The 57,403-nt window shown below is 64.3% G+C and carries 52 protein-coding genes and 1 pseudogene (1 of these 53 cut by a window edge); 32 read left to right on the top strand and 21 right to left on the bottom strand.

Going from position 1 to position 57,403, the window contains the following annotated elements:
• The 3 genes in view from CH256_RS01060 to lpdA are tightly spaced (each overlapping or abutting the next) and all read left to right on the top strand, a layout consistent with a single transcriptional unit that may run on beyond the window.
• On the top strand, nt 1-39 hold the end of the coding sequence (locus tag CH256_RS01060; protein WP_094668635.1) for an alpha-ketoacid dehydrogenase subunit beta. It extends 966 nt beyond the left edge of the window; only the last 39 of its 1,005 coding nucleotides appear in the window; the start codon falls outside the window, past its left edge; the stop codon is at nt 37-39.
• On the top strand, nt 36-1,316 hold the full coding sequence (locus tag CH256_RS01055; RefSeq protein ID WP_094668634.1) for a dihydrolipoamide acetyltransferase family protein: 1,281 nt from the start codon (nt 36-38) through the stop codon (nt 1,314-1,316). Before CH256_RS01060 ends, CH256_RS01055 begins: the two co-directional genes overlap by 4 nt.
• Nucleotides 1,313-2,680 carry a dihydrolipoyl dehydrogenase gene (gene lpdA, locus CH256_RS01050; RefSeq protein WP_094668633.1) on the top strand — a complete coding sequence of 456 codons (1,368 nt, stop codon included), beginning with the start codon at nt 1,313-1,315 and terminating at the stop codon, nt 2,678-2,680. The genes CH256_RS01055 and lpdA overlap by 4 nt, the downstream gene beginning before the upstream one ends.
• A 21-nt stretch (nt 2,681-2,701) precedes the next feature.
• Here lpdA and CH256_RS01045 read toward each other — a convergent pair whose 3' ends face one another.
• Nucleotides 2,702-3,967 (bottom strand): EAL domain-containing protein, encoded by a 1,266-nt coding sequence (locus tag CH256_RS01045; protein ID WP_094638806.1) that lies wholly within the window; start codon nt 3,965-3,967, stop codon nt 2,702-2,704.
• A gap of 270 nt (nt 3,968-4,237) precedes the next feature.
• Here CH256_RS01045 and CH256_RS01040 point away from each other — a divergent pair, with 270 nt between their 5' ends.
• Both CH256_RS01040 and CH256_RS01035 read left to right on the top strand, forming a co-directional pair.
• Nucleotides 4,238-5,266 carry an Rv1355c family protein gene (locus tag CH256_RS01040; protein WP_094638807.1) on the top strand — a complete coding sequence of 343 codons (1,029 nt, stop codon included), beginning with the start codon at nt 4,238-4,240 and terminating at the stop codon, nt 5,264-5,266.
• Between the two features lie 78 nt (nt 5,267-5,344).
• On the top strand, nt 5,345-6,514 hold the full coding sequence (locus CH256_RS01035; RefSeq protein ID WP_094668632.1) for a GGDEF domain-containing protein: 1,170 nt from the start codon (nt 5,345-5,347) through the stop codon (nt 6,512-6,514).
• Nucleotides 6,515-6,526: 12 nt separating this feature from the next.
• Here CH256_RS01035 and CH256_RS01030 read toward each other — a convergent pair whose 3' ends face one another.
• Nucleotides 6,527-7,330 carry a hypothetical protein gene (locus CH256_RS01030; protein WP_231894017.1) on the bottom strand — a complete coding sequence of 268 codons (804 nt, stop codon included), beginning with the start codon at nt 7,328-7,330 and terminating at the stop codon, nt 6,527-6,529.
• 430 nt (nt 7,331-7,760) lie between these two features.
• Entirely contained in the window at nt 7,761-9,014 is a 1,254-nt protein-coding gene (locus CH256_RS01025) for an EAL domain-containing protein (protein WP_306436630.1), read from the bottom strand.
• 260 nt (nt 9,015-9,274) lie between these two features.
• On the opposite strand from CH256_RS01025, the gene CH256_RS01015 reads away from it, so the two are divergent.
• Nucleotides 9,275-9,757, top strand: coding sequence for a hypothetical protein (locus tag CH256_RS01015; protein WP_068054537.1), 483 nt, complete (start codon nt 9,275-9,277; stop codon nt 9,755-9,757).
• Between the two features lie 237 nt (nt 9,758-9,994).
• Here CH256_RS01015 and CH256_RS27540 read toward each other — a convergent pair whose 3' ends face one another.
• On the bottom strand, nt 9,995-10,957 hold the full coding sequence (locus CH256_RS27540) for a helix-turn-helix domain-containing protein (RefSeq protein WP_176460215.1): 963 nt from the start codon (nt 10,955-10,957) through the stop codon (nt 9,995-9,997).
• A 193-nt stretch (nt 10,958-11,150) separates the two neighbouring features.
• Here CH256_RS27540 and CH256_RS01000 point away from each other — a divergent pair, with 193 nt between their 5' ends.
• From CH256_RS01000 to CH256_RS00970, 7 genes and pseudogenes are all read left to right on the top strand, one after another.
• On the top strand, nt 11,151-11,684 hold the full coding sequence (locus CH256_RS01000; RefSeq protein WP_094638811.1) for a 2,4'-dihydroxyacetophenone dioxygenase family protein: 534 nt from the start codon (nt 11,151-11,153) through the stop codon (nt 11,682-11,684).
• 20 nt (nt 11,685-11,704) lie between these two features.
• The gene (locus tag CH256_RS00995) at nt 11,705-13,000 is read left to right on the top strand and encodes an MFS transporter (RefSeq protein ID WP_094638812.1); all 1,296 of its coding nucleotides are present in this window, start codon (nt 11,705-11,707) and stop codon (nt 12,998-13,000) included.
• Nucleotides 12,997-14,049: an alcohol dehydrogenase catalytic domain-containing protein gene (locus CH256_RS00990; RefSeq protein ID WP_094638813.1), complete on the top strand. Its 1,053-nt coding sequence runs from the start codon at nt 12,997-12,999 to the stop codon at nt 14,047-14,049. Before CH256_RS00995 ends, CH256_RS00990 begins: the two co-directional genes overlap by 4 nt.
• A gap of 207 nt (nt 14,050-14,256) precedes the next feature.
• Nucleotides 14,257-14,982: pseudogene (locus CH256_RS00985) on the top strand (FAD-dependent oxidoreductase); the annotation flags it as partial.
• A gap of 53 nt (nt 14,983-15,035) precedes the next feature.
• Nucleotides 15,036-15,440, top strand: coding sequence for a VOC family protein (locus CH256_RS00980; protein WP_068054518.1), 405 nt, complete (start codon nt 15,036-15,038; stop codon nt 15,438-15,440).
• Nucleotides 15,437-15,751 (top strand): winged helix-turn-helix transcriptional regulator, encoded by a 315-nt coding sequence (locus CH256_RS00975; protein WP_094668630.1) that lies wholly within the window; start codon nt 15,437-15,439, stop codon nt 15,749-15,751. The genes CH256_RS00980 and CH256_RS00975 overlap by 4 nt, the downstream gene beginning before the upstream one ends.
• Nucleotides 15,752-15,841: 90 nt before the next feature.
• Nucleotides 15,842-16,552, top strand: coding sequence for a hypothetical protein (locus CH256_RS00970; RefSeq protein ID WP_068054513.1), 711 nt, complete (start codon nt 15,842-15,844; stop codon nt 16,550-16,552).
• A 165-nt stretch (nt 16,553-16,717) separates the two neighbouring features.
• Here the strand turns inward: CH256_RS00970 and CH256_RS00965 are convergent, their stop codons facing one another.
• The gene (locus CH256_RS00965) at nt 16,718-18,019 is read right to left on the bottom strand and encodes an MFS transporter (protein ID WP_094668658.1); all 1,302 of its coding nucleotides are present in this window, start codon (nt 18,017-18,019) and stop codon (nt 16,718-16,720) included.
• Between the two features lie 299 nt (nt 18,020-18,318).
• On the opposite strand from CH256_RS00965, the gene CH256_RS00960 reads away from it, so the two are divergent.
• Nucleotides 18,319-19,728, top strand: a complete 1,410-nt coding sequence (locus tag CH256_RS00960; RefSeq protein ID WP_094668629.1) for an FAD-binding oxidoreductase — start codon at nt 18,319-18,321, stop codon at nt 19,726-19,728.
• On the opposite strand, the gene CH256_RS00955 is transcribed toward CH256_RS00960, so the two are convergent.
• The 5 genes from CH256_RS00955 to CH256_RS00935 form a co-directional block, all read right to left on the bottom strand.
• Nucleotides 19,694-20,824, bottom strand: coding sequence for a helix-turn-helix domain-containing protein (locus CH256_RS00955; RefSeq protein ID WP_094668628.1), 1,131 nt, complete (start codon nt 20,822-20,824; stop codon nt 19,694-19,696). The genes CH256_RS00960 and CH256_RS00955 overlap by 35 nt on opposite strands.
• 30 nt (nt 20,825-20,854) lie before the next feature.
• Nucleotides 20,855-21,223: a hydroxyphenylacetyl-CoA thioesterase PaaI gene (gene paaI, locus CH256_RS00950; RefSeq protein ID WP_082074055.1), complete on the bottom strand. Its 369-nt coding sequence runs from the start codon at nt 21,221-21,223 to the stop codon at nt 20,855-20,857.
• 23 nt (nt 21,224-21,246) lie between these two features.
• Entirely contained in the window at nt 21,247-21,564 is a 318-nt protein-coding gene (locus CH256_RS00945) for an EthD family reductase (protein WP_094668627.1), read from the bottom strand.
• A complete protein-coding gene (gene paaZ / locus CH256_RS00940; protein ID WP_094668626.1) occupies nt 21,561-23,588 on the bottom strand; it encodes a phenylacetic acid degradation bifunctional protein PaaZ in 2,028 nt (675 codons plus the stop codon). Before paaZ ends, CH256_RS00945 begins: the two co-directional genes overlap by 4 nt.
• 76 nt (nt 23,589-23,664) lie before the next feature.
• Nucleotides 23,665-24,276: a TetR/AcrR family transcriptional regulator gene (locus CH256_RS00935; protein WP_094668625.1), complete on the bottom strand. Its 612-nt coding sequence runs from the start codon at nt 24,274-24,276 to the stop codon at nt 23,665-23,667.
• A gap of 110 nt (nt 24,277-24,386) precedes the next feature.
• Here CH256_RS00935 and CH256_RS00930 point away from each other — a divergent pair, with 110 nt between their 5' ends.
• From CH256_RS00930 to CH256_RS00880, 11 genes are all read left to right on the top strand, one after another.
• Complete coding sequence (locus CH256_RS00930; protein WP_094668624.1) at nt 24,387-25,586, top strand: thiolase family protein; 1,200 nt, start codon at nt 24,387-24,389, stop codon at nt 25,584-25,586.
• Nucleotides 25,583-26,305 carry an enoyl-CoA hydratase/isomerase family protein gene (locus CH256_RS00925; protein WP_068054486.1) on the top strand — a complete coding sequence of 241 codons (723 nt, stop codon included), beginning with the start codon at nt 25,583-25,585 and terminating at the stop codon, nt 26,303-26,305. The genes CH256_RS00930 and CH256_RS00925 overlap by 4 nt, the downstream gene beginning before the upstream one ends.
• Entirely contained in the window at nt 26,302-27,153 is an 852-nt protein-coding gene (locus CH256_RS00920; RefSeq protein WP_094668623.1) for a 3-hydroxyacyl-CoA dehydrogenase family protein, read from the top strand. The genes CH256_RS00925 and CH256_RS00920 overlap by 4 nt, the downstream gene beginning before the upstream one ends.
• Nucleotides 27,150-27,920 (top strand): enoyl-CoA hydratase/isomerase family protein, encoded by a 771-nt coding sequence (locus tag CH256_RS00915; RefSeq protein ID WP_094668622.1) that lies wholly within the window; start codon nt 27,150-27,152, stop codon nt 27,918-27,920. The genes CH256_RS00920 and CH256_RS00915 overlap by 4 nt, the downstream gene beginning before the upstream one ends.
• A gap of 120 nt (nt 27,921-28,040) precedes the next feature.
• Nucleotides 28,041-28,988 (top strand): 1,2-phenylacetyl-CoA epoxidase subunit PaaA, encoded by a 948-nt coding sequence (paaA, locus tag CH256_RS00910; RefSeq protein ID WP_094668621.1) that lies wholly within the window; start codon nt 28,041-28,043, stop codon nt 28,986-28,988.
• On the top strand, nt 28,985-29,347 hold the full coding sequence (gene paaB / locus CH256_RS00905) for a 1,2-phenylacetyl-CoA epoxidase subunit PaaB (protein ID WP_094638826.1): 363 nt from the start codon (nt 28,985-28,987) through the stop codon (nt 29,345-29,347). Before paaA ends, paaB begins: the two co-directional genes overlap by 4 nt.
• A 28-nt stretch (nt 29,348-29,375) precedes the next feature.
• Nucleotides 29,376-30,293, top strand: coding sequence for a 1,2-phenylacetyl-CoA epoxidase subunit PaaC (gene paaC / locus CH256_RS00900; RefSeq protein WP_094668620.1), 918 nt, complete (start codon nt 29,376-29,378; stop codon nt 30,291-30,293).
• Between the two features lie 41 nt (nt 30,294-30,334).
• Nucleotides 30,335-30,796: a 1,2-phenylacetyl-CoA epoxidase subunit PaaD gene (gene paaD / locus CH256_RS00895; protein WP_373454764.1), complete on the top strand. Its 462-nt coding sequence runs from the start codon at nt 30,335-30,337 to the stop codon at nt 30,794-30,796.
• The gene (gene paaE, locus CH256_RS00890) at nt 30,796-31,890 is read left to right on the top strand and encodes a 1,2-phenylacetyl-CoA epoxidase subunit PaaE (protein WP_094668619.1); all 1,095 of its coding nucleotides are present in this window, start codon (nt 30,796-30,798) and stop codon (nt 31,888-31,890) included. Before paaD ends, paaE begins: the two co-directional genes overlap by 1 nt.
• Nucleotides 31,891-31,906: 16 nt before the next feature.
• A complete protein-coding gene (gene paaK / locus CH256_RS00885; RefSeq protein WP_094638830.1) occupies nt 31,907-33,214 on the top strand; it encodes a phenylacetate--CoA ligase PaaK in 1,308 nt (435 codons plus the stop codon).
• Nucleotide 33,215: 1 nt separating this feature from the next.
• Nucleotides 33,216-34,121 carry a helix-turn-helix domain-containing protein gene (locus CH256_RS00880; protein ID WP_094638831.1) on the top strand — a complete coding sequence of 302 codons (906 nt, stop codon included), beginning with the start codon at nt 33,216-33,218 and terminating at the stop codon, nt 34,119-34,121.
• 30 nt (nt 34,122-34,151) lie between these two features.
• Here CH256_RS00880 and CH256_RS00875 read toward each other — a convergent pair whose 3' ends face one another.
• The 6 genes from CH256_RS00875 to styD form a co-directional block, all read right to left on the bottom strand.
• Nucleotides 34,152-35,672: a GMC family oxidoreductase gene (locus CH256_RS00875; RefSeq protein ID WP_094668618.1), complete on the bottom strand. Its 1,521-nt coding sequence runs from the start codon at nt 35,670-35,672 to the stop codon at nt 34,152-34,154.
• 141 nt (nt 35,673-35,813) lie between these two features.
• Entirely contained in the window at nt 35,814-36,290 is a 477-nt protein-coding gene (locus CH256_RS00870) for a hypothetical protein (RefSeq protein ID WP_143536493.1), read from the bottom strand.
• A gap of 11 nt (nt 36,291-36,301) precedes the next feature.
• Complete coding sequence (locus CH256_RS00865) at nt 36,302-37,723, bottom strand: APC family permease (protein ID WP_094668616.1); 1,422 nt, start codon at nt 37,721-37,723, stop codon at nt 36,302-36,304.
• A complete protein-coding gene (locus CH256_RS00860; RefSeq protein WP_094668615.1) occupies nt 37,716-39,662 on the bottom strand; it encodes a primary-amine oxidase in 1,947 nt (648 codons plus the stop codon). The genes CH256_RS00865 and CH256_RS00860 overlap by 8 nt, the downstream gene beginning before the upstream one ends.
• Nucleotides 39,663-39,750: 88 nt before the next feature.
• Nucleotides 39,751-40,320, bottom strand: a complete 570-nt coding sequence (locus tag CH256_RS00855; protein WP_082899042.1) for a TetR/AcrR family transcriptional regulator — start codon at nt 40,318-40,320, stop codon at nt 39,751-39,753.
• 254 nt (nt 40,321-40,574) lie between these two features.
• Nucleotides 40,575-42,059: a phenylacetaldehyde dehydrogenase StyD gene (gene styD / locus CH256_RS00850; protein ID WP_094668614.1), complete on the bottom strand. Its 1,485-nt coding sequence runs from the start codon at nt 42,057-42,059 to the stop codon at nt 40,575-40,577.
• A gap of 300 nt (nt 42,060-42,359) precedes the next feature.
• Between styD and CH256_RS00845 the strand changes: the two genes are divergently transcribed.
• From CH256_RS00845 to CH256_RS00835, 3 genes are read left to right on the top strand one after another with little or no spacing between them, the layout of a single operon-like run.
• Nucleotides 42,360-43,418, top strand: a complete 1,059-nt coding sequence (locus CH256_RS00845; RefSeq protein WP_094668613.1) for a carbon-nitrogen hydrolase family protein — start codon at nt 42,360-42,362, stop codon at nt 43,416-43,418.
• Nucleotides 43,411-44,412: a phenylacetaldoxime dehydratase family protein gene (locus tag CH256_RS00840; protein ID WP_094668612.1), complete on the top strand. Its 1,002-nt coding sequence runs from the start codon at nt 43,411-43,413 to the stop codon at nt 44,410-44,412. Before CH256_RS00845 ends, CH256_RS00840 begins: the two co-directional genes overlap by 8 nt.
• A 20-nt stretch (nt 44,413-44,432) precedes the next feature.
• Nucleotides 44,433-45,383 (top strand): helix-turn-helix domain-containing protein, encoded by a 951-nt coding sequence (locus CH256_RS00835; protein ID WP_094668611.1) that lies wholly within the window; start codon nt 44,433-44,435, stop codon nt 45,381-45,383.
• A 2-nt stretch (nt 45,384-45,385) separates the two neighbouring features.
• On the opposite strand, the gene CH256_RS00830 is transcribed toward CH256_RS00835, so the two are convergent.
• A complete protein-coding gene (locus CH256_RS00830; protein ID WP_179271956.1) occupies nt 45,386-46,363 on the bottom strand; it encodes an alpha/beta hydrolase in 978 nt (325 codons plus the stop codon).
• Between the two features lie 245 nt (nt 46,364-46,608).
• Between CH256_RS00830 and CH256_RS00825 the strand changes: the two genes are divergently transcribed.
• Together CH256_RS00825 and CH256_RS00820 are read left to right on the top strand one after the other, a co-directional pair.
• Nucleotides 46,609-47,061: a MarR family winged helix-turn-helix transcriptional regulator gene (locus tag CH256_RS00825; protein WP_094668610.1), complete on the top strand. Its 453-nt coding sequence runs from the start codon at nt 46,609-46,611 to the stop codon at nt 47,059-47,061.
• Nucleotides 47,058-47,444 (top strand): DUF5313 family protein, encoded by a 387-nt coding sequence (locus CH256_RS00820; protein WP_068054424.1) that lies wholly within the window; start codon nt 47,058-47,060, stop codon nt 47,442-47,444. The genes CH256_RS00825 and CH256_RS00820 overlap by 4 nt, the downstream gene beginning before the upstream one ends.
• On the opposite strand, the gene CH256_RS27535 is transcribed toward CH256_RS00820, so the two are convergent.
• Entirely contained in the window at nt 47,438-49,819 is a 2,382-nt protein-coding gene (locus CH256_RS27535) for an ATP-binding protein (protein ID WP_179271953.1), read from the bottom strand. The two genes, CH256_RS00820 and CH256_RS27535, sit on opposite strands and share 7 nt — an antisense overlap.
• 122 nt (nt 49,820-49,941) lie before the next feature.
• On the opposite strand from CH256_RS27535, the gene glgX reads away from it, so the two are divergent.
• The gene (glgX, locus tag CH256_RS00795) at nt 49,942-51,984 is read left to right on the top strand and encodes a glycogen debranching protein GlgX (protein ID WP_094668608.1); all 2,043 of its coding nucleotides are present in this window, start codon (nt 49,942-49,944) and stop codon (nt 51,982-51,984) included.
• Between the two features lie 60 nt (nt 51,985-52,044).
• Here glgX and CH256_RS00790 read toward each other — a convergent pair whose 3' ends face one another.
• Genes CH256_RS00790 through CH256_RS00780 form a run of 3 tightly spaced genes read right to left on the bottom strand, consistent with a single transcriptional unit; the run spans nt 52,045 to nt 56,116 of the window.
• Nucleotides 52,045-53,751 (bottom strand): glycerol-3-phosphate dehydrogenase/oxidase, encoded by a 1,707-nt coding sequence (locus CH256_RS00790; RefSeq protein ID WP_094668607.1) that lies wholly within the window; start codon nt 53,749-53,751, stop codon nt 52,045-52,047.
• Nucleotides 53,748-55,265, bottom strand: a complete 1,518-nt coding sequence (gene glpK, locus CH256_RS00785; protein WP_094638845.1) for a glycerol kinase GlpK — start codon at nt 55,263-55,265, stop codon at nt 53,748-53,750. Before glpK ends, CH256_RS00790 begins: the two co-directional genes overlap by 4 nt.
• Nucleotides 55,262-56,116 carry an MIP/aquaporin family protein gene (locus CH256_RS00780; protein WP_032379865.1) on the bottom strand — a complete coding sequence of 285 codons (855 nt, stop codon included), beginning with the start codon at nt 56,114-56,116 and terminating at the stop codon, nt 55,262-55,264. The genes glpK and CH256_RS00780 overlap by 4 nt, the downstream gene beginning before the upstream one ends.
• A gap of 122 nt (nt 56,117-56,238) precedes the next feature.
• Here CH256_RS00780 and CH256_RS00775 point away from each other — a divergent pair, with 122 nt between their 5' ends.
• Nucleotides 56,239-57,222 (top strand): sugar-binding transcriptional regulator, encoded by a 984-nt coding sequence (locus tag CH256_RS00775; RefSeq protein ID WP_094638970.1) that lies wholly within the window; start codon nt 56,239-56,241, stop codon nt 57,220-57,222.
• Nucleotides 57,223-57,403 lie beyond the last annotated feature (181 nt).

Genomic DNA, 57,403 nt, shown 5'->3' with positions numbered 1-57,403 from the left:
AACGACGCCCCCGACCTGAGCAAGGCGGTCACGGTATGAGCATGCAGGTGTTTCTGCTCCCCGACCTCGGGGAAGGACTGACCGAGGCCGAGATCGTCGAGTGGAAGGTCAAGCCCGGCGACACCGTCACCATCGATCAGGTGGTCGTCGAAGTAGAGACGGCGAAAGCCTCCGTCGAGGTGCCCTGCCCGTTCGAGGGTGTCGTCGGTGAACTGCATGCGGCCGAGGGCACGTCACTCGCCGTCGGTGCTCCGCTGATCAGCATCACCGGCGGTGCTATTTCCGATACGCCTGCCGCCCATGAGCGGTACCGCGAGGAAGAACGCGCCGGCTCGGGCAATGTGCTCATCGGCTACGGCACAGGACACGGCCCGACCGGTCGTCGCAAGCGGAGTGCGGCTCCGCCGCAGCAGAGAGCGGCTGCGCCGCAGGTGAGCGGAAACTCGACCCAGGCTACGAGTTTCCACTCACATGCGCCGAAGGTGCTCTCCCCGATCGTTCGCAGCATGGCGTTGCAGGGTGGGCTGGATCTGGCGTCTATCGATGTCGCCGGCAGTCATGGAGTTATCACCCGCGCGGATGTGGAACGGGCACTGACCTCGAGCACTCCGAGTGCCGAGGGAGTCACTCGAATCCCGATCACCGGGATTCGTAAGACAATCGCAGACAAGCTCTCTCGCAGTCGTGCGGAGATTCCCGAGGCCACGGTGTGGGTCGACGTCGACGCGACGGCTCTGATGCAGGCCCGACGCGACCTCGATGCCTCCATAGACGGCGTCAAGGTGACGCTGCTGGCGGTCCTCGCCAAACTCACAATGATCGCGCTGGCCAAGTTCCCGGAGCTCAACAGCACGGTCGACACCGCTGCAGGCGAGATCCTGCGTTACGAGAACGTCGGACTCGGCATCGCCGCGCAGACCGACCGTGGACTGATGGTTCCCGTTGTGCCGCAGGCCGACAAGGCCGATCTGAAGGAACTCTCCGAGCGGTTGGCCGAGTTGACCGAACTCGCGCGAACCGGCTCACTGCCCGCAGCTCGGCTGAGCGGCGGAACGTTCACCCTCAACAACTACGGAGTGTTCGGGGTCGACGGCTCGGCCGCGATCATCAACCACCCCGAGGCCGCGATCCTGGGCATCGGCCGCATCATCGACCGTCCCTGGGTGGTCGACGGCCAATTGGCCGTCCTCAAGGTCGCGCAGTTGTCGTTGGCGTTCGATCACCGCGTGTGCGACGGCGGAGTGGCCGGCGGGTTCCTGCGCACCGTTGCCGATTTTGTCGAGAACCCCGTCGTGGCATTGGGATCCGTCCGATGAGCGACGTGGACGTTCTCATTCTTGGTGGAGGGTCGGGCGGCTATTCGTGCGCCCTGCGGGCCGAGCAACTCGGACTGACGGTCGCGCTGGTCGAGGAAGACAAGCTCGGTGGCACCTGTCTGCATCGCGGATGCATCCCCACCAAGGCCCTGTTGTACACCGCCGAGGTTGCCGACGCGGTGCGCGGCTCGGCGCATGTCGGCGTCACCGCATCGTTCACTGGTGTGGACATGCCCGCGGCACTGGGCTATCAGCGCAGCGTCGTCGCCGGCCTGTACGCAGGTCTGCAGGGATTGCTGAAGCGTCCGGGTATCGAAATCGTGTCCGGTCGTGGACAGGTGGTCGGTCCTCGTACCGTCGAGGTGGAGGGTCGACGCATCACCGGGGGCTCGCTGGTTCTCGCCACCGGCTCGTATTCACGCACCATCCCCGGTATCGAACTGGGGCCGCGCGTGCTCACGAGTGACGGGGCATTGTCCCTGGATCGGGTTCCGGAGTCGGTCGTCGTGCTCGGCGGCGGTGTGATCGGTATCGAGTTCGCCAGTATCTGGGCATCGTTCGGCGCGAAGGTCACCGTCGTCGAGGCGCTCGATCGCATCGTTCCCGGTGAAGACGAATGGTCCTCGAAGCAGTTGACCAAGGCATTACGTAAGCGCGGCATCGACATTCGTACCGGCACCAAGGTCGAGTCCGTCACCGAATCTCCCGACGCAGTCTCTGTGTCACTGTCGTCCGGGGACACCCTCTCGGCCGACCTCGTCCTGGTGTCCGTCGGACGTGGACCCCGCACCGACGGTCTCGGTCTGGCTGAGCAGGGCATCGCCACCGAACGCGGCTTCGTAACCGTCGACGACAACCTCCTCACCACCGTGGACGGCGTCTATGCCGTCGGCGACATCGTGGCGGGGTATCAGTTGGCTCACCGCGGAGTTCAGCAAGGCATCTTCGTCGCCGAACACATCGCCGGCCTGGCACCGGCACGCATCGACGGCGATCTCGTTCCGCGCGTGACCTATTCACACCCGGAGGTCGCGTCGGTGGGACTCACCGAAAAGGCCGCGGAGCAGACATACGGCACCGTGACCTCCGTTGTCTACGACCTCGGCGGCAACGGCAAGAGCCGCATCCTGTCCACCGCCGGTGGAGTCAAAGTGATTCGAGCCCGTGACGACGGCCCGGTTGTCGGTGTTCACCTCCTCGGTGACCGCGTGGGCGAGCTGATCGGCGAGGCACAACTCGCCGTGGCATGGGAAGCACTGCCATCTGAAGTCGGGAGTTTCGTGCATGCTCACCCCACGCAGAACGAGGCACTCGGTGAGGCGATGATGGCGCTGTCGGGACGTCCGCTGCACGCGCACAGTTGACCGCTGCCGGAACAGGTTTCGTCATGGTCGACCCGATGTCAGGTCGGGCCCGGGTCGGGTGGGGCTCGAACTGTGCACGATCAGTGTGCGCGCAGAGTCGCAGACCTGGGCCGGATCGGTGCTGAAGAAATACCTCCACTCGTTCGACGGCGAGGCTGGAGCATCGGGGTCGAGCGGGGCGGCGACCAGGGCGCAGTAGAACCGTTGGCCGATGACGGCGATGGCACCGATTCTTTCCGAGGGTTGAACCAGGTCGGCGTGGCGCACCCCATCGGTGGCAGTGAACAGTGCGCGCGGTGCGTCGAGCGCTTTGACGTACGGGTGTCGGCGCGCCAGATGCTGCAGTTTGCGCGCCATGTCTGCGCTGCACAATTCCGGTTCGCGGAACGCGACGACGATCGTCAGAGTCTCGGTGGTCGTCATCGCGAAGTCGAGCAAATGGTCGGAGATGGACGTGAGGAGCGAGATCGACGTCGTGTCGGTGGCGCGGTCGTCGAGAATGTCGGTCAACGGTCTCGTCACAGGAGGGCGTGGCTGCACAGGAAAGGAGGAGGTCGGGGATGCATCGAGGGGGCCGGGACGGCCGAGATGAAACCCTTGCCCGTAGTCGGCACCCCACGCCAAGGCCTTGTCCTTCTGTCTCTCGGTTTCGATTCCTTCGGCGATGAGTGTCACCTCGAACCGGCTCGAGTATGCGAGCACGGCGAGCAAGGTGGCGAGCTTGTCGCCGGGGAGGTCGTCGTCGAGCAACGATCTGTCGAGTTTGATCACTTCCGGTGCCAGAAGGGGCAGCAGTACCAGAGAGTCGGGGTCGGCACCGACGTCGTCGAGAGCGATGGTGACTCCGTCACGTCGGAGTCGGTCCGCCGATCTGAGCAGGCGTGCAGGGTCGGTGAGCAGGGAGCGTTCGGGGAATTCCGCAACCGGCCGAACCTGGGAGCCGCCTGCGCGGAGCAACTGGCTGAGGCGGCGGACCGAGGCCGACGAGTTCTCGGAGGACATCGCTTCGGCTTCGATGTTGACGAACAACGTACGCGGCGCGTGGTCTGCAGGGGTCGACTGTGCCGCTGTGGTGACTGCCGACTCAATGCATCTGCGGTCCAACTCGTCGACCATTCCCATGGTGCGAGCGATGTCGAAGATCTGTTCCGGCGAGGTGTCCGGAAACGCCGGCCACCGGGTGAGTGCCTCGTGCGCGACGACCAACCCGGTTCTCGAGTCGACGATCGGCTGAAAGATCGAGGTCAGTGAGCCGAAACGCTCGTCGAAGCCCCTGTCGACGCCCAATTCTCACCCCACGTTCTCGGTCCCACCGCTGCACGTACACAGAGACTTTCGTTCCCTGTGCCGCGGCACGCGGGCGCGTTGTCCGTACGCGGGGCTTCGCCACAGCGGATGGACGGCGTCTGCTTAGTTCTTATCAAGCGATTCGCAGCCTGGCAATGATTGCCGCCCGTTGTTCAGTAACGTGAACCAGCCTGGTGTCGCGTCCGGCTGTAGGACGTGATCAGTGCCGCCCGTCGGCGACAATCATCCGAAAGATGCGGAGACTCAGCAATGTCAGAGCACAGAGTGTTCGATCCGTCCGAGCACGAACACGACTCGATCGTCCGTGGTCTGATCGACGATCCCGCCATCGGCGTCGTCGACACGACACCCGACCAGTTGGCCTCGCTTCGTGGGCTACTTCCCGCGATCGCCGGCGACCTCGCGGAAGAGCCACGGTGGGTGTACTACCCATGGCGGCGCTCACTGGTGCGGGTCCTCGGTCCACGCGGCTTCGATCGGCTGCGACTGGACCGCAACAGAAACAAGATCACCACCGAAGAGCAAGCTCGGTTCAGAGGTCTGCGGGTGGGAATCGTCGGGCTGAGTGTCGGTCATGCCGTCGCGCATACCCTCGCACTGGAGGGATTGTGCGGGGAGTTGCGTCTGGCCGACTTCGACGAGCTCGATCTGTCGAATCTCAACCGCGTCCCGACTTCGGTGCTCGATCTGGGCGTGAACAAAGCGGTCGTGGCAGCCCGACGAATTTCCGAGCTCGACCCCTATCTGAATGTGCAGGTCTTCGCGAACGGTGTGACGGCCGAGACGCTCGGTGGCTTCCTCGACGGACTCGATCTCGTCGTCGAGGAATGCGACTCGATCGACACCAAATTGCTGGTCCGCCACCACGCCCGCGCCCAAGGTATTCCTGTGGTGATGGAGACCAGCGACGGAGGCGTCCTCGATATCGAACGCTTCGATCTCGAACCCGACCGACCGGTGTTTCACGGGCTGCTCGGCGAAATGGACACCGCGGATCTGGCCGACATGACCATCGAGCAGAAGAGCACAATTGCAGCGACGTTGCTCGAACCGAGCAAGCTGACCCCTCGAATGATTGCGTCGGTGCCGGAGATCGGGCGCACGCTCTCGACGTGGCCCCAGCTCGGCGGAGACGTCGCACTCGGGGGTGCCGCTGTAACCGCTGCCGTGAGGGCATTCGGCCGCGGCGAACCACTCCCTTCAGGTCGGCGGCGGATCGATCTGGATGGATTGGTACGCACCGGCCTCGACCCTGCCGCCGGTCCTGCAAACGTGTGAGCGGGCGCACCACCGGCGAGGAGCTCCGACAGATACTGTTTGTGGGGTTCGCCCAACCCTGATCCGAGGAATCATTCGATGAACGTGATCGACCAGTCGCCTCGTCGGCGCACGAACTTCTGGCGATCACGGCTCGACACCCGCACGGCCGCAGTCATCGCGAGCGCCACCGGTGCGGTGCCGCTGTTGGCCATTGCGCTGCTGTCACCGACATTCCTACGGCCGAACGCACTTCCGGTTCTCATCGCCGTGCTGACGTTTACTGCAGTCACCGTGCTTTTCGCCGCCAGGGTGGGGCGGTTGAGCGAACGCCAATTCGCGGTCCTGGGTTTCGGGGGTATGACCGGAGTCGCGATCAGTGCCTACCTGATCGCGGATCCGGCAGGAACGCGTGCGGTCACCTCGATGTTGGCCATCGTTCCGGCCATCGCCGCATCGAGCTCACCACCACGTGTGACTGCCGGCCTGTCCGCGGTCTCGGTGGTGATGGCCACGGCACTGTCGGTGATCAGTGTGGGATCTTCAGGGTGGGCGGTGACTGCGGTCGCTATCGGTGCCGCCGTGACCACGGTGCTGGTGCCGGTCGCGCTCATCGGTGGCCTGCGCCGAACACTGTCGGTGGTCAACCGGAAACTGCAACAACTGGCCGACACGGATCCGCTGACCGGTCTGGTCAATCGACGCGGACTGCTGTCGAACGCCGGGATCCTGGTGCACGAGGCCTGCGAGCGAGGGAAACCGTTGTCTGCGCTCGTAGTCGACGTCGACTACTTCAAGGCCGTCAACGACACGGCCGGTCACACAGCCGGCGACCGAACGCTCGCCGCGGTTGCCGCCACCCTGGCGAATGCGGTGCACGCGGTGGTCGGCGCATCGGATGCGGTGGTTGCCCGGACCGGCGGCGAAGAGTTCCTGATCCTCGCCACACACCGAGAGGATCACGAGCTCACGCGGCGGATACTCGACCGAGTCCGGTCCGACTGCACGGTGACCGTGAGTATCGGAACGGTGACTGTGGACGTGCGACCGGCCGCGTCCGATGACGGTGCGTTACCCGCGACAAGCCTCGCTTCGACCGAATCGGGCGGTCTCGATCAAGTACTCGATGCAGTCGTCCGCGCCGCTGATGCCGCGCTCTACCGAGCCAAGACCGACGGCCGAGACCGCGCCTGCCACGCGGGGACCTTGACGATCAGCTGGCAGGGCACCCTACAGGGTCGGCAACACGAAAATGGTCGACGCCAGTGATGTAGCGAGCCGCTACGCCACGAACAGGACCTGCCGATCGTCCCCGCACAGTGCGCGGACCTCGTCGACCATCGAGCGCCACACCTCGGGCTGCGCGGCCTGCGCGAGGGTAGTTCGGTCCCACCACATCATGACGGTCCGGTACTGCTCACTCGGATACGCGGCAGCGGGGATGCCGTGGTCGATCCGCCCACCGGAACTCTCCCACAAACGCAGGACGTGATCGGCCGCGCTGGCGAACAGGTACCGGCTGCCGGTCAATTCGAGCGTCGGCAACGCTGTTCGAGCCAGGACATTCGACACCGTCCGCCCTGCGGCCCCCGCATCGACCCACGCGCTTTTCATTTCCACGATTCCGTGGGGAAGTCGAGACCGAAGCAGGTCGGTAACCGGTGCCAGTCCGGGCGAGTCCTTCCACTCGGTGAGGACATGGGATTGCTCGACCATCGCGTACGGCCCCTGGGCTCGAACGCCGCCGAGCATCTCTCCTGCCTCATCGCACACCACGTAGAACAGTGCTGTCGTTGCGCCGGAAGCCACTTCTTCCATGTCGAGAGCCGCGGTGACACCGTGGCGTGAATACGACTCCCACGCTCCTTCGACGTAGCGGGACCACAGTTCCGGGGAGCCCGACGGCGTCGCGGCTGTCAATGTCAGGGCTCCGTCCGCGCAGGGCGTCGACCGGTGGACGGAGTCCAGGCCTCGCCCCCGGACGAGGCTCGTCCTGTCCGTCGGCACACTGCAAACCGAGCGGGGACGGTCTACGTATTCGATGGTGCGTGCCGAGGGCACGTCGGGGAGGAGGGGGGTAGTCATGGGCGCACTCCTGGCTGATCCCTCGACGCCCTTCTGGGGCAAAATCGAGGGCATGGTTGATTCCTGAACAATCGTCAAACCTATTGTGTCCAGAAAACAACCCTACGGACCAGCGAAATAGCCTAAAACGTACTGCAGACCTGTTATTTGTCGTCACTCTGTGACATATCACTGGGCGAGTCCGACAGAAGGTCTGCGGTCACTGTGGATAGTCACATATCCAGGTCATGATGTCCGAGGCGGTCAGCGGCACGCTCTCCATCAGGAGAGTGATCCGTGTGAGCATCTGAATCGAACGAGCTGTGTCGATCGCGAGTCCAGCTGACCCACGGCTGCGTCCCTGAAATCTGCATAGGTGCGCATTGTTCGCTGGAACCGACGATGCTGTCCGGCGGCCGTGGGACCCCGCATGCTGGCCGATGTGTGCTGTTCAGTGCGGGTAGCGCCGCAGAATCGCTCGGGCGGCTTGGGTGACGGTGGCTCGGTCGAAGGTCTGCACGAAGTCGAAAGTGCGGTCGAGGTCAGGGCCGTTGTCGTGGCGGTCACGTGCGGACAGAAGTGCCGCGTGGTGTGGACCGAGGGTGATGACGGTCCACTCCTGGACGAGTGGGTCGCCCGGGTCGAGTGGGGCATGTCGAACGTTGCCGTCGACGAGGGCGGGTAGGCCCACGCCGTAGACCCCGGCGAAACCAATGGTTTCTGCGAGATGATGCCATCGAGCGGAGGTGGTGGGTGTGAAGTGTTGTGCGCGTTGGAAAGTGCCGAGTGCGATCATCGATGATCCGGACGCTGCGGCGTGCGCTTCGAGGGATTTGCTCATCTGAATCAACAGCTTTTTCGTTCCCCGCCGGGCGGTGGCGTGTGCCGAGGCAATGGCGTAGGGGGTGCTCGAGTCGGTGGTCGGTGTGGTCCAGACCGGGTCGGCGGGCATAGGAACGACCGGCTCGTCGAGGAGCTCGGCAGGGTCTTCGACTGCCGGGAACAGCTGCCCCGTTCCGTATGTGGCTCCGATGGTGATCGCGGCCAGGCGGGTGGCTTCGGTGTCGACGCCTTCGGCGACGATCACTGCGTGGGAGCGCTCGGCGTAGGCGGCGAGGGCATGAGTGGTGGTTCCGACGTCGTGTCCGGTTTCGGTGAGCAGGTCCGCTGCGGTGATGACGATGTCGGGCTCGATCAACGGCAGAAGGGTCGTCGCGTGGGGGTGGTCTCCGACGCCGTCGAGTGCGATCAGCTTTCCGCCGGTCCGCGCGGATGCTATCGCGGCCATGGCCTGGTGGGGGTCGGCGAGGACGGCTGAGGCGTCGACGGTGACGACGACGCGTTCGAGCATCGTCGATGTGCGTTCGCGGTCGCTGTCGTCGAGGGCGCGGCGTGACTGCGCATCGACGGTGAGGATCAGGGGCAGGTGTTCGGCGAGGGTACGTGCAGGTGCGGTGTTCGCAAGTGTGGTCTTGTGCAGATCGAATTGGGGTCGCTGCTGCATCAGGTGTGCGGCGCGGCGCAGCGCGTCAGCGGAGTCCAGTGCAGAGCCGGCAGGGCCTCGTAGTTGGAGTTCGGCTCCGGCAAGGGCGTTGTCGTCGAGTCGTCGGATGGGTGCGAACTGCATGGTGACGACCAGTCCTATCGATTCCGAGAACGAGGTGGACGGTGAATGCGCGGTCTCGGTGTCGCGATGTGCTGCCATGCAAAATCCTCCCCGGCCACGCGAGGTCGCCCTGGCCTTCGTCGAAAACCGATCCGAAGTCAGACGGATATGTCGATACGAGTGCCGGCGACTCGACACCGAACCGACAATACCGCGCGAGGCGATCGCGCTGCCACGACACGTCTTCGAGCGGTCGCCTCCGGCTCAACCGGTCGCTGTGGAACTCTGAGTGCGGACCGTCTGTAGACGCACGAACGCGCCTACCGGACCGGTAGCGCCGATGCGGAACAATGACCGTGATGCCGAACGAACCTGTTGACGACGACTCCGAGACAACCCAGCACGCCCGCTTCGGATTTCCCTACCGCTGGAGACAGATCGACCCGGCGCGCCGCGGAATCGTGCTGGCGTGGTTGGCATTCACCGTCACCTTCGGGGGTGCCCGGCTGGTCACCTGGCTTATACATATCGACACCAGCGATGTCGGCGACATCAGCGCCGGCGGAGTGCACCTGCACCACTACCTGTGGGGGATTCTGTTGCTGGCAGCCGTCGCCGTCTTCGGTCTCGTGGACCGTTCGCCACGGACACGGTCGTGGATGGGAGCGGTACTCGGGGTGGCCCTGGCGCTGATCGTCGACGAAGCAGCATTGCTCATCACGCTCGAAGATGTGTACTGGCACAGCGAGGGCTGGTCATCGATTGCGCTGGCGATCACCATCATCGGCGTCGTGGGGACCGGACTGGTCCTCACACGCAGTGGTGCCGAGCGAGCCGATTGAAACGCATGCTTCACGCGTGTCGAGTATTCGAGCGGCCCGTTCACAGTTCGGGTCGAGCATGCATTCGCGCGACCGCGTCGCGTCCTGTTCGGCACCCCGACAGCGGTCAGGCCGTCAGCCACGGGCCTCATCGAGTCGCCGGCGACGTCGAACTGGAGTAGTACTGTGCGTCGACAGTATCGACTACGTCAGAACCCCTGCATATACTGCGCCGCAGCAGCTTTCGCGAACCTGGCGTCAGCGCGATTCCCTGACGAATCGAAGAGGCCCGGGGTGATCTCGCACTTCACTCGGGGTGAGATCGTAGTGTCGGCGAACCAAGGTCGAGAGCTGAGCGTGCGAGCTGAATCCCCACTCGGCGGCAATATCGCTGATGCTTTTGTTGACTGTCGTCTGCAGCGCGAGAATCGCGCGGTCGAGCCGCTCTTCTCGTATGGTCCTACTGACCGATGTTCCAGCCTGAGCCATCGAACGATTGAGATGCCGCAGCGTCACTCCCAGAGCGGATGCGACGTCGGCGGCGGACAGCTCGGGATTCGAAATGTTGGCCGCGATGAAGGACAGGGCTTGTTGCTGTCGAATCGCACCGAGATCATTTGCCAGTCCGGCCATCGTCGCGATGAATTCCACAAGGGCGGATGACTTCTCGATCTCGATTCGGGGAGCAGAACCGCCGCCTTCCGGGCCGAACAGCGCGCCTGTGAGTGCTTGCACGGTCGCCGACTGAGCACTCGAGACGATCGGTCGGTCGATGTCCGATCGCCCGAATTGCTGCTGCATTGTCTGTCGTGGCACATCGATGAGCAGCTGCCGCATGTCAGACCCGAATGCGAACAAGTACGGGTGAAGGGTGTCGTAGACGATCACATCACCCGCATGCACCGGGAGGCATCCCTCGGGGTGATAGAAGAACCCCGATCCCTCCATGAGGAGGGTAGCGAAAATGGACTCTTTGGGGTGGTTCCGCACCAGATCCGGAGTGCGTTCGATGATGTGAGGGTTGCCATCGATGTGGGCCAGCTTGAGATCGTCGATCTCGAAGTTCGATTCCTGCGCCACCAGGCCCTCGACGGAATAGGTCCCGCATCGCAATCCCACGAGGGCCTCAGCGTTGTAGTGCTCCCAGTATTCGAGCCGGTCCGTGGGTGCGACATCGTCTGTGCGGATAGAACGCACAGCGGTGAGCTGACTCGCAGGCATGACACCTCCACAATGTGATCTGCGCCATCCTACTGCACGTTTCCTATCGCCCCCGCAACAGCCGAGGCCCGTTTCAGATGTCTCAAAGCCGCAAGAAGTTCGACCGGTATCAGAAAGCCGCGCAAGCGAGTGATGCAGTTCACTGATCGAGTCCCATTCGGGACGCGCACTACTCCTCGATCGGAAGACTGACATGCCTGAACAGCCCAACACCGAATTCTGGCAGGACCTCAAGCCCATCGCCGACTACATGAAGCCGGATGCTCAACCGGAGGTTTTTCACCAATTCGCACCGGTGGACGACGAGCGCTACTACGTACCGTTCAGCGACACTGTTGCCTCGCGCCCCTTGTGGATCTCACCCCGCGACAACAGGTGGGCCGATATCCTCTGGTCGAAGACTGCGGGACTGGTCAATCGGCATTACCACCCGCACGAAGTCTTCGCGTACACGATCTCGGGTAAGTGGGGCTACCTCGAGCAGCCGTGGACGGCCACAGCAGGTTCGTTCGTGTTCGAAACTCCCGGCGAGGGCCACACCTTGGTCGCCTACGAGCACGAGGAGCCCATGCGTGCGTTCTTCGTCGTCAAGGGCCCACTGATCTGGCTCGACGAAGACGGAAACTCGACCGGACACTTCGATGTCCACGACTACCTGGCCCTCTGCCGGGAACACTACGACAAGGTGGGTATCGGGGCGGACTACGTCGATACCCTCATCCGCTGATCCCAACTCGAGGCCATGACATGACTGCCATCGATGCGGGACAGGCCGATGCCACCCGCGGTTACCGTCCTCCCCCTCGCGGTGGACATTACGAGAACGTTCTCCTCGCCGTCCTGTTCGGCACTTTCGGTTTCGTCTTCTTCGACCGACTGGCACTGAACTACCTGACTCCGTACTTCAAAGACGAGTTGGGCCTGGACAATTCACATATTGGGCTGTTAGGCGGCGTACCGGCGCTCGCGTGGGCCGTCTCCGGACTGGCCATCGGCTACCTCTCCGACCGCAAGGACCGCCGCAAGCCGTATCTGATCGCGGCGATCATCGTGTTCACCCTGTTTTCGGCCATGTCGGGACTGGTGGGTGGAATCGCCAGTCTCGTCCTGCTCCGTGCAGTCATGGGATGCGCAGAAGGAGGAGTTCTGCCTCTGGCCCAGCCGATGATGATGTACTCCTCGAGTCCCAAACGACGTGGGCTGAACATGGGCATGGTGCAAGGGTCTTCGGCGGGCTTGATCGGAGGCGTGCTAGGACCGTTCGTGACCGTGTGGCTGGCGGAAAGTTTCGGGTGGCGTACGGCGTTCTACGCCACCGTGGTGCCCGGAGTCGTACTCGCGGTCCTCGTCCTGGTGTTCGTTCGCGACTTGCGACTACGGGAGCCGGCGACTTTGGCTCAGGATGCGGCGGACACGGCTGCACCGATTCACCGGGGTGACCCTTCGATGACGTTCTGGCAGGCTCTACGCACACGCAATGTGGCTTTGTGCCTTGTCATTTCGGTGTTCTACCTGACCTGGTTCACCACTACTCAGACTTTCGCTCCGCTGTATCTGAGCGAGATCAAGGGGTTTTCCGGGGGGGAATTGAGTTTCGTGCTCAGTGGCATCGGTATTGCATGGGTGATCTGGGGAGCTCTGGTGCCTGGAATTTCGGATCGAACAGGACGCCGACCAGCAATGATCGTCTTTTCGGCCCTGGCCGTGTTCGCACCGTTGGCCATTGTGTACGTCGGCTCACCGAGCATGTTGTTCGCCGCTCTGATCGTGACGTACACCGGCATGGGGTGCTTCACCTTGATGATGGCGACGATTCCCGCCGAGACCGTGCCGAGGCACCTCATCGCGACCTGCCTCGGTGCCATCATGGGTACCGGCGAGATCATCGGGGGGTTCGTCGCCCCTTGGTTGGCGGGGTTGCTGTCCGACTCGTTCGGTTTGCAGATGAGTATGTTGATCCCAGCAGGTGCCGCAGCAATCGTGGTCGCATTGAGCTTCGGACTGGTCGAAACAGCGCCTTCTCGAACGGAAGAAGTTCGATGACAGCACCAGTCCTGGCTGTGCGCTGGCACGCCGCCAGAGACGTTCGTCTCGACGAGCTTGTCAGAACTCCCCCGGACAGGGGATTCGTCGAGATCGCCGTGGCCTACTGCGGGGTGTGTGGAAGCGACCTGCACGAGATCGCTGACGGCCCACACGCGATACCGGTCGATGCGCCACATCAGCTCTCGGGAATGAGCGCTCCCATAACCCTGGGGCACGAATTCTCGGGAACGGTGTCGGCTGTCGGCGCGGACGTCACCCACGTACGCGTCGGCGATGCAGTTGTCATAGAACCCAACTACAGATGCGGGCGGTGCGACCAATGTCGGATGGGCCGTTACCACACCTGCGCATCGTTCGGCTTCGTCGGCCTGATGGGAAACGGTGGCCTCGCCGAGCGCGCCACAGTGCCCGGATACATGGTGCACCGCCTACCTTCGGGTTTCGACCTCGCGTCGGCAGCAGTACTCGAACCTGCTGCCGTCGCCTTGCACGCGGTTCGACGGTCGTCGTTCACCCCCGGTGGAACCGCTGCCGTCGTCGGACTCGGCCCCGTCGGTCTACTCGTCGGCCAACTCCTGCGTATCAAGGGGGCTTCACGAATTCTGGGTATCGATCCCGAACCCAGCCGCCGAGAGGCTGCACTCACCACTGGGTTCGATCAGGTGGACGATCCGACCACCATCGAACCGGGACAGGCGACGGGCGAAGATGCTGTGGACGTGTCGTTCGAAGTCGTCGGCCGGCAGTCCGCAGTAGACCTCGCGATCTCCCTTGCGCGCTTCGGCGGGGAAATCATACTTCTCGGACTCGCCCCTCGAATCTCCTTGGCAGCATTCGATTTCGTCAACTCGGAAAAGACGCTGAAAGCGAGCGTCGGATACAACAACTGCCACGCCGAACTGATCGACCTCGTCGAATCGGGCACACTCGACCTTCGGCCTTTGATCACGCGAATAGTCCCGTTGCGTCATGCCAGTGAAACGCTCACCCGCATGGCATCAAGTGGCAACACCGGAATCAAAACGCTCGTGGACTGCAGAGCTTGAAGCCCGCCGTCGGCCACCCTGCGTAAACAACCTGTAAGCGAATCCGTCATCGAAGTAACGAAGACGAGACAGCCGCAGGTCCTGTCCTGCAACGGGATTAGGCGTAATACAGACTTCTTCGGCTGCAGGGAATCGGTTCTCCAGCGGAGTGGCAGGCGGGTTTCTGCGCACTGTTGCCGATTTCGTCGAAAACCCCGTCGCGGCAACAAGGCACTACGTAAGCGCGGCATCGACATTCGTACCGGCACCAAGGTCGAGTCCGTCACCGAATCTCCCGACGCAGTCTCTGTGTCACTGTCGTCCGGGGACACCCTCTCGGCCGACCTCGTCCTGGTGTCCGTCGGACGTGGACCCCGCACCGACGGTCTCGGTCTGGCTGAGCAGGGCATCGCCACCGAACGCGGCTTCGTAACCGTCGACGACAACCTCCTCACCACCGTGGACGGCGTCTATGCCGTCGGCGACATCGTGGCGGGGTATCAGTTGGCTCACCGCGGAGTTCAGCAAGGCATCTTCGTCGCCGAACACATCGCCGGCCTGGCACCGGCACGCATCGACGGCGATCTCGTTCCGCGCGTGACCTATTCACACCCGGAGGTCGCGTCGGTGGGACTCACCGAAAAGGCCGCGGAGCAGACATACGGCACCGTGACCTCCGTTGTCTACGACCTCGGCGGCAACGGCAAGAGCCGCATCCTGTCCACCGCCGGTGGAGTCAAAGTGATTCGAGCCCGTGACGACGGCCCGGTTGTCGGTGTTCACCTCCTCGGTGACCGCGTGGGCGAGCTGATCGGCGAGGCACAACTCGCCGTGGCATGGGAAGCACTGCCATCTGAAGTCGGGAGTTTCGTGCATGCTCACCCCACGCAGAACGAGGCACTCGGTGAGGCGATGATGGCGTTGTCGGGCCGTCCGCTGCACGCGCACAGGTAAGGACGTCGAATTGACCCCTTGACGCCGCACTTGCATTTTGCAAGCATCGACGCATGAGCCTGTTCATCACCTGCCCCGTCGAGAACGTCGAGCGCGCAACCGCCTTCTACACAGCCCTCGGCTGGACGCTCAACCCCGAGATGTCCGACCACAACGTGTCGTGCTTCGCCATCACACCGGGGCAGTACGTCATGCTCGGCAGTCGCGAGATGTACGCGAGAGTGGGCGGCACCGAGGATCTGATCGGCGGACCCGACACCCCGTCGAAGGTCACGGTCTCGTTCGACCTCGGTAGCCGAGAGGCAGTCGACGAGTTGACCGAGCGCGCCGGCGCTGCCGGTGGACGAATCGGAGACACCGATGACTACGCCTTCATGTACCAACGCCAGTTCGACGACCCGGACGGCTACCACTACTCGCCGTTCTGGATGAAGCCGGATACCGATTCGGCCGAATGAGTGGCCTGGCCTACGCCCTCGACGTAGTCGGCGCTCGTTGGGCGCTGCTCATCGTGGAGCGGCTACTCGATGGGCCGCAACGCTACGGAGATCTGCAGCGCGAACTGGGCGTTCCGACGAACATGCTCGCTACCCGGCTACGCGAACTCGAAGCGGCAGGCGTGTTGACTCGCCTCCCCCTGCGGCACAACACTCGGGCGTATGCGCTGACCGAGAGAGGTCTCGCTTTGCGTGACGCAGTCGGCGCACTCGAGCGCTGGGGCAAAGAAGCTGCACCACCAGTTCGTGATTCCGACGTGAGCGCGACCTGACCGGCACCCTCATCGTCGGCGACCTCATGGGAGTGATTGCACGCGCGGGACAACACACCGAACAACTGCGTGAGAGGGCTGCGGAGACGAGTGAATACGGCACAAGCCCTGATCGTGTTCTACATCGCGATCTGGGTCGGAGTGTCGGCGGTCGCGGCGATCGTCGGCAAACGGGGTGCGCTGTCCTGGGTGGCTGCGGTTGCATGGACCGTCCCCGCCGCCTGGCTGACGCTCGTCGGAGCATGGATTCTTCCGGACCGAAATCTGTACGAGCCTGCGGCCTCGGTCGCACCGTCCGAGCTGTGGCCGGTCTATCTCGCGTTGGCCGTATGGGTGACGCCCTTCGCGGCCGTGGCTGTGTGGCTGCGAAGCGGGAAAGCCGTTCGTAACGCATGCACGGCCTGCGGGATTGCTGCTGCGACGGGCGTAGCAGGGACCCTCTTCCAGATGACCAACCCGGACGAACTGATCTTTCTGACAACTCGAAGCGACCGGCCGCACGTCTACATCATCGTTGGCTTCGCCCTCGCCGTCATCGGGCTGGGTCTCGTCGCAAGCGTCGTCCGGCAACCGGGAAAACGTCACCTCAACCGTCTGATCGCGGGCGCGGTCGCCTTCGGGGGTGCTGGCGTGACCACCTCGATCAGCGGTCTGCTCTGGCTCAGCTGGCTGTGCGTTGTCGCCGCGACAGTCGCTCTGGTCGTCGCAGCGATTCGCGCCGATCGTCGACGCCGAATGCCTAGTCGTCACGAACAGAGCGCAAGCGAACTCGGACAGGGTGGCCACGCGCGGTCGGCGTGATCGAGAAACCCGGTCCTGCCTTATCCTTTCCCTGCAGGCGGTCGGGCGCAGATGGCAACGAGCGTGCGCGTTGGTCCGTGTCGATTCAGCCGTCGCGGTCGGTCTTGCGTACATACAACGAAAGCCCCGAAACCGTGATGGTTTCGGGGCTTTCGAGCAGGTGCGTCAGACGTTCAGATCCTCGTCTCGACGGTTCTTGATTCGCGAGGTTGCCACGAAGGAGATCGCCGCCAGGATCATCAGGTAGATCGAGATGGACATCGAGGTGCCGGTTCCCTTGAACAGTGCCTCGGAGATCGTCGGAACGAAGGCTCCACCGAGCACCGTGCCGATGGCGTAGCCGATGGATGCACCGCTGAATCGGACTGCTGCGGGGAACATCTCGGCGTACAGAGCCGGCTGCGGTCCGTACGACAGCCCGAGTCCGACGGCGAACAGCCCGAGGGCGACGTAGATCCAGTGCAACTCACCGGTGTCGACGAGAAGGAAGAACGGGATGGCGCACAACACCATTGCCGCGTTGCCGAGGTTCATGATCGTGGTCCGGGCGTAGCGATCGGACAGATGTGCGCCGAGCAGAGTGAACACACCCCAGACGATGGCCGCGAACAAGCTGGCCACCAACACATCCACGCGAGCGAGTCCGTGTTCGCGCGTCGAGTACGCCACGATGAAACCGCCGACGATGATGTAGCCGTTTCCGTTGGTGCCGATGAACGACAGCGCAGCGAGCATGACCTGTTTCTTGTTGGTGCGCCACAGTGCACGAACCGGAGTGTGGTTGCGCTCCTTGCGTTCTGCGAGCTCCTTGAACACCGGAGTCTCCTCGACGCGGCGTCGGATGTAGAAACCGACGAGGATGAGCACGAAGCTGATCAGGAACGGGATGCGCCAGCCCCAGGCCTCGAACTGCTCCTCACTGAGCAAGCCGGTGCACAATGCCAACGTTCCTACCGCGATGAGCATGCCGAGCGGAACGCCCATCTGGGTTGCGGCACCGTAGATTCCGCGCCTGCCCTTCGGGGCATGTTCGACGGCCATCAGCGCCGCGCCGCCCCACTCGCCGCCGGTGGAGAATCCCTGCAGGATGCGCAGCACGATCAGGATGATCGGGGCCCAGATGCCGATGGTGGCATAGGTCGGCAGCAGTCCCATACCGACGGTGGCCGCACCCATCAGCGTGAGGGTCGCGATGAGGACCTTCTTGCGACCGATCTTGTCGCCGAAGTAGCCCGCGACGATGGCCCCGAGAGGCCGGAAGACGAAGCTGATGCCGATGGTGACGTAGGCGACGAGCTGTCCGGACGAGCCCATGGGCGCGAAGAACAGTTGGGCGAAGATCAGCGACGCCGCCTGCGCGTAGATGAAGAAGTCGTACCACTCGACCGTGGTTCCGACCATGCTGGCCATCGCGGCGCGGCGGTGCTCGCGCGACACCCCGGTGGGCGTCTCGACCTGTGTTGACATCGACTTGTCTCGTTTCGTTCGGGCTCCGGCGCTCGGATACTGAAGCGGCGATTCGGAGTGTCGTGAGGCAGGGTGAAAGGGATCGAACACGAACAATCTCGGCGACCGAAAACCGGATATAACTCACCGTCCATTCGGTCGGTAATCACTGTGACCGCCGACACGATGATTTGTCAAGGTGGCGCAGACGATGCCGAGCGTGGATTCTTGCACATTCGTCGAAATCCACCGATCAACGCGCTGATGTTGGTCCGAAACGACGCAGACGCCGCCAGTGACGGAGGGTCATACTCGGACTCATGACTGCACCCTCGTCGAGGCTCGTGCTCGACTTGCCGATCCTCGACGAACTCACGCAGGCCCTCGGCTCCGACGCGGTGGTGACCGATCCGGACATCCTCGAAAGCTATCGACGCGACGCGGCAGCCCTCTGTGAATCCGCACTTCCGCTCGTCGCGGTACTGCCGACCACCGAGTCCGACGTCCAGGCGATCATGAGAATTGCATCGACACACCGCATTCCAGTGGTACCTCAGGGTGCACTGACGGGCCTGGCGGGCGCTGCGAACTCCAGCCATGGAGCCATCGCACTCAACACTCGCCGCATGAACGAGATCATCGAGCTGGACGTCGTCGACCGCGTTGCCGTCGTTCAACCCGGCGTGACGAACAAGGAACTGAAAGACGCGGCCCGTGAACAGGGTTTGACGTACCTGCCCGACCCGTCCAGTTGGGAGGCGTCGACGATCGGGGGCAACGTTGCCACCAATGCGGGCGGCCTGTGCTGCGTGAAGTACGGCGTGACAGCTCGGTTCGTGCGGGGATTGCGCGTAGTGCTTGCCGACGGCCGAGCGACGTTCGTCGGTCGCCGCACCGTCAAAGGTGTTGCGGGCCTCTCCCTCGCGGACCTGTTCGTCGGATCGGAAGGAACCCTCGGCATCATCACCGAGGTCACCGTCGGCCTCGACTTCCCCAGCGCTACCCCGCTGACCATGGCCGCGACCTTCCCGTCGACCGTTGCCGCCGGCGAAGCCGTCACACAGATCCGTGCGGCAGGTATCACCCCGAGCCTGTTCGAGCTGTTGGACCGCACCACCATTGCCGCGATCGACGCCTACGCGCGGATGGGCTTCGGAACCGACGCTGCGGCAGTGCTGATAGCGCAGTCCGACATCGGCGACGGTGCCGTGCAGCAACTCGAGGCGATCGCCGCACTGTGCACCGAATCCGGTGCCACCGACGTGGCAGTCGCCGAGGACGAGGTCGAGTCGGAACAACTCGTCCAGGCCCGTCGCCTGGCTTATCCCGCGCTGGAGCGCCTGGGTTCACCGTTGGTCGACGATGTGTCCGTACCCATTTCACAACTCGCCACCATGATCGACGAGGTGGGTCGGGTGGCGGACCGGCTGGGCATCGTCATCGGAGTCGTCGGCCACGCCGGTGACGGAAACATTCATCCGACGGTCATCGTCGACCCCAACGATCCGGCATCGTTGGCCAAGGCTCACCGAGCGTTCGACGAGATCGCGGCCTTCGCTCTCTCACTCGGCGGAACCATCACCGGCGAGCACGGAGTCGGGCTGCTCAAACGGGACCTCCTCGAAACCGAACTCGACCCGGTCGCAGCCGAACTGCAGCGGGGCATCAAGGAACTACTGGACCCGCACTACTTGCTCAATCCGGGGAAGGTCCTGTCCGCTCGGCCCTGAGCCGCAGCGACATCCACACGAGCAATCGAGTATCGGGGTCATCGAGATCGAGATCGAAGAGTTCCCTCGTCCGCCGCAGCCGATAGCGAAAGGTATTGGCGTGCAGATACAGCGATGCCGACGCTGCGGCGACGTTGGATTCGTGCGCGAGTAGCGCCAGCACCGTCGCGCCGTAGTCGGTCCCTTCGGCAGCGTCGTAGGTGAGCATTCGTTCTACAGCCGGAATCGCCAGCGGCACGTCCGAGAGCACATCGGACGCCCTCTTCAGGGTGACCGGCACCCGACTCTGCGCGAATGTCGTGGTGTATGAACCTGTCTCGATCGCTCCCAGCGTCCAGTGCGCGTGGGCACGCGCCACCGCGGGCCGGGCATGCGGCCCACCGATCGCGAAGGTCACCGGAACACCGAATGCACCCTGCGCCCGGAGCCGCACCTCCTCGGCCTCCTCGGCGACACCGCGGTCGTCGTCCCTCGCCACCACGAAGAACACGACGTGACCATCGACGATGAAACCGGAATCCGCATCTCCGCCGAACGAGAGCTCCAACAGACCCCCGAGCCGCACCAACAGGGAACCGGGCTGCGCCGAGTCGACCGTCGCCGCCACAACCGCGAATCGGCTACCCGGCGAGGTGACGACGGCGGGATCGGTCAACAACGCACGGGCCCTGGGGTTACCGGGTCCGGTCGGACGGAGCCGAGCGAGGAGCAGCGGTGCCGCGGCAGCCGCAGCGCGCGTCAATGCGGTCACCACACCTCGATCGGGTGGACCGGAGGGAAGTGTGGACACGATGCACCAGATCGAGCCGAGGTACTCCCCGTCCGCCGAGACCGCCACTGCCAGACGCGGCAACGCTCCCGCCACGTCGACCACATGGACCGTCGAACTACGCCGGAAATCCGGATCGATGTGATGCACCATGTATCGGGCCGGAACCTGCTTGCCCAGGATGCCGTCGCGCCGTACGTCGTCGATCGGCTGCCCCGGAACCGACGAGTACGCGACCACGTAGCCCCGCGGGTCCATCACCGACACGGCACCGCCCGCAGCTGCGGCGGTTGCGTCTGCCAGCGCCGAGAGGTCCGCAGTGGTCACCGACTCACAGTACTTCCACGGGTTCGATCGCTACCGCGCTATCGTGCGACTGTCGCCTCGGAACTCTGCGACCAGCTCACCTCGACACGACACCGACACGTCGTACAGCCCGTTGCGGCCGAACCTCGCACGCTCGACGGCGTCCGCGACCAGGACGTCGCCGGTCTTCGTCGGACGCAGGTAACGAATGTCGCAGCGGGCTGCGACGGCCGAGTCCTCGTGGGAGTTGCAGGCCATCGCGAACGTGGTGTCCGCCAACAGGAACACGTAGCCGCCGTGGGTGATGGCGTACCCGTTGACCATGTCCTCGGTGACGACCATGGACATTCTCGCGTGCCCGGGTGAGAGCTCGATCAATTCGATTCCGAGCTTGCGGGACGCGGCGTCGACCTCGAACATCTCTCGCGCGATCATCGAATCATTCACGACTGCAACACCGATCGCTCATTCTGGGTGAACATGACGGCCCCACCGGTCGCGAAGTTGCGCAGATCCTTGCCTGCTGCCTTCATCTCGGGCGAGGACAGTCCTGCCTTCAGCGACGCCTCGTCCGCGAAGTACAGGCTGGCGATCGCGTAGTAGGCCGGCGGTGCATCGTCGAGCGAGTCCAGGGTGCCCCAGGTGAAGTCGACCAGACCGGGAACGGCGCGAGCGAGGGGCACGTGCACCTCGGCGTAGTGACGATCGAATGCGGCAGGGTCCTCGGGCATTCCGTAACAGACGGCTACGCGAATACTCATGATGCGTCCTCGGGCTTCGCAACCAGGGTCAGCACGTCGTAGGTCGCGACGGGGTCATCGTCCTGGTTGACGACCACTGCGTCCCAACGTACTTCGCCGTAGTCGGCGCTCTGACGCGGGGTGATCAGCTTGGCGGTCAACGTGACCGTCAGGGAATCCTCGGCCTTGACCGGCGTGAGAAAGCGAAGGTTGTCGACGCCGAAGTTCGCAAGCACGGGACCTGGCGCCGGATCGACGAACAGCCCGGCTGCCAGCGAGACCACCAGGTAGCCGTGCGCGACGATACCGCCGAACAGCGGGTTGGCCGCTGCCGCTTCGGGATCGGTGTGTGCGTAGAACGTGTCGCCGGTGAACTCGGCAAAGTGATCGATGTCTGCTCGGGTGACCTGCCGAGGTCCACCGACGATGGTGTCGCCGAGCTTCAATTCGCCCAGGTTCTTGCGGAACGGATGCACATCGCCGGTGATGCGCGCAGAACCGGCTACCCACTTGTTGCCCACCGCAGTCAGCACGTCCGGGGTTCCTTGAATTGCCGTGCGCTGCATGTGATGCAGTACGCCGCGGATACCGCCGAGTTCTTCACCGCCGCCGGCCCGTCCGGGACCGCCGTGCACCAGGACCGGCAGCGGAGATCCGTGGCCGGTCGATTCCTTCGCATCCTCGGAGTTCAACACCAGGATGCGCCCGTGGTACGGAGCGCACCCGAGTACGAGCTCGCGTGCGATGGCCGAATCCTTGGTCACGACAGAGGCGACCAGCGAGCCCTTGCCGCGGGCGACGAGATCGAGGAGGTCTGTGGTGCTGTCGTAGCCGATGACGGTCGAGACGGGCCCGAAGGCCTCGATGTCATGCGGTTCGGTCGCGGTCTTGTCTCCGGCCTTCAGCAGCACCGGTGCCATGAATGCGCCGGCCCGCTGATCCACCGTCTCCGGATCGCCGAAGACCACTGTGGCGGACTTGGTCAGTCCACGAATGGATTTGAGCACCTCATCACGCTGTTCGATGCTCGCCAGCGCACCCATGGTGACGCCCTCGTCTGCCGGATCACCGACGACGACCTTCTCCAGCTTTGCCTTCAGCGCCTCGATGACGGGCTCGACCGAGTCCTGCGGGACCAACACGCGCCGGATGGCCGTGCACTTCTGTCCCGCCTTGGATGTCATCTCGACGAAGACGCCCTTGACGAACAGATCGAACTCCGGATCGTTCTGCGCAACATCAGAAGCCAGAATGGACGCGTTCAGAGAGTCGGCCTCGGCCGTGAAGTGCAGTCCCTCGCCGACGACCTTGGGGTGCGAACGCAGGGTCGCTGCGGTATCGGCACTTCCGGTGAACGCTACGGAGTCCTGGCCACCGAGGTGATCGAGGACGCCGCGGGCACTACCGCACAGCAGCTGTACCGATCCCTCGGGCAGCAATCCCGATTCGATGATCCGGCGGAACACCAGCTCGGTGAGGTACGCAGTTTGGCTGGCGGGCTTGATGATCGACGGCACACCGGCGATGAACGCGGGTGCCAGCTTCTCCAGGAAACCCCAGACGGGGAAGTTGAACGCATTGATCTGCACGGCGACACCGCGCCGCGAGGTGTGGATGTGCTGACCGAGGAAGGTGCCCTTCTTGCCGAGCTGTTCGATCGCGCCGTCGAGATAGACAGTGTCGTTGGGCAGCTCGCGTCGAGCCTTGCTCGCGTAGCTCAACACGGTGCCGAAGCCGCCGTCGATGTCGACGCCGGAATCACGGACGGTGGCTCCGGTATGTCGGGAGAGTTGATAGAACTCCTCCTTGCCTGCCATCAGCGTCAGGCCCAACTGCTTCAGCAGCGCCGCGCGCTCGTGGAACGTCAAGGCGGCGAGGGCCGGGCCGCCGACAGTTCTGGCGTAGTCGACCATGCCGGCAACGTCGAGACCGCTGGAGGACACCCGAGCTATCTCGCTGCCGTCGACGGCGCTCAGCAGCGGCGTTCCCTCGTCGGTCGCGGAATACCACGCTCCCTGGGCATAGCTTTCCAGAAGTCTGCTCACAACGCCTCCATCTCACCGTACGTTCGGTCGGTAATTACCATCGCCGTCGAACGCCGAGATGTCAAGACTTGTCCGGCTACGTGCGACGCAACCCGTCGAAGGTCAGCGCCACGACCGCGTCGGCCAATTCCTCGACCGATCCGCCGGTGCGCGGGCGGTACCACTCGATGAGCGAGTTGACCGTGCCGAATACGAGCTTGGACGCGAGTGCCGGATCCACCCCTGGACGCAGGTCGCCCTCCTCGGCGGCGACGACCACGAGCCCGGTGACGAAGGAATCGAATTCGCGGCGACGGGCGAGGGCCCGCCGCTCGACGTCGGTGTTGCCTCGCACGCGCAGCAGCAGCGTCACATAGGGCAGTTCCGCGCACAGGATGTCCACGCTGCGTCGCACCAGGTATTCGAGGCGGTCGATGTATCGCCCGGTTGTCGCCCGATCCTCCGTCGTGACGGCGAACAGAGCGTTGAGGGCCCGCGACAGCGCGAGTTCGAGCAACTCGGACTTGCCGGACACGTGATGGTAGATCGAGGACTTGGTGATTCCGAGCCGCTTCGCCAGAACTTCCATGCTGGTGCCGTCGTATCCGCGGTCGTTGAAGACCTTGACCGCCACTGCCAGGAGGGAATCGAGGTCGTATCCCGGCCGCCCTGGCTGTCCGGTCTTGCGCGGCGCGCGTGCGGTTGTCATTGCCACATCTTCTCAGCCGATGGCCGATTCCACAGCACCACGGGCAGCAGACCTTGCCAAACGACCGAATGTTCGGTTATCAATGACGCAACCGTACGAAGGAGTTCGAAGTGGGCGAAGTATTTCTGGTGGCCGGCGCACGCACCCCGCACGGACGCTACGGCGGTGCGCTGTCGACCGTGCGCCCCGACGACCTGGCCGCGATCGTCGTCGCCGAGGCGGTCCGGCGCGCGGGCGTTCCCGTCGACCAAATCGACGAGGTGATTCTCGGTGCGGCGAACCAGGCAGGCGAGGACAATCGCGATGTGGCCAGAATGGCAGTTCTGCTCGCAGGACTCCCCCACACCGTGCCGGGTTACACCGTCAACCGTCTGTGCGCGAGCGGACTGACCGCAGTCGCCAACGCCGCGAGCACCATTCGGAGCGGTGAGGCCGAGATCATCGTGGCCGGTGGCGTCGAGTCCATGACGCGCGCGCCCTGGGTCATGGCCAAGCCGGGAACCGCGTGGGCCAAGCCGGGCGAGATCTTCGATACCTCCCTCGGCTGGCGCTTCACCAATCCGACCTTCGCTTCCCACGACGCGGGGACCGATCCCAAGATCACCCTGTCGATGGGCGAAACCGCCGAGGAGGTCGCGCTCAGCGAGGGCATCACCCGCGAAGAGTCCGATGCCTTCGCATTCCGCAGTCAGCAGCGTGCCATCGCCGCCCAGGATGCCGGACGCTTCGCCGATGAGATCGTGCCCGTCACGACCAAGAACGGCGAGGTCACCGAGGACGAGACACCGCGACGCGGAACCACACTCGAGAAGCTCGGCACGCTGAAGACCGTGTTCCGCAAGAACGGCATCGTCACCGCCGGAACGTCCTCACCGTTCACCGACGGTGCGTCGGCGCTGGTGGTGGCCTCCGAGGAGGCCGTGAACAAGTACGGCCTCGAGGTACGGGGCCGCATCGTCACCAGTGCGAGCGCAGGCATCGCACCGCACATCATGGGACTCGGGCCGGTGCCGTCCACACAGAAGGCACTCGCTCGCGCCGGGTGGTCTGCCGACGATCTCGGTGCCGTCGAGCTCAACGAGGCCTTCGCGGCGCAGTCACTCGGCGTCATCCGCCAGTTGAAACTGAACGAGGACATCGTCAATGCCGACGGCGGGGCCATCGCCCTCGGCCACCCCTTAGGTTCCTCCGGTGCTCGAATCCTGTTGACGCTGTTGGGCCGCATGGAACGTGAGAAGGCGTCCCGCGGGCTCGCAACGCTGTGCGTCGGCGTCGGGCAAGGCGTGTCGATGTTGATCGAGGCACCGTGAACACACTTGTCGTGGAGGAGCTGACCGACCGGGTTGTCGTCACACTGAATCGCGAGAAGCAGCGCAACGCAATCGATTCCGAGATGATCGGCGAGTTGCACGAGGTGTGCGCGCTCGTGGAGCAGGATCCCAAGATCGTCATCCTGACGGGGCAGGGCGAGCATTTCGCCGGCGGTGCCGACATCAACCAGCTGCGCGCCCGCACCCGCGACGACGCATTGCGCGGCATCAACCGAAACCTGTTCGACCGCATCGCCGCACTACCCCTGCCGACGATCGCCGCAGTCCGGGGGTACGCCCTCGGCGGTGGAGCAGAACTGTCCTACGCCTGCGACATCCGTATCGCGTCGCCGACGGCGGTGTTCGGCAATCCCGAACCGGGACTGGGCATCATGGCTGCTGCCGGGGCCAGCTACCGGTTGCCGACTTTGGTGGGAGTGTCCGTCGCCAAGCAGGTACTTCTCGGTGGCCGGACGCTCGACTCCGAGGTGGCACTGCGCTCCGGCCTGGTGCTGGACGTCGTCGACGAGCCCTTGGCTGCAGCGCATTCCCTCGCGGATCGCATTGCCAAACAAGCACCTCTGGCACTGAAGCTGACCAAGAAAATTCTCGATGCGCCTGGTTCACACCCGTGGGCCGACGACATCGCGCAGGCTGTTCTGTTCGAGACCGAAGACAAACAACGCCGAATGACGGCATTTCTGGAGAAGAAGAAATGACAGCTCCATCAAAGGTGGCAGTGGTCGGTGGCGGCCGCATGGGTGCAGGCATCGCGCAGGTATTCGCCGCCCTCGGTTCCACCGTCGTCATTGCCGAGGCCGCCGACCAAGAAGCAGCCCTCGGTCGAGTCTCGACCGGGTTGGATCGGGCGCACGAGCGCGGCAAACTCAGTGAGGATCCCGCTGCGATTCTCGCGCGGGTCTCCACCGTCGCCGGGCCCGCGGACCTACCCGCCGACCTCGACCTGGTGGTCGAAGCCGTGCCCGAGATTCCGGCGCTCAAGGTCGAGGTGTTGGCTCTGATAGACAAAGTCGCATCGGAAAATGCGGTCATCGCGTCGAACACGAGCTCTATCTCCATCGCCGAACTCGGCGCAGCACTGAGTGATCCGAGCCGCTTCATCGGGATGCACTTCTTCAACCCGGTTCCGGCGTCGACTCTCGTCGAGATCGTGCGCGCTCCCGCCACCTCCGCGGACGTGGTGCAGCGAGTACAGCAGTGGGTGTCGCTCCTGGGCAAGACCGAGGTGCTCGTCAACGACTCCCCCGGCTTCGCGACCTCGCGGCTCGGCGTCTGCCTCGGACTCGAGGCCATTCGGATGTTGGAGGAGGGCGTCGCCGACGCCGAATCCATCGACCGCGCCATGGAACTCGGCTACAAGCATCCGATGGGACCGTTGCGTTCGACCGATCTCGTCGGGTTGGACGTTCGGCTCGCCATCGCAGAACACCTGGCGTCGACCCTCGGCGACAGATTCACTCCCCCGCAGTTGTTGCGAGACATGGTTGCTCGCGGCGACATCGGACGCAAGTCCGGTCGCGGCTTTCACGATTGGACGAACACATGACGGTACGGTTCGACATCACCGACGGCTTGGCGACCATCACCCTCGCGCGCTCCGAGGCACACAACGCCCTCGACGTCGCAACGAAGGTTGCGTTGGCGGAGGCCGTCCAGAACGCCGCTGCACCCGAGGTGCGCGCCGTGCTGATCACCGCAGAGGGGAAGAACTTCTGCGTCGGCCAGGATCTCGGCGAGCACGTCGCCGCACTCGAGGCCGATCCGGCCACGGCGATGGATACCGTCGGTGAGCACTACAACCCGGTGATCCGCGGACTGGCTTCGCTCGAGGTACCGATCGTCGTGGCCATCCCCGGCGCATGCGTCGGCGCGGGTCTCGGGATTGCCTTGGCCGGAGATATTCGGGTTGCGGGCACCAAGTCCTCATTCGCGACGGCCTTCACCGGAATCGGCCTGGCCAGCGACTCGGGGTTGAGCTACACGTTGGTCGAGGCGCTGGGATCGAGCCGGGCCGCTGGTCTGATGCTGCTCGGTGACAGGGTCACCGCCGTGCAGGCCCTCGACTGGGGTCTGGTGCATCGCGTCGTCGAGGACGGGGACGTACTCGAGACCGCGAGCACGCTCGCCACCTCCCTCGCTGCAGGCCCCACCCAGGCCTACAAGCAGGTCAAGTCGCTGATCGCTCGATCGGGACTGTCCGACGCCTTGGACCGCGAGGCGCAGGCACAGACCACCCTCGGCCAGACGCAGGACCACAAGGCCGCCGTCGACGCCTTCCTGAACAAGACGAGAGCCTCCTTCGTCGGCATGTGAACAGAAACTCGACCCCTGCTACGAGGTTTCGCGCACGTGCGGCGCAGCCGCTCTTGTGCCCGGGGTCACTTCGAGGCATACTGGTTACCAACCGATCATTCGGTAATGAAAGTAGGACTTATGACCACGTCAAACACCCTGTCCGCCGAAACGCTGCAGGACGGGTTCGACGACACCGTTGCCCGTGAGCAGCGCATCGAGCCGCGAGACTGGATGCCCGACGGCTACCGCAAGTCGCTCATTCGCCAGATCGCCCAGCACGCGCATTCCGAGATCATCGGAATGCAGCCGGAGGGCAATTGGCTCACCCGCGCGCCGTCGCTGCGCCGCAAAGCGATTCTGATGGCCAAGGTGCAGGACGAGGCCGGCCACGGCCTCTACCTCTACTCCGCCGCGGAAACGCTCGGAGCGGACCGCGCCGACCTGACGGTCAAGCTCATCGAGGGCAAGCAGAAGTACTCCTCGATCTTCAACTACCCCACCCTGACGTACGCCGACGTGGGCACCATCGGCTGGCTCGTCGACGGTGCGGCTATCTGCAATCAGGTTCCCCTGTGCCGCAGCAGCTTCGGTCCCTACGCACGCGCGATGATCCGCGTGTGCAAGGAAGAATCCTTCCACCAGCGCCAGGGCTACGAACTGCTGGCCACCATGATGCGCGGCACCGACGAGCAGCGGGCCATGGTCCAGGAGTCGGTGAATCGCTGGTGGTGGCCGGCACTGATGATGTTCGGCCCGCCTGACGACGAGTCTCCCAACACCGAGCAGTCGATGAAGTGGGGCATCAAGCGCCATACCAACGACGAACTACGCCAACGCTTCGTCGACATGTCGATCCCGCAGGCGAAGGCTCTGGGCGTCACATTCCCGGACCCGGATCTGAAGTGGAACGAAGAGCGTCAGTCGCACGATTTCGGCGAGCCCGATTGGTCCGAGTTCATGCAGGTGATCAAGGGCAACGGTGCCTCCAACGTCGAGCGCATCGCGAATCGTCGCGCAGCGCACGACGGCGGTGCCTGGGTCCGTGAGGCCGCAACCGCATTCGCAGCAAGGAACGCAGCATCATGAGCGAGTTCACCGCCGAGGGCGGCCACGGAGCAGTTCCCACCGACAACGTTCCGGTCGAGCCCAAAAGAGAAGCCGTCAAGGCTGATTGGCCGTTGTACGAGGTGTTCCTGCGCGGCAAGCGCGGCCTGAACCACGTGCATGTCGGATCACTCCACGCTGCCGACGACCACATGGCCCTGCGGCACGCTCGCGACGTCTACACCCGTCGCAACGAGGGCGTCAGCATCTGGGTGGTTCCGTCCAACTCGATCGTCGCGTCGTCCCCGTCGGAGAAGGATCCCTTCTTCGCACCGAGCGGCGACAAGGTGTATCGCCACCCGACGTTCTACGAGATCCCCGACAACGTCCCCCACATGTGAGACCCATTCTTCAAGAGGACAAGCACTCATGACTGATCACGACAGCGCCTACGAGGGTCTCGTCGACGAGGATTCACACGGGCAGTGGGCATTCGGAACGAGTTTCGACGACCCGCTCGCCGGAGTCGACACCACCGTCCCCGACGACGTCGACCTGAAAGCCCTTGCCGCATACTGCCTCATGCTCGGCGACGACGCGCTGATCAGCTCGCAGCGACTGGCGCAATGGAGCACCCGCGCACCGGAGCTCGAAGAGGAAGTGGCCCTGGCCAACGTCGGCCTCGATCTCCTCGGCCAGGCTCGGCTGCTGCTGGCCCGCGCCGCCAAAGCAGACCCGACGGTGGTGCCGTTCATTTCGGACACCTCCCCCGCACCGGCCGAGGATGCACTGTCGTTCTTCCGCGACGAGGCAGATTTCCGGAACGTGCGACTCACCGAACTCGACAACGGCGACTTCGCGAAATCCCAGGTCCGCCTGCTCGTGTTCTCGACGTGGCGGCTCGCCGTCTTCACTCGCTTACAGGATTCCCGCGACCCGGTCCTGGCTGCCGTCGCGAACAAGGGTGTCAAAGAACTGACGTACCACCGTGATTACGCGGCCCGCTGGGTCGTGACGCTGGGTTGCGGAACCGATGAATCCAAGCAACGAGTGCGCGACGCCGTGACCAGAATCTGGCCGTATATCTCCGAGCTGTTTCTCCCCACGGACGAGGAGATCGCCCTGGCCGAGGTGGGCGTTGCCGTCGACCCGCGGGATGTTCGCGAGGAGTTCGATTCCGTTCTCGCACAAGTTCTGCACGCCGCCGAGCTCGAGGCACCCGAGGGTAAATCCGTCGGCACCATCGGCGGCCGCGGGGGTCGACGTGGGATTCATACCGAAGCCTTCGGACCGTTGATCGCCGAGATGCAGGTAGTGGCCAGAGCACATCCGGAGGGAGTCTGGTGACCACCCTTCAACGAACGGCACGTGAGATCGCCGCCACCGTCATGGATCCCGAGATGCCACTGCTCACTCTCGACGATCTCGGCGTCCTCCGTGACGTCGAAGTCCGCGAGGACGGCAGCGTGCTCGTCACCATCACCCCGACGTACTCGGGATGCCCGGCGATGGCGACGATGCGCGACGACATCGCGCACAAGCTCACCGATCACGGGTACTCCGACGTCGAGATCGTCACCAGCCTGACCCCGGCGTGGAGTACCGACTGGATTTCCGAGGAGGGCCTGCGCAAGCTACGCGAATCCGGTTACTCGACGCCCGGTCCTGCTCCGACCCGCACCTCCGGCCCGGTTCCGTTGACCCTGACGGTCAAACCCCGCGAGATCGCCTGCCCGCAGTGCAGTTCCGTCAACACCCGTCTGACGTCGGAGTTCGGCGCGACGCTGTGCAAGGCCCAGTATCGGTGCGACGACTGCCTCGAACCCTTCGACCACGTCAAGGAAATCTGATGACCGTCACCGCCGAGCCCGTACAGAAGACCCAGCGCAACAAGCCGTTTCACACCCTGACCGTCGCCGATGTGGAATCACTGTGCGACGACGCAGTGGCCGTCACCTTCGACGTACCGGAGGATCTGCGCGAGGAATTCGACTTCAAGCCGGGTCAGTCGCTGATGCTCAGCCGCACGATCGACGGTGTGGAGCATCGCCGCTCCTACTCGATCTGTGCACCCGCGGGCTCGCGTCCACGCGTCGGCGTTCGCGAGGTCAGCGATGGCCTCTTCTCGTCCTGGCTCGTCCGCGAGGTCAAGGCCGGCGACCGCATCGACGTTCAGGGCCCGACCGGAAATTTCCATGCAGACCCGGCAGCGGCGGGCAGGCACGTTCTCATCGCGGCCGGATCCGGCATCACCCCGATGCTGTCGATCGCGGCCTCCGTGCTCGCCAACCCCGATGCCGAAGTGGTTCTACTGTACGGCAATCGGCGCACACGCACGGTGATGTTCGCCGAGGAGATAGCCGACCTCAAAGACCAGTACGGCAGTCGATTCGACATCATTCATGTCCTGTCCCGCGAACCGCGTGAGGTCGAGTTGTTCAGCGGCAGGCTCGATGCCGAGCGCTTGCGCGAGATACTCGACACTGTCGTCGCCACAGCGGACATCGATCATTTCTGGTTGTGTGGCCCGTTCGGAATGGTCAACGACGCACAGGACGTGCTGAAGGAACTCGGCGTCGCCAAGAGCAGCATTCACCACGAACTGTTCTACGTCGACGACATTCCGCCGCCGCAGGAGAAGCACCGCGAGCCCGGCGTCACCGGGCCCAGCAGCGAGGTCACCATCATCCTCGACGGCCGTGAGGTGAAAGGCGCACTGCCTCAGGACGAGTCGATTCTCGACGCGGGCGAGCAGCTGCGCTCCGATCTTCCGTTCGCCTGCAAGGGCGGAGTGTGCGGCACGTGCCGCGCGAAGGTGACCTTCGGCGACGTCGACATGCGTCGCAACTATGCGCTCGAGGACAACGAGGTCGACGCCGGCTTCGTGCTCACCTGCCAAACCTTCCCCGTCAGCGACACCGTCACCGTCGACTTCGACGCCTGATCCCCCGGAGACTGCCATGACCAGCGTCTTGTCCACCCCCACCGACACCCCCGACATCGAGTTCGCTTCTCGCGACCGGATATCCGCTCTCCAGTTGGAGCGTCTGCGGTGGTCGCTGCAGCATGCCTACGACAACGTGGCGCACTACAAGAAGGCATTCGACGATGCCGGAGTGCATCCCAGCGACCTGAAGGACCTGAGCGATCTGGCGAAGTTCCCCTTCACGTCCAAGCAGGACCTGCGGGCCAACTACCCGTTCGGCATGTTCGCCGTGCCGCAGAACCAGGTCTCGCGCATTCATGCGTCCTCGGGCACCACCGGTCGCCCCACCGTCGTCGGCTACACCGCCAAGGACATCGACAACTGGGCCGATCTGATCGCCCGCAGTCTCCGCGCGGGTGGCGTCAAACCCTCCGACAAGGTACACGTGGCCTACGGGTACGGACTGTTCACCGGCGGGCTCGGCGCACACTACGGCGCAGAACGACTCGGCTGCACGGTCATTCCGATGTCCGGTGGCATGACCGATCGTCAGATCCAACTGATCCAGGACTTCGAACCCGACGCCATCCTGGTCACCCCGTCCTACATGCTGACGATCGTAGACGCCATGGTGAAGAAGGGGATCGATCCCGCGAAGACGTCGCTGAAGACCGGTGTGTTCGGTGCCGAGCCGTGGACCGAAGAGATGCGCACCGAAATCGAGAACACTCTGGCGATGGATGCCGTCGACATCTACGGCCTGTCCGAGGTGATGGGACCGGGTGTGGCGATGGAATGCGTCGAAACCAAGGACGGACTGCACATTTGGGAGGATCATTTCTACCCGGAGATCATCGATCCGGTGACCGGCGAAGTTCTGCCCGACGGCGAGGAGGGTGAATTGGTGTTCACGTCCTTGTCCAAGGAAGCGATGCCGATCGTGCGGTATCGCACCCGGGATCTGACGCGTCTGCTGCCGGGCACGGCCCGCACGATGCGTCGGATGCAGAAGGTCACCGGCCGGACCGACGACATGATCATCCTGCGCGGCGTCAATCTCTTCCCGACGCAGATCGAGGAGCTCATCCTGGGTGTCCCCGCACTCGCACCTCAGTTCCAGTGTGTACTCGATCGCGCAGGCCGAATGGATTCCCTGACGGTGCGGGTCGAGGCCAGGCCCGATGTGCCGTCCGATCAGTACGCCGGCCTTGGCGTGACGCTGCAGAAGCTGGTCAAGAATCGGATCGGTGTGACGGTGAACGTCGACGTACTGCCGCAGGCGGCGTTGGAGCGTTCGATCGGTAAGGCCCGCAGGCTGATCGACAACCGCCCGGCCGTATGACATGAGCCCGGTGGCACAGGATTTCGAGCAATGGCGCGAGAACGTCTCGACGGCGTTCGTGCCGCTCGACGCTGTGTCCACCGGGCAGTCTCCGTTCCAGGGCACCCTGGTGTCGTCGACGTTGGGATCGCTGCAACTGAGCGAGGTGGCGGGGCGCGAGGTGGACGTGCGGCGCACCCGCGCCACCATCAAGCGCGCCGATCCCGGCCTGATCAAGGTCGGACTGCAATTGACCGGCCGCGGCACGCTGGTTCAGAACGACCGCGAGGCCGTGCTGGAGCCGGGCGACTTCGCGGTGTACGACACCAGTGCCCCGTACGACCTTCATTTCGTCGGAGACTTCGAGATGTTCGTGGTGATGTTCCCCCGCGACGCGCTCCGCATCGATTCCCGTGAGTTGACAACCGTTGCCGCGCGTCGCATCGAGGGCGATCACGGCGTCGGCGCGTTGGTTTCGCCGTTTCTGTTCAATCTGCGCCGCAACGCCGCAGACGGAACACTGCCGGCGACGCCGATGCTGGAGAACGCGGTGCTCGACCTTCTCTGTGCTGCTCTCGACGACGCGGCTCCCCATGATGCGCCGGGTTCCACGCTCCTGATCGAGGCCAAGAGCCTCGTCGAGTCGCATCTGTCCGATCCCACACTGTCCACGGCGTCGATCGCTGCGCGACTCCATATTTCGACGCGCTACTTGCAGAAGTTGTTCGAGTCCGACGGCCGTACCGTGGCCGGCTGGATCAGATCCAGGCGACTCGAACGATGCCACCGCGAACTACGCGACCCCCGCTTCGCGGCAGACAGCATCGGAACCATCTGCGCGCGAAACGGTTTGATCGATTCCTCGAACTTCTCGAAACTGTTCAAGGAGACGTACGGCATGTCGCCGCGCGAGTATCGCGCCGGGTGAGGGCGTACGCCGCCCTCACCCGACCACGAATCACGCCCCGAGAATCAGATCCGAGGCCCGCTCGCCCACCATGATGGTCGGCGCGTTGGTGTTGCCCGACGGCACCGTCGGCATGATCGACGCATCCGCGACCCGTAGGCCGTCGACACCTCGCACTCGAAGATCAGCTCCCACAACCGCATTCGCGTCCGAATCGGCACCCATCTTGCAGGTCCCCACCTGATGGTGATACGTGCCGGCGGTCTGGCGAACGTAGGCTCGCAGGTCGTCGCGGGTACGCGCACTCGGTCCCGGAACCACCTCGGCCTTGCGCCACGGCGCGAACGCGTCGGAGGCACCGATCTCGCGGCAGATCTCCACCGCGTCGACCATCGCTTCGAGGTCGTACGGATCGGCCAGGATGTTCGGATCCGCCAGCGGTAGTTCGCTCGGGTCCGAGGACGCCAACCGGAGGGTGCCGCGCGAGCGGGGAGCGACGATGCCGGGTGCGATGGTGTAGCCGTTCTCGGGCACCGGGTATCCGTCTGCAGGATAGGGAATGTGCATGAACAGGGGTTGCAGATCCGGTGCAGCGCCTTCCCATCCGGCACTGCGGGCGTACAACTGCGCCTCGAGCAGGTTGTTGGTACCGGCCGCGAGCGGCTCGAGTGCCTCGTAGATGTTGCTCAGCAGCAAATGGTCGTGCAAGTTGTCGCCGACGCCGGGCAGGTCCACCACCGTGTCGATACCGTGTGCACCTAGATGATCGGAGGGGCCGATTCCACTGAGCATCAACGTTTTCGGTGAGCCGAGGGCTCCACCGCACAGGATCACCTCGTGGTCGGCGAACGCACGCTGTACTTCGGAGCCGCCGCGACTGAACTCGATTCCCACCGCTCGTCCGTTCTCGAGCGCCACCTTGTGGACGAGCGCACCGGTGGTGACGGTGAGATCGGGATTGTTCAGCACCGGCCCGACGAAACTCTTCCACGCGCTCATCCGCTCACCGTCACGGGTGGTGGTGTGGTTGTAGCCCGCGCCGACCATCTCGTCGGCGTTGAAGTCGTCGATGAGCTTGTGTCCGTGCTCGACTGCCGCGTCGACGAACGCGGCCGCCAGGGGATGCGGGGTGCCCATGATGGACACCGGCAGTGGCCCGTCGCCGCCGTGGAACTCGTTGGCTCCGAGCTCGTGTGACTCCGAGCGCTTGAACAGGGGCAGTACGTTCTCCCACGACCACCCGGCATCGCCTGTCGCGGACGCCCACCCGTCGTAGTCGCTGGAATGCCCTCGGACGTAAATCATTCCGTTGAGGGACGAGCTGCCGCCGAGTACGCGTCCACGCGGCCAGAATATCCGCCGATCGTTGGCGTGCTTCTGCGGGGTGGTGAACAGTCCCCAGTCCTGTGATCCGCCGAGCAGCGTCGGCCAGCCCTGGGGTGAGTGGATCGCCGGGTCGGTATCCACCGGTCCGGCTTCGATCACGTGCACGGTATGCCCGGCATCGAGCAAGCGCCGGGCGATGACGCTTCCCGCTGATCCTGCTCCCACTACGATGTAATCCGTCGACATGCGCTGCCTCTTTCTGTTGTGACCGTCGACACAACAGTGGCCGAATCCGCGAACGCAAACATGTCGCTGAGCGCACACATTCTGGGTCAGATGCGCACCGGGAGCGGAGCCGGCAGGAGCGACCACGTGGGGGAGTCTCCGTCAGAGGATCATCGGTGCCATTCCGAGGATCATCAGTGCGGAACCCGCGGTCACTTGTCGTCCGGGCGGGTTCGTGCGGAGCAGGTGGATCGTTACGGCCATCCACACCATCAGGAGCAGGGCCGCGACGATCCTCGGATCCGCCCCGACTCCGTGCTGGTGCCGGATCGACACCTGCGGATCCGCGTGGGAGTGCATGGACGGCAGCAGCATCAGCAGCACACCCATGCAGGTGAGGTCCACTGCGCAGGGGATCGCTCTCGCAGTGTTAGGCCGATCCGCGGTCACGTGGACGGCAGCGGCAACGAGCGCGAGTATCGATATCAGCGCTACCGCTGGGTCCGTGCCGAACACCACCATTGCGGCCATAACGGTGCCCATGCAGAGGTGAGCCCACCGGACCCGTCCCGTGTGGCTGCGGCGTCCGATCAGTGGGAGAACAGCACCCACCGCGCCGAGCGCCATCAGCACCGTCATGACCATCGGTGTCAGCCCGTCGGTTCGAGATCTCGAGCGCGAGATCCGGTCCGCCGCGCTACGAGGAGCCCTCCGGCGAAGAACGCCGCGACGACGACCAACAACAGGGTGGCCAGCACTCCCGAACCACCGATCAGCAGCGTGAAGTTGTCCAGCACGAGACCCAGAATCGCCACCAGCCCCACGGTTCCGAGTGCCGGGGCGACGACGGTGTGCCAGGTGCGCGTATCCACGGTCGATCGACGGAAGAACGCGATGATCGCGCCGCCCGTGAGGATCATCAGAACCAGGATGCTCACGGTGGCCAGTCCGGACATCCAGGTGAACAGTTCCAGCACCGGGTCTGCGCCTGCTGCTGCGAAGACCGCGAGAACCACTCCTGCCGAGCCGGTCTGGAACAGTGACCCCATGTGCGGGGAGCCGTGCCGAGAGTGGGTGCGCGCCAACGACGAGGGGGCGACGCCCTTCCGGGCCAGTGCGAAGACGTACCGCCCGATTGCGTTGTGGAACGCCAGCAGAGCGGCGAAGAGACTGGTGACCAACATGATTTCCATGATGTCCGCCGACATCGGGCCCAGATACTGGGCGGCAGCGGCGAAGGTCAATCCCGCCGTGTCGTCCGCAGCGGCCTGCGCGACGGATGCGCTGCCGAAAGCGAGCACGACGGCCCAACTCGACACCGCGTACACCAGTCCGATGGTGACGACAGCGGCGTAGGTCGCAATCGGAACGGTACGCGTTGGGTTACGCGCCTCCTCGCCGTAGATCGCGGTGGCCTCGAAACCGATGAACGACGCGATGGCGAACATCAGGGCGATGCCGGGCGATCCGCTGAAGAAGGCCGAGGGAGTGAACGATTCGACGTCGATGCCCGCGGCACCACCCTTGGCGAACACCGCGACCGACAGGATCACGATGATGCCGATCTCGAGCACCAGCAGCACCCCGAGCACCTTGGCACCGAGATCGATGCTGCGGTAGCCGAGCAGCGCCACGATCGCGACGAGACCGAGCGCCCACAACCACCACGGCAGGTCGGGTCCGCCGTACTTCACGGCCAGGCTGTCGACGGTCGATGCGGCGAGGCCGTAGATGCCCGCCTGAATGGCGGTGTACGTCAGCAGCGCCAGACCCGCAGCACCGAGGCCCATGGTTCTCCCGAACCCCTTCTCCACGTAGGCGTAGAACGCACCGGTGTCCACCATGTGTCGGCTCATGGCCGCGTACCCGACGCTGAAGATCAGCAGGACGATCGCCGCGACGATGTAGGCGAGCGGAGCGCCCGCTCCGTTACCTGTCGCGATCATGACCGGCAGGGCCCCACCGATGGCGGTCAGCGGCGCTGCAGCGGCGATGACCAGGAACACGATTCCGACGACGCCGATGGATCCGCGGAGCGCACCTGCCGTCGAATTCGATTGCGTTTCAGACATTCTGCTCACCGCTCTCGCAGCTCGAGGCGGCGCAGTGCGTAGAACTCGAGCGCGGCACGTCGAGGGTGGGGTTGCGATCGAAGAATCCCGCGGGCTTCAGTTTGAAGCCGGTGTAGTCCACCGGCATGATCGGCCAGTCCTCGGGTCTCGGGAAGTGGGTGAGCCCGAAGGTGTGCCACAGCACGATGTCCTCGTCGACGAGGCTACGGTTCGACGCCACGAACGCCGGCAGACCCGCTCCCCCATGATGCTGGTTGACGAAATCGCCTGCGGCATAACGTTCGCTTCGGTCGAACTGCGTCACCCAGAGATGCTTGGTGGCGAACGTGGCACGTCGCGCGATCGACGAGTTGTCGTCGGCCAGCAGCAATGGCTGGCCTTCGGGGTGCAGCGTGTATCCGACGGGCTTTCCGAGCCGGCTCAGCGAGGTCGGATTGGTGACGTGCCAGACGCGGCCCACCGTGCCGTCGGCGATACGTTGCGCCTCGGCTTCCGTGGCCAGTGAGGTGTGTTGCAGAGCAAAGGCATTGCCGTGTAGGTTGTCCGGTCCCATCGGTATCCGGCGGGTCTCGATCTCCTCGACGGAGTTGCCGATACCGTCGACCATCATGTCGAGTCGCGCACTGAACAGATGCTGGTGGCACGGCGCTCCGAGTCCCGGGGCGATCTCTGTTGCGTACGGGTAGTCGCCACCGGGATGCCCGGAGGTGAACACGATTCCGGTTGCCTTGACCTCGAATTCGATGGTGCCGTCGAGGTAGAGGTACCAGAAGAATCCGTAGTCGTAGTTGCCGATGGTGGTGAAAAAGGAGATCACGAGTCGGCGCTGACGACGGGTCTCCTGCGATCCCGACCACAGATCGGTGTGCTTCCACAGCACCCCGAAGTCCTCCTCGTGCATGCACACGGCGTTCGTCAGAGTTTTCGGGTTGCCGAATTCGTCGGCGATCACGGCGTCGAAGTACGTGATGTCTCCGACGCAGTCGCACCCGAGTTCGAGTGAGTTCGCGTACCGTCCCACCAGGTACTCACCGGTGTCGAAGTAGTTCTGCCACGACCGCACGGGCGATGGATCACCATAAGGGACAACCATTTCGGCAATCGAAGCGCGATGGATGATCGGACGGACGGTACCGCCGTCCTCGAACCCGATCTGGTGCAGCACCAGACCTTCACGCACGTCGAAGCCGACTCGGAACGACCACTTCTCCCAGTCGACGCGATTGCCTCGAACCGTGAAGCTCGGACCGTCGGGTTGGGTGATCTCGATCGGCTTCTGCGTGGTGCGCAGCGGGCCGGTGACGGACAGATCGTCGAAGTTTCCCGATTCCTCCGGGATGGGAACCACCCCCAGGTCGACAACCTTGTCCACCGTCCGATTCATCACGTCGACGAACGCGACCAGCCCGTCGATGGGATGGGCCCACGCGTGATCGGCGGGGTAGTCCTGCCGAAAGGCCAAGCCGCGCAGTATGCGTCGGCCGTGCTCGCCCGGGTAGTCGAACACACCTGCCGACAGGGGTGCCACTCGAACGTCGGCTACGTCCAGTCCGCGGGCAGCCAGCGCGGCGAGCCAGTCCGGATCGGTGGAGAGCACCGTTTCTACGAGCTCGAATTCCTCGTCGAGCACCGGCATCTGGCCGTCACGAATCGCGTCGAGCCGGGTGGAGCCGATCACCTGACGCTCGTCGAGGGAGACGAGAAGGTCGACGGCATCGGGCGTCGAGATGTCGTGCAAGAGCACCCGGAAGGTGCGTCGAGTGGTCGGGTCGGCGATATACAGCTCGGCCTTGTCCGGTTCGTCCAGTCCGACGTAGACGAACCGGGTTGCAGCAGTGACGAATCCGGCGGCGTCGACGATGTCTCGAACCTGCGCGATCTCGTCTTCGGTGGGCAACGACAAGGCGTGGTCGATTGCGTGGGGCGTGAGGGTTGGCATGGGTGTTCCTCGAGGTCGGGTGTTGGTTCTACAGACGTTGAATAACGAAGGCATGCGAGCGGAATCGAATCGCCCGCCAGCAGGGTGGCTACAGCTGAGCTATGAACCGATCGAGCATCTCGAACTGCCGGTCGGCAGTGGTGTCATCGGGAGTGAGCACGCCGAGAATCTGCATGCCCATCATCATGTTGAGCAACGTTTCGACGGCGAGATCGACGTCGAAGTCGCCGGCGTCGCCTTCCGCACGAGCCTGCTCGAGAAACTCCGCCATTCGCGCCCGCCACGACACCAGGGATCGACGGTTGGTGTCGTCCATGTGCTCGTCGTACATCGCGCGTTGCCACAGCGAGACTGCAATTCTCGCCTCGAGCAGAGTCTCTTCGGTCGTCGGCATCACTTCTCGACAGAAGATGCGGAGTGCATCGAATCCCGTTGCATCGCCCAGCGCTTCGTCGATACGGCGGTTCGTTGCCTCGAAGACGTGCTCGAATGCGGTGCGGAGAATCTCGTCCTTGCCCGCGAAGTAGTGGCTCAGTGCACCGTTCGTGTATCCCGCCTCGGTCGCGATGTCCCGCATGTTCGCGGCATCGATCCCCTTGGCAGCGATCAAACGCCAGGTTGCCGCGGTGATCGCGCGGCGGCGTTCGTCGTGATCCACGAGCTTCGGCACAGCCCTACGGTAGCGGCCCCCTGCTCGGACCTAGGGTTCGGGCATCGTCATCATCGCCTTCCGATCCGTTCGAACGTTGTTCTACGTCCGTTGAACTAAATCTTGCGACCTGCTCGTTACGAATCGCGCTTCCGTCGGTAAACACCGCGTTACCCCAGGTGAGCGGAACCTCGTAGCAGGGGTCGAAGTTCCGCTCACCTGGGTCGTTCCGCAGGCTCCACTCCCGCTCACCTGCGTCAGCTCTACAGAACGATCGTGACGACTTTTTCCTCGGTGTTGGCCTCGATTCCGGCCCATCCGAGTTCACGGCCCGTGCCACTGGATTTCATGCCGCCCCAGGGGAGTGCGGGATCGATTGCGGCCCAACCGTTCACCCACACCGCGCCGGAACGAACCTGCGCAGCAAGGGTGTGCGCCCTCGACACGTCTCGGGTCCAGATGCTCGCGGCCAGTCCGTACACCGTGCCGTTGGCGATGGCGATGGCCTCGTCGGCGGTGTCGAACGGAATCACCGTGCCGACGGGACCGAAAATCTCCTCCTGCGCGATCTTCATGTCGTTGTCGGCGTCGGTGAAGATCGTCGGCTCGACGAAATACCCTGCGCCGTCGGGCCGTCCGCCACCCGCCGCCACTCGTGCTCCGCCGTCGCGTCCGGCCTGGATGTACCCCAGCACGCTGTCGCGCTGCTTCGCGTTGACCAGTGCGCCCATCGTCGTCGACGGATCGAACGGATCACCCAACACCTGAGCCGACGCCGCAGCGGCCAGGCCGTCGACCACCTGCGAGTACAGCGAGCGATGCACCAGCACTCGGGTTCCGGCAGCACACACCTGGCCCTGGTTGAAGAACAGTCCCATCGCGGTTCCGTTGATCGCCGCCTCGAGATCCGCGTCCTCGAGAATGATCTGCGGGGACTTTCCGCCGAGTTCGAGCGTGGTCCGCTTGAACGTATCGGCAGCCTTCTTGGCGATGAGCTTGCCGACGCGAGGACTGCCGGTGAAGCTGATCTTGTCGACGTCCGGATGCCCGACCAACGCGTCTCCGGTCACTTCTCCCAGTCCTGGAACGACATTGACGACCCCACCGGGCAGACCGGCCTCGTCCATCAGACGTGCGAGATGCAGGATGGACAGTGGCGCATCCTCCGGCGGCTTGACGACGAGCGTGTTTCCCGCGGCCAGCGCGGGCGCGAGCTTCCATGCGGCGATCATCAGTGGGGTGTTCCACGGAACGATCGCGCCGATCACTCCGACGGGTTCGCGCACGGTGTACGAGTGCGTCGGCTGCCCGAAGTAGCCCGCAGTGGGGATGGAACTCCCGGTGATCTTGTCGGCCCAGCCGGCGAAGTGCCGAAAAGTGGCTGCCGCATTGGGGATGTCGAGCATGGCCGGCTGACCAACCGGCTTGCCCACATCGAGGGCCTCGAGCCGCGCCAACAGATCGCCGTCGCGCTCGATCAGATCGGCAATTCGATTGAGCAGCTGTCCGCGGACCACTCCGGGCGTGGCACCCCATTCGCCACCGAGTTGGGCGCGAGCCGCACGCACCGCAGCATCGACATCCGACGCCGTGGCTGCAGCAACCTCGGCCAGTGGCTGTTCCGTCGTGGGGTTGAGGTCGGTGAACGTGCCGCCGTCGGAAGCGCCGTGCCACTGCCCTGCGATGTAGAGCTCGGTGGCGGTGTTTGTCGGCAACGACGGTGCGGCCGATTCTTGAACTGCGGTCATATTTACAAGCTCCTTCTCGGGGCCGATCGCGGCACCTGTGGCGTGTCCGGTCCAGACTGCGCCCGGACAGGCGAGAAGGTCTTGTGTGATCGCGCACACATTGTGCGGCAGATGCGCACCGTCCTCAGCCCCACGCCAACGGGTCGGTATGACGAATATGTGTCGACACACCGGGCCCCGGTTACCGCCGTGTTTCACCGCCCGGGCATGCGACGGAGAGTCAAATATCTCGACACTTCGAGGCCATCCATCGGCCTCTCAGCAGGCAAAACTGGTGCCCTCCCACACGAAAGGCCCGCAATGACACACCACCAGTTTCGCGCCGCGGCAGTCCAGGCCGCGCCGGTATTTCTCGATCTCGACGCGTCGATCGACAAGGCGATCGGCCTGATCGAGGACGCGGCCCGCGCCGGAGCCGAACTCATCGCATTTCCCGAGACCTACCTGCCCGGCTACCCCTGGTACATCTGGCTCGACGCACCGGTGTGGGGGTTTCAGTTCACGCAGCGCTACTTCGACAACTCACTGGAGTACGGAACACCTCAGGCGGCTCGAATTGCGCACGCCGCCAGGGACAACCACATCATGGTCGTGATGGGCCTGAGCGAGCGATACAAGGCAAGCCTCTACATCGCCCAGTGGATCATCGACGCCGAAGGCAAGACCGTCGCGATGCGCCGCAAGCTCAAGCCGACTCACGTCGAACGCACCGTGTACGGCGAAGGTGACGGCTCCGACCTATCGGTATACGACACCGACCTCGGACGCGTCGGCGCACTGTGCTGCTGGGAGCACCTGCAACCGTTGTCGAAGTACGCGATGTACGCCCAGAACGAGCAGGTGCACATCGGCGCCTGGCCCAGCTTCTCGCTCTACACCGGCGCAGCCTACGCCCTCGGGACCGAGGTCAACACCGCTGCCAGCCGCATCTACGCCGTCGAAGGCGGCTGCTTCGTCATCAGCCCCTGCGCGACCGTCTCCCCCGAGATGATCGACATCATGTGCACCGACGACGCCAAGCGCACGATGCTCACCGCAGGCGGCGGTCATGCCCGCATCTTCGCGCCCGACGGCCAACTGATGCACGAGCCGCTCGCACCCGACGCGGAAGGCATCGTCTACGCCGACATCGACACCAGCATCATTTCGATCGCCAAGGCTGCCGCCGACCCGGCCGGCCACTACTCCCGCCCAGACGTGACACGGTTGTGGCTCGACAAGACGCCCGGCGACCGCGTCGTGTCGGGAGCGCAGCCCGTCGCGAACGCGCGGTACGACTTCACCGAGGACGTCGCGGCCGAGCTACGTCTGGAGATCACCGAACAGCTCGCTCGCGACGAGGACGCCGCCCGTGTCTGAACTCGAATCCGCGATCCCCGATCATCTCGTCGTTCCCCGGTCGTGTCCGCGTCGCACACCCGAGGGCTACCAGCCACCCTTTCCGTCCTACGTTGCCCGCTTTCCGGTATCCACCGAACGAGTAGTGATGGGCTACTTCGGAATACAGGGCCTGCCCGACGCCTCCCCGTGGGGTGACGAGGGTCCGTCCCGAACGGACCGGGCCCGCTACACCGACGAGGAGGGTATCGACACGACGGTGTTCATCGGCTACTGGGACGACGTCGCGGTGTTCGATCGCTGGTTCGATTCCGTCGGTCAGCACTGGACGAGCGTCAGAGGCCGTTTCGTCGAAATCATCAGACCGACCGTCGACCGCTACGAGACGCTCTTCTCCTCCACCGGCCGCATGGAAGGTGTTGCCACTCTGACGGATTCACTCAGTGGAACCATCGAAGAGCATGCCTACTGGGGCGGGGTCCGGGATCGAATCCCGTTGTCGCAGACTGACTCGCTTGCTCCCAGCGGGGAGCCTCAGGTCGTACGCGACGGCGACAGAGTCACAATTGTGCCGCAGGAGAACCTCTGCCTCATCCGATCCGGGCAGGATTGGGCCGATACGGCCGGGTCCGAACGAGAGACGTACCTGCGGGACGTCGAACCGGTGTTGCGCGCCGGCATGGACTTCCTCCGCGACGACGGACTGGCCATCGGTTGCTTCGCCAACCGATACATGACGGTGGTCGACGACAACGGCGTCGATACCGACAAGTCCTTCGGCATGAGTTGGTGGCGCAGTCTGAGCGACCTCGAAGCATGGGCCGAGTCGCATCCGACGCATGTCGCCATCTTCGGTGCCGCGCTGAAGTATCTGTCGACGATGGGGCCCGCGGCCTCCCTGAGGCTCTATCACGAGGTGACCGTCGCGGCGGCGGACGAACAGTACTTCGAATATTTCGGCTGCCACGACCGCACGGGTCTACTGCGTACCGCTGCGGAGCGTTCTACCCTGTGAGAAGACGGGAGGTACCTGACATGGTCGATCCGCTGCGCACCGACTCCGTCGACCTGGCCGACAGCGTCGACTTCTGGACCGCTGCGGTGAGTCGGACGTACGTCGATCTAGAGTGCACGATTCCCGAGAACGCGTCGGCCATCACCGGGCATATCGAGTCGACCGGACTTGCGACCCTCGGATTGTCGCGAGTGTCTGCGACAGCTCAGACCGTCCTACGAACGCCCGCAGGTATCTCCCGAACCAGTGACGACTACTTCTTGGTCAGCGTCCAGACGTCGGGGACCGGGTTCGTCGTCCAGGACGACCGAACTGCGGTCCTGGAACCGGGAGATTTCGCGCTCTACGACACCACCCGCCCGTACAGTCTTCGCTTCGACGATCCGTTTGCCCAGTACGTGCTGATGCTCCCCGGCGCAACGCTGCGAACGCTCGTCCGCGACACGGGTTCACTGACCGCACGGGCGGTGTCCGGACGGCAAGGGGCCGGGAAACTGCTCGTGAGCATGATCTCGTCGGTCATGGACGACGCCGACATGAGTACCGCGTCGGCCGAGGCCGTGTCGCAGAGCGTCGAGTACATCCTGGTCGCAGGCCTGGTCGGGCTGACCGGGGTCGAGAAGCCGGCACCCTACGCAGCGTCCGAACGGCTGGGCGAAATCAAGCGTGCGATGACGGCGCGGCTGCGAGATCCGGATCTGACCGTGACGGAAGTGGCAGCCTCCCTGCACTTGTCGCTGAGCACGGTGCATCGAGCGTTTGCCGGTGAGCCGTGCACCGCCAGTGAGTGGATCTGGATGCAGCGACTCGACGGCGTCAAACGGGCTCTGTGCGAGCCACAGAATGCTCGCACCACGATCGGAGCCCTGGCGGCATCGTGGGGATTCACCGACCCGGCGCACTTCAGCCGCGCCTTTCGGGCGCGCTTCGGGTGCACTCCCAAGGAGTTTCGCGACACCAACCGCGGGTGAGCTCAGATCCCGAGCGACCCGGCCAGTGTCGGCCAGCTCTTGGGCAGTTGTTCCACCCAGTAGGGCCAGGAGTGGGTTCCGGTTTCGGTGAAATCGAACGTCGCGGGGATGTTCAGCTGACTCAGTCGATCCGCAAGTCGATGGGTGCAGTAGTTCGCGCCCACCTCGATGAGACCACCGACCACCACCACGTCGAGCGCCGACGCGCTGTCGAAACTTTCGTGGCGACCCGGCGCTCCCGTTCCCACCGAGACGTACACGTCGGTGCCGCGCAGGCTTTCGGCATTGACCACCGAATCATGTTGCGCCCAGGCAGGATCGAGAGGACCGCCCCACATGTTGTCGGCATTGCCGCCGAATGCTCCGACGATCGCGCGGATACTCGCCTGCCCCATCGGCTCCGAGGAGGCGAAACACCCGCTGTACGACGCCACCCCGGAGTAGACATCGGGGTTACGTGCGGCCAGCATCATGGCCGACTGTGCCCCCATCGACAGCCCGGCGATCGCGTTGCGTCCGTTGCCGTCCACGGCCGCGTCGATCAGCGGCGGAAGCTCCTCGGTCAGGAACGTTTCCCATTGATAGCGGCCGAGTTTCGGATCGTCTCGTTGCCAGTCGGTGTAGAAGCTGCCCGGTCCGGCGAGCGGCAGTACGACGTTGACGTTCCTGTCGGCGAAGAATTCCGCTGCTCCGCCCTTGCGGAGCCACATGCTGTTGTTCGGATCCTCTTCGCCGATTCCGCTGAGCATGTACAGCGTCGGCCGCGATCCGGTCTTCGCTGCCGGAGTCAGCACCTGCACGTCGACAATGGCCCCCATCGCAGGCGATTCGACGCTCAGCGTGCGCAGGGTGTCGGACGCGATCGACGTGTCGACAATCCGTGCCGCCGAGACAACAGGATCGGCGGAGACAACGCCGACCGAGGACACGGACATCGCGGCGGCGACGGCGAACGTGGTGAAAATGCGTCGACGACGCATGGCGATCCTCTCGGGATGTGTCACAGGGGAACGGCGAATTGCATGGAGCATTGCACAGCAACCGACCGGATGGAACGCCGTACGAACATCCACCCGATTCGGACCGACCGGGACTCTGACAACACATCACCGCACGAGCATTCACCCTTCTTTGCAACGCTTTTCGGGCATCCAGTTCCGTATTCTGAGCATCGCTTCGTCCACTAATAGTTAGTGCACTAACCAATCCTGGTAGCCTGGGCACCGTGACGACCACCGAAGATCCACTCGCGCTAGACCGCCAGGTCTGCTTCGCGCTCGCCGTCGCCAACCGCGCCGTGCTGTCGGTGTATCGGCCACTGCTCGAGCCGATGGGACTGACGCATCCGCAGTATCTGGTGATGCTGGCACTGTGGGGCGAATCGCCGATGTCGGTCAAAGCCATCGGATCGGCCCTGCAACTCGACTCCCCCACCCTCTCGCCGCTTCTCAAGCGTCTGGAGTCGATGGGGTTGCTCACCCGCAATCGAAGCACCGAGGACGAGCGCGTTCTACTCGTCGCGCTCACCCCGGCCGGGGCCGCGCTTCGCAAGAAGGCCGAGAAGATTCCACCCACCGTCGTTTCGAAGCTCGGAGCGTCACTCGCCGAACTCGACGAACTACGACGCGTCCTCACCCGCGTGAACGACGCGGCCATCGCAGCAGGAGCACTGTCGTGAACACTCGTCCTACCCGCACCCGCCCGCGCTTCGGTCAGTGGCTGGGCTACGCCGTCCTCGGCCGCAAACTGCCTGACTCCATGCAGGATTGGGTTCGACGCGACCTCGTCGGCCCAGGAGCGACACCGCGTCACATCCTGCGGTCGATGATCCCGTTCCTGCCGATATTCATCGGATTCTTCGTTCTGTTTCCGGGAGCGATCTGGCTACGCGCGTCGATGGTGTTGCTCAGTTTGCTGCTCGCGCTGTTCTACACCGCCGCCTACATGGATCAGAATCGCGCTCGACGCCTCGAGATCCACGGGCTACCGGCCGATCTGAAGAGCCCGAAGAAGATGGCCGAGATGGAACGCGAGCGAGAGAACTACCGCCGCAATCACTGACGCTCTCGGTCGAGCCCGGCGGTGAAATCGTCGGCGATCATCGCCGCCAAGTCGCGGGTCTTGCGGTTGGTGTTCTGTGAGAGCTCGGTCAGTTGTGCGAAGGCAGCGTCCGCGTCGATGCGGTACACCGACATCAGGATTCCGACGGCTCGGCCGATGGACCCGCGGGTGTCGAGCGCAGTCCGTAGTGTCGCGGCCTCGTTGCCGCTTTCCTGGATCAGTTGCTCGCGCACGCGCGAGAGTTCGAGGTGCACTCGAATTCGAGCCACCAACTCTCGGTCGTGGAACGGTTTGACGATGTAGTCGTCGGCCCCGCGCCCGAGCCCGTCGAGCACGAAGTCGGTTCCCGCTCGCGCGGTCAGCAGGATCACCGGCATCCGCTGCAAGGCGTCGTCGCGGCGGATCTCGTCCACGAGTTCCAGACCGCTGCGTCCGGGCAGCAGAACGTCGGAGAGCACGAGGCCGGGCATCGTCGATCGAGCACTGCCGAATGCGGTCTCGATGTCGCCCGCGGTGGTGACGGACCAGCCCTCGTCGGTCAGCAGGCGTACCAGGTAGTTGCGCATGTCGACGTTGTCCTCGACGAGAAGAATGTCTGCGCGCTCGGTGGTCACCGTCGTCGAGTCGCTCGCAGCGAAGATCGCCGACACCGAATCGGCGGGGGCGGCCGGCCGCTCGACGGCTGCAGCCGCCTCGGCGGGCAGCCGCGGAACCACGACGGTGAAGGTACTGCCACGGCCCGCCTCGCTCTCGACGTCGATGCGGCCGCGCAAGACGGTGAGCAGGTCCGATACCAGCGCCAGTCCGATACCGGATCCTTCGATGCTGTGGGCACCCGATCGTTCGACTCGATGGAATCGATCGAAGATCAGCGGCAGGTCCTCCGCGGGGATCCCGAGGCCGGTATCCGCAACGACCAAGCGGACGACGTCGCTGTCGGTCCGCAGGCGCACGGAGATCCGACCGACCGGCGTGTATTTGACGGCGTTCGCGACGAGGTTGAACACGATCTTCGTCCACATCTCACCGTCGGTGAGGACGACGACGTCGTCGGCTACGTCGACCACGAGCTCGAGACCCTTGCCCGACGCCACCGCCTCGAACAGCGACGCGCAGTCACGCGTCACCGCTCCCAGGTCGGTGGGTTCGAGCCGGGGACGCAGCTGACCGGCATCGGCGCTGACCACGTCCAGGAGATCGTCGACCAGTCGACGCAACCGAGTCGACGCACGATGAACGACGTCCAACGACTCACGATCGACGTCGGTCAGCGTCGAGTCGACACTCTCGCGTACCGAATCCAACGGGCCGGCGAGCAAGGTCAGCGGCGTGCGGAACTCGTGTCCGACGTTCTCGAGCAGCCGCGTCTTCGCCTCGTCGGCTTCGGCGAGTGCCGCGACGCGTCGCCTCTCCATCTCGAAGGCATGCGAGGCGGTCAAGGCCGTGGACACCCGCTCGGCCACCGCGATCGAGAAGGACACGACGGAGTCGTCGCGGGCGCGAAATTCGTCGACTCCGACCAACAGGGCCCCGATGGGCTGAGCATGTCCCGCGAGCGTCAGCGGAACGATGACCGCCTGCGCGACGGATCCGGCAATCTCGACCGTCGAGCAGGGAACGCGTCCGTCGCACACGTCGAGAACATGGGCAAGGTCCCAGGTCGCGTCGTCGCAGCCGAGTGCGCCCGAGGTCGCGATGTGATCGAGCTGCCCGTCTTCGGCGAGGTCGCGGCGCAGATAGGCCGCGACGAGGGGAAACTCGCGGGCCTCGTCACCCAGAGTTTCGACCGCGGCGCGACAGATGCCTACCGGCCCCTCGGTGCCGTCACCCGTCAGTGAGCCCAGGGCGAGCAGCGCGTGCATGCGGCGTTCGCCGAGTACCTGCATCGTGACCTCGGTCGTGGCGACGAACACGCCGAGCACCGTCCGTCCGGCTCCGAAGATCGGGCTGTACGAGAAGGTCCAGTACGTCTCCTCGGGGTAGCCGAACCGATTCATGACGAACAGCTGCCGAACGCCGTGCACGGGCTTGCGGTCCTCGACCACGTGGGTGCAGAGACCGCCGACGTCGTCCCATATCTCGGACCAGCTCTCGCTGGCCCGCTGACCTGCGGCCTGCGGAAACTTGTCCCCGAGAAAATCGGTGTACGTGTGGTTGAAGATCTGCACCAGATGCGGGCCCCACCAGATCAACATCGGGATCGTCGACGGCATGACGGTGCGGACGGCGGTCACCAACTCCTGCGGCCAACTCTCCACCGGCCCCAGATCGGTCGCCGTCCAGTCCAGTTCCCGGAATCGCGCGTCGGTGGCGTTGTCACCCGGGAACAGCTCGTCCAGCTGGGCCGAACTGCCATCGGGTTGTGGGGAATTCATCGTCTCGTCCTTCGTACTGTCGTTCCGCTCCAGTCCGGCGGGCGCGATCTCGGCATCGATACTAGCCGAACGACCGGTATGCAGGCGTTTCGCTGATCCCCCACGGGGGTACTGCCGCGAGCATGCCCCTCTCATCAAGTCTCCCGTATCCCTTGGGCGTCTCGCGTCTGTCGAACGACGGTGCCAACCTTGCCGTCTACTCCGAAACCGCGGACTCGGTGTCCGTGGTCGTGCTGAACGAAGACGGAACAGAGCGCAGTACAACACCGTTGACGCTGCGTACCGGCCACGTCTTCCACGATCTGGTTCCCGACGTCACGCCGGGTACACGCTACGGACTGCGCGTCGACGGTCCATGGGATCCCGCGTCGGGGCTGCGGCACAACTCCGCGAAGTTGCTCCTCGACCCGTATGCCACCGCCATCACCGGTCAGGTCGACTGGAACGAATCGGTGTTCAGCCACCTCCACGCCGAGCCGGAGACCCGCAACGACGAGGACTCGGCCCCGCACATGCCGTATTCCGTTGCCGTGGAGTCGAACTTCGATTGGTCCGGCGACGAGTCACCGCGCACACCACTCGATCGCACGGTCGTCTACGAGGTACACGTCAAAGGTTTCACTGCCACCAATCCCGATGTGCCCGAGGATATTCGGGGAACCTACGCCGGTCTGGCGCACCCCGCCGCGATCGCTCATCTCAAGCGCATCGGCGTCACCGCGGTGGAGCTGCTGCCCATCCACCAGTTCGTTCAGGACTCGCATCTGCTCGAGGAGGGGCGGCGGAACTACTGGGGCTACAACTCCATCGGCTTCTTCGCACCGCACAACGAGTACAGCAGCAGCGGCGACACCGGCGGTCAGGTGGACGAGTTCAAGGCATTGGTCAAGGCCATGCACGAGAACGGCATCGCGGTCATTCTCGACGTCGTCTACAACCACACCGCCGAGGGCAATCACCTCGGACCGACGCTCTCGCTCAAGGGAATCGACAACGGCTCGCACTACCGTCTGGTCGACGAGGACCGCAGCGCGTACTACGACACCACCGGCACCGGCAACAGCCTCAACGTCGGTCACCCCGCTGCCCTGGCACTGATCCTGGACTCGCTGCGCTACTGGGTGACCGAGATGCACGTCGACGGGTTCCGCTTCGACCTCGCCAGCACGCTGACGCGTCAGGACTCGGACCTGGACGTGCACAGCGCATTCCTAAGCCTGGTTCACCAGGACCCGACGCTCGCACCGGTCAAACTCATCGCCGAACCGTGGGACACCCAGGGCTACCAGGTGGGCGGCTTCCCGGCCCGCTGGTCGGAGTGGAACGGCAAGTTCCGCGACGACGTCCGTGACTTCTGGCGCGGCGAGAGCGGCGCACTTCCGGCACTGGCTCAGCGCGTCACGGGCAGCCCGGACGTCTACGAGAGCACTCGTCGACCCACGTTGGCCAGCGTCAACTTCATCACCGCACACGACGGCTTCACATTGGCCGACTTGAACTCCTACGACGACAAGCACAACGAGGAGAACGGCGAGGACAGTCAGGACGGCGAGTCCGACAACCGTTCGTGGGGTTGCGGAGCCGAGGGCCCGACCGACGACGAGGGCGTCAACGCACTCCGGGCCCGTCAGCAGCGCAATCACCTTGCGACGCTGTTGCTCTCGGCCGGCGTGCCGATGATCCTCGGCGGCGACGAGCTCGGCCGGACGCAGAACGGCAACAACAATGCCTACTGCCAGGACAACGAGGTCTCCTGGTTCGACTGGAGCACAGCCGATCAGGACCTCATCGACTTCACCACCCACTTGATCGCTCTACGCGACGAACACCCGGCTCTGCGCCCCACGTGGTTCCGCCACGACAGCGATTCCGACGAGGAAGGAGCCGGACCGGACACCGTCGACTTCTACCGCGCCGACGGCGAGAAGCTCTCCGACGAGGATTGGTCGGACGGCAATGCGCACAGCATTCTTGTCCTCATGCGTGCCGGTGAGTCCGATGCGTCGTTCGCGTGGATGGTCAACGCCTCGCCCGGCACCGTGGAATTCACTCTGCCGAAGGGACATTGGACTCAGTCGACATCGAGCGACCCCGATCAGGCATACGAGGCAGGCGGGCCGTCGATTCTGATTCGCGAACACTCGTTCACGTTGCTGCAGGGCTGACCCCGCAACAGCCGACAATGGCGGCAGTCCTCGTCACGAGGACTGCCGCCATTGTTCGTCTCAGCTCACCCCGGCGCGCACGTCCGGTGCTCCGAGCCGAGCTGCATCGGCGGTGTCGTCGTCGGGCTGCTCCTGCGAATCCCGTTCTGCCAGAACGCGGAGCCGGTAGTGCTCGATTTCCTCGGCAACATGCTGATCGTCCCACCCGAGGATAGGTGCAACCAGACGAGCCACCTCGATGGCCGCCGCTTCACCACGATCGGGAACCTCGATCGAGATTCGGGTCCGACGGGTCAGAATGTCGTCGAGATGCTGCGCGCCTTCGTGACTGGCCGCATAGACCACCTCTGCCTTCAAGTACTCCGGTGCACTCTCGAGCGGCTTTCCGAGCTCTGCATCGGCGTCGATCAAGTCCAGCAGCTCACCCATCAGAGTGCCGTACCGGCCGAGCAGATGCTCGACGCGTGAGACGCGCATACCGGTGCGTTCGGCCGTCAGAGCGCGGGAGTTGAACGCGCCGAGGTAGCCGTCGGCACCGACGAGCGGAATGTCCTCGGTGACGCACTTCGGTACCGTGCGTTCGAGTCCGTGCACCGCGGAATCGACTGCATCCTTGGCCATCACGCGATAGGTGGTGTACTTGCCACCGGCGATGACCGTCAGTCCGCGGACCGGGCTGGACACCGCATGTTCCCGGGACAGGGTGCTGGTGGAATCGGATTCGCCGAACAGCAACGGGCGGAGTCCGGCATACACGCCGACGACGTCGGTGCGGTCCAACGGATCGGCGAGCAACTTGTTCACGTGGCCCAGGATGTAGTCGATGTCGCTCTGGCTCGCGGCCGGGTGAGCCAGGTCGAGCTTCCAGTCGGTATCGGTGGTCCCGATGATCCAATGACTACCCCACGGGATGACGAACAGCAGACTCTTCTCGGTCCGCGTGATGATGCCGGTGGCACTGTTGATGCGGTTGCGCGGCACCACCAGGTGCACCCCCTTGGAGGCGCGAACCTGGAATTGGCCACGGCCACCGACCATCTGCTGCACCTCGTCGGTCCACACCCCGGCGGCGTTGATGACCTGCTTGGCCCGCACCTCGAAGGAACGGCCCGTTTCCAGGTCGCTCGCCACGACGCCGACGACCTTGTCGTCCTCCCGAAGGAAGCCCGTGACGCGAGTGCTGTTGGCACACAATGCGCCGTAGGCGGCCGCGGTACGAGCGAGCATCATCGTGTGCCGAGCGTCGTCGACCTGGCCCTCGTAGAACTTCACCGCACCGCGGATCGCCGAGCGCTTGCCCGACGGGAAGGACTCGAGCGTCTTCTTCTTGCCGAGGTGCTTGTGGTGACTCGGGACGCCGCGTCCGGCACCCATGACGTCGTACACGCCGATGCCTAGCCCGACGTACGGACGGTCGATCACCTTCTCGAGCGGATAGATGAACGGCACCGGGCGAGCGAGGTGCGGGCACAGCTTGTTCAGTACCAGCGAACGCTCCTTGAGCGCCTCGAACACCAACGCGAAGTTGAACTGCTCGAGGTAGCGCAGACCGCCGTGGAAGAGCTTGCTCGAGCGGCTGGACGTGCCGGCCGCGTAGTCACGCGCTTCGAGCAGACCCACTTTCAATCCGCGGGTCACCGCGTCCAGTGCAGTTCCGGCACCGACGACGCCGCCGCCGATCACCAGAATGTCGAGCTCTTCGGCTTCCATCCTCGCCAGCGCATCTGCGCGCGCCTGGGGACTCATGGCCGTTGTGGTGGAACTCATTCTTCATCAACCCAATCGAGAGTTCGTGTTACTGCCTTCTTCCAGCCGGCGTACAACTTCGCCCGCTGGTCTTCGTCCATGGACGGGGTCCATGTCTTGTCCTCGGCCCAGTTCTGGCGAATGTCGTCTTCGCTCTCCCAATAGCCTACGGCCAGTCCGGCGGCGTAAGCCGCTCCGAGAGCAGTGGTTTCGGCCACGACGGGACGGACCACGTCGACGTTGAGAATGTCGGACTGGAACTGCATCAGCAGTTCGTTGACCACCATGCCGCCGTCGACCTTGAGCACCTCGAGATCGACGCCGGAGTCGGCGTTCATGGCCTCGATCACCTCACGCGTCTGATATGCGGTGGCTTCGAGAACGGCACGCGCCAGGTGCCCCTTGTTGACGAAGCGCGTCAATCCCACGATGGCACCGCGGGCGTCCGATCGCCAGTGCGGGGCGAAGAGACCGGAGAAGGCGGGGACGAAGTAGGCACCGCCGTTGTCGTCCACCGACCGGGCGTCGGTCTCGATGTCCGCGGCCGAGGAGATCATGCCCAGGTTGTCGCGCAGCCACTGCACCAACGAGCCCGTCACGGCGATGGAACCTTCGAGCGCGTACACCGTCGGCTGGTCGCCGATCTTGTAGCAGACCGTGGTCAGCAGACCGTTCTTGCTCATCACCTTTTCGGTACCGGTGTTGAGAAGCACGAAATTGCCTGTGCCGTAGGTGTTCTTGGCTTCACCGGGAGACAGGCAGGCCTGCCCGAAGGTCGCTGCCTGCTGATCGCCGAGGATGCCGGCGATCGGCACTCCACTGAACGGTCCGCGCTCACGGCCGGTTCCGTACACCTCGGAGCTCGAGCGGATCTCGGGCAGCATCGACACCGGAATGCCCATGTCTGCACAGATGCTCTCGTCCCACTGCAGGGAGTCGAGATCCATCAGCAGGGTGCGTGAGGCGTTGGTCGGATCGGTGTAATGCAACCCGCCGTCGACACCGCCGGTCATGTTCCACAGCACCCAGGTGTCCATGTTTCCGAAACACAGTTCTCCCGCTTCGGCTTTCGCCCGTGCACCGTCGACGTTGTCGAGGATCCACTTGATCTTGGGGCCGGAGAAGTAGGTGGCCAGGGGCAGACCGGTCTTGGCGGTGTACTTGTTGGCATCGCCCCCGCCCAGCGCGGTGGCGATGCGATCGGTACGGGTGTCCTGCCAGACGATGGCGTTGTAGATCGGCTTGCCCGTCGCACGATCCCACACCAGCGCCGTCTCGCGCTGGTTGGTGATACCGACTGCGGCGATGTCCTCGCGCGTCAGGTCCGCTGCGGCCATGGCACCGGCCGCGACGGCGCGCACGTTGTCCCAGATCTCCGACGCGTCGTGCTCGACCCAACCGGCCTGCGGAAAGATCTGCTGGTGTTCCTTCTGATCGACCGCGACGACGGTGCCCGCGTGATCGAAGATCATGCAGCGTGAAGACGTGGTTCCCTGATCGATCGCGGCGACGTACTTTCCTGCGAACTCGGTCATGGCTTCTCTCCTGTGGTCTGGGTGTCTGCTGGGAGTCTTGATGGCGGCTCGGGCGTCGAACCTTCTTGTTTGCGTAGGTTCTTTCCGATGAGCAGGTCGTACAGGAACACTCCTATCGGTCCGCCTACGAGAGGTCCGACGATGGGGACCCAGAAGTACAGGCCGCCGTATTGATCTCGCCAGGCTCCACCGTATCCGGTGATGTACGACGCCAGGCGAGGTCCGAAATCTCGGGCCGGATTGATCGCGTAGCCGGCGTTGGTGGCCCACGCGAAACCGATGGCGACGACGATGAGGCCGACGATCAGCGGTGCCATGTTGGCCATCGGCGCGGTGCCGAGCGAATCGGTCACGGCCACAATGAGGAACAGCAGGATCGCGGTACCGATGATCTGGTCGATCAGTGCCGAGGACACGCTGACCGGCAGAGTTCCGTTACCGGGAAGCGTCGAGAAGATCGTCTGGGTGGCGGTGGTGTGGCCGGGGTCCACTGCGTTGATCATGTCGTTGTAGTTCCAGCGCACCAGCAGCGCGGCCACGAAGGCACCTGCGGTCTGCGCGAGGATGTACGGCGCAACCATCTTCCAGCTGAATCCGCGGAAGAGTGCGAACGTGATCGTGACCGCGGGGTTGAGGTGCGCGCCGGTGATCCGACCCGCGACGTAGATGCCGAACATCACGCCGAGCCCCCAGGCCCAGGCGATCGAGTCGTGGTCTCCGAGACTTCCCGATTCACCGCCCGAGACGACCTGCGCGACGACGCCGACGCCGAACAGAATGAGAATCATGGTTCCGGCGAACTCGGCAGCCATGTGCGCCGGCAGTCCCCATTCCGGTTCCTTACGAGCCATTGTGTAGCCTCCGCAAAGTTGGTGATGCACGCCACATTGCGTGCTGTTTGCCACGGTAGACGGCCTGCACTGCGTTGCACAGCTGATGCACATATGTGCAAAGCGGTCGTACACTGGCGATGGTGACGGACCAACGCATCGCACCCGAATCGGATCTGCGGACCGGCCATGCCACCCAGGCAGCCCGCCTCTACTACTTCCAGGACATGACGATGGCGGCGATCGGTCGTGAGCTGGGCGTATCTCGTTCGACGGTCTCCCGGCTCATCACGTTCGCGCGGGCATCGGGACTGGTGGAAATCAAGATCTCCACCCCTCTCGGTCAGGCGCCACGAATCGAGCGGGCTTTCGCCGATCTGTACGACATTCGTGCACATGTCGTTCCCGTATCGGAAACCGTCGACGAATTGCAGCGCCTCGACCGCGTCGCCACCTTCGCAGGCCGATTGCTGACGTCGTTCTTCGAGTCCGACATGGTGATGGGCGTCGCCTGGGGAACCACCGTCAGCGCCGTCAGTCGCAAGCTCGCACCCAAACGAACCCACAACTCGACCGTCGTGCAGCTCAACGGCGCAGCGAACACCCGCACCACCGGGGTCTCCTACGCCACCGACATCGTCCGAACCTTCGCCGACGCCTACGGCGCTGTGGCGCAGGGCTTTCCAGTTCCCGCGTTCTTCGACTACCCCGAAACCCGCCGACACCTGTGGCGCGAGCGGAGCATCAAGCGAGTACTCGAACTGCAGGACCGGATGAACCTCGCCGTGTTCAGCATCGGCGTCATGAGCAGTGCCGTTCCGAGTCACGTCTACAGCGCCGGCTATCTCGAGCGCGAGGATCGAGCCGAGCTACAGCGCGACGGCGTCGTCGGAGACATTGCCACCGTGTTCCTGCGCTCCGACGGCAGCCACGATCGAATTGCGTTGAACGACAGATCGAGTGGACCGAGCCTGGACCGACTCAAGGTGGTGCCACGCCGAGTCTGCATCGTCGCCGGGGCGTCGAAACTCGATGCCCTCACCGCCGCGCTGCGCGGCGGATTGATCACCGACCTCGTCATCGACGACATCAGCGCGGCCCAGTTGATCCTCCGGTCGCGCGGCTGACCCTCTTGCGCTCACCCCATTCTCGTGTCACTCTTTTCTTCATGACAACCGGAAAGGCGGACACCGCCTCCCTCACGTGAGCGCCGTGCCGATGCCGTCGACATTTCCCCGTCGCGGCACATTCAGTGACAATCCCGAAGATTATGCCGAGAGCATTCGCGCAATCTGCGCGCAGCGCGAT

It is taken from the genome of Rhodococcus sp. 05-2254-6, assembly GCF_002258565.1.
Classification (GTDB): Bacteria; Actinomycetota; Actinomycetes; order Mycobacteriales; family Mycobacteriaceae; genus Rhodococcoides.
This window is presented reverse-complemented; position numbering and strand designations above follow the sequence as displayed.

Bases quoted from the DNA above. Each gene is read 5' to 3' on its own strand.
- CH256_RS00975 (WP_094668630.1), top strand. From the start codon at position 15,437: ATGAGTGGCCTGGCCTACGCCCTCGACGTAGTCGGCGCTCGTTGGGCG.
- paaC (WP_094668620.1), top strand. From the start codon at position 29,376: ATGACTGATCACGACAGCGCCTACGAGGGTCTCGTCGACGAGGATTCA.
- CH256_RS00960 (WP_094668629.1), top strand. From the start codon at position 18,319: ATGACTGCACCCTCGTCGAGGCTCGTGCTCGACTTGCCGATCCTCGAC.
- glpK (WP_094638845.1), bottom strand. From the start codon at position 55,265: ATGACCGAGTTCGCAGGAAAGTACGTCGCCGCGATCGATCAGGGAACC.
- CH256_RS00780 (WP_032379865.1), bottom strand. From the start codon at position 56,116: ATGGCTCGTAAGGAACCGGAATGGGGACTGCCGGCGCACATGGCTGCC.
- CH256_RS00830 (WP_179271956.1), bottom strand. From the start codon at position 46,363: ATGCGTCGTCGACGCATTTTCACCACGTTCGCCGTCGCCGCCGCGATG.
- CH256_RS00935 (WP_094668625.1), bottom strand. From the start codon at position 24,276: ATGACAACCGCACGCGCGCCGCGCAAGACCGGACAGCCAGGGCGGCCG.
- paaD (WP_373454764.1), top strand. From the start codon at position 30,335: ATGGATCCCGAGATGCCACTGCTCACTCTCGACGATCTCGGCGTCCTC.
- CH256_RS01030 (WP_231894017.1), bottom strand. From the start codon at position 7,330: ATGACTACCCCCCTCCTCCCCGACGTGCCCTCGGCACGCACCATCGAA.
- paaI (WP_082074055.1), bottom strand. From the start codon at position 21,223: ATGTTCGAGGTCGACGCCGCGTCCCGCAAGCTCGGAATCGAATTGATC.
- CH256_RS00880 (WP_094638831.1), top strand. From the start codon at position 33,216: ATGAGCCCGGTGGCACAGGATTTCGAGCAATGGCGCGAGAACGTCTCG.
- paaK (WP_094638830.1), top strand. From the start codon at position 31,907: ATGACCAGCGTCTTGTCCACCCCCACCGACACCCCCGACATCGAGTTC.
- CH256_RS01015 (WP_068054537.1), top strand. From the start codon at position 9,275: ATGCCGAACGAACCTGTTGACGACGACTCCGAGACAACCCAGCACGCC.
- CH256_RS00875 (WP_094668618.1), bottom strand. From the start codon at position 35,672: ATGTCGACGGATTACATCGTAGTGGGAGCAGGATCAGCGGGAAGCGTC.
- CH256_RS00860 (WP_094668615.1), bottom strand. From the start codon at position 39,662: ATGCCAACCCTCACGCCCCACGCAATCGACCACGCCTTGTCGTTGCCC.
- paaB (WP_094638826.1), top strand. From the start codon at position 28,985: ATGAGCGAGTTCACCGCCGAGGGCGGCCACGGAGCAGTTCCCACCGAC.
- CH256_RS01035 (WP_094668632.1), top strand. From the start codon at position 5,345: ATGAACGTGATCGACCAGTCGCCTCGTCGGCGCACGAACTTCTGGCGA.
- CH256_RS00965 (WP_094668658.1), bottom strand. From the start codon at position 18,019: ATGTCAACACAGGTCGAGACGCCCACCGGGGTGTCGCGCGAGCACCGC.
- CH256_RS27540 (WP_176460215.1), bottom strand. From the start codon at position 10,957: ATGCCTGCGAGTCAGCTCACCGCTGTGCGTTCTATCCGCACAGACGAT.
- CH256_RS27535 (WP_179271953.1), bottom strand. From the start codon at position 49,819: ATGAATTCCCCACAACCCGATGGCAGTTCGGCCCAGCTGGACGAGCTG.
- CH256_RS00920 (WP_094668623.1), top strand. From the start codon at position 26,302: ATGACAGCTCCATCAAAGGTGGCAGTGGTCGGTGGCGGCCGCATGGGT.
- CH256_RS00915 (WP_094668622.1), top strand. From the start codon at position 27,150: ATGACGGTACGGTTCGACATCACCGACGGCTTGGCGACCATCACCCTC.
- CH256_RS00995 (WP_094638812.1), top strand. From the start codon at position 11,705: ATGACTGCCATCGATGCGGGACAGGCCGATGCCACCCGCGGTTACCGT.
- CH256_RS00835 (WP_094668611.1), top strand. From the start codon at position 44,433: ATGGTCGATCCGCTGCGCACCGACTCCGTCGACCTGGCCGACAGCGTC.
- CH256_RS00945 (WP_094668627.1), bottom strand. From the start codon at position 21,564: ATGAGTATTCGCGTAGCCGTCTGTTACGGAATGCCCGAGGACCCTGCC.
- CH256_RS01040 (WP_094638807.1), top strand. From the start codon at position 4,238: ATGTCAGAGCACAGAGTGTTCGATCCGTCCGAGCACGAACACGACTCG.
- CH256_RS00980 (WP_068054518.1), top strand. From the start codon at position 15,036: ATGAGCCTGTTCATCACCTGCCCCGTCGAGAACGTCGAGCGCGCAACC.
- styD (WP_094668614.1), bottom strand. From the start codon at position 42,059: ATGACCGCAGTTCAAGAATCGGCCGCACCGTCGTTGCCGACAAACACC.
- lpdA (WP_094668633.1), top strand. From the start codon at position 1,313: ATGAGCGACGTGGACGTTCTCATTCTTGGTGGAGGGTCGGGCGGCTAT.
- CH256_RS00870 (WP_143536493.1), bottom strand. From the start codon at position 36,290: ATGACGGTGCTGATGGCGCTCGGCGCGGTGGGTGCTGTTCTCCCACTG.
- paaA (WP_094668621.1), top strand. From the start codon at position 28,041: ATGACCACGTCAAACACCCTGTCCGCCGAAACGCTGCAGGACGGGTTC.
- paaE (WP_094668619.1), top strand. From the start codon at position 30,796: ATGACCGTCACCGCCGAGCCCGTACAGAAGACCCAGCGCAACAAGCCG.
- CH256_RS00845 (WP_094668613.1), top strand. From the start codon at position 42,360: ATGACACACCACCAGTTTCGCGCCGCGGCAGTCCAGGCCGCGCCGGTA.
- CH256_RS01025 (WP_306436630.1), bottom strand. From the start codon at position 9,014: ATGGCAGCACATCGCGACACCGAGACCGCGCATTCACCGTCCACCTCG.
- CH256_RS00990 (WP_094638813.1), top strand. From the start codon at position 12,997: ATGACAGCACCAGTCCTGGCTGTGCGCTGGCACGCCGCCAGAGACGTT.
- CH256_RS01055 (WP_094668634.1), top strand. From the start codon at position 36: ATGAGCATGCAGGTGTTTCTGCTCCCCGACCTCGGGGAAGGACTGACC.
- glgX (WP_094668608.1), top strand. From the start codon at position 49,942: ATGCCCCTCTCATCAAGTCTCCCGTATCCCTTGGGCGTCTCGCGTCTG.
- CH256_RS01000 (WP_094638811.1), top strand. From the start codon at position 11,151: ATGCCTGAACAGCCCAACACCGAATTCTGGCAGGACCTCAAGCCCATC.
- CH256_RS00790 (WP_094668607.1), bottom strand. From the start codon at position 53,751: ATGAGTTCCACCACAACGGCCATGAGTCCCCAGGCGCGCGCAGATGCG.
- CH256_RS00865 (WP_094668616.1), bottom strand. From the start codon at position 37,723: ATGTCTGAAACGCAATCGAATTCGACGGCAGGTGCGCTCCGCGGATCC.